Source organism: Gammaproteobacteria bacterium, from assembly GCA_027296625.1.
Classification (GTDB): domain Bacteria; phylum Pseudomonadota; class Gammaproteobacteria; order JAKEHO01; family JAKEHO01; genus JAKEHO01.
In genome coordinates this window covers 1-43155 of sequence record JAPUIX010000160.1, presented here as the reverse complement: position 1 = coordinate 43155, position 43155 = coordinate 1, and the positions used below count along the sequence as shown (strand labels likewise).

The window sequence follows — 43155 nt, the reverse complement described above, 5'->3', positions numbered from 1 at the left end:
TGGCGAGCGGAGTTTCGCCGCGTTGAAGAAGGCCTTTGGCGAGCGCTACCTCTACGCTGGACTGGGCACAACGTTCCTGCTGGGCAGAGATGTGCGAACCACGGCGCACGCAGCGCACAACGACACGGAAACACTCAGCAGTAACGACATGAAGACTTACCGGGTGCTGGCTCTCCTGGCTCAGCTCGCCGAAGATACCTGAATAATGGTAAGCGCCGCCTTGGCTGGGGGGAATTAATGGAAGACGCAATCATTCAAATCACCAAAGAGGTGATTACATTCGTCCCGAAGCTCGGGATCGCCATCGTTCTATTTATTCTATTCTGGATCCTCGGGCAGTTCGCACAAAAAACCTTTTTTCGATTCGGGACAACATTTGATGAAGGAAAGAACCGTGTCCTGCAACTAGCCGGCAGAATAAGCAAAATTGCCCTGATACTCCTTGGCGCAATTACAGCGCTTGGTACGATGGGTATTAACGTTACCGCGCTCGTTGCCGGACTCGGACTTATAGGGTTCGCACTGGGATTCGCGTTGAAAGACGCGGTGTCTAATCTTCTCTCCGGCGCCTTGATCCTTCTCTATCGGCCGTTTTACGTCGGCGATCATATTACTGTATCGGGCTGTGAGGGAGAGGTGGTTGACATTAATCTGCGCTATACGGTCCTTCAAGGAGAGGAGAAAAAATATCTCATCCCGAACGCCACCCTTTATACCAATCTAATTGCCGTCTCCAAAGAGAAATCATAAGGTTTAGAGACTCATATATGTGGCGAAGCGCGAACTTACGCTTATCTCGTGCAAGGGTTCATCAACCCGCCACAACCTGTTGACAGGCAAAGTCCGAGCGTTGCCTGAATTCTTGCGGAGGAAAGCGAGATAGGGCATCCTTCATTGACAATGAAGCCCATTTGGTTTAAAAAGCCCCGGGCACTTTGAGCCCCGCCATCTATATAAAGATAAAACGGGACTTTTCTTTCCGAGCAGTCAAATTCCGCCGCTCACTTGCGGTCCGCGGCAATTGCCGCCATTTTTTATTGCGGCGTCAGGAGAATAGTGCCCTAACTTCAACTTTATATTTAAACCTCAACACAACCCCATAATTCTAAAGGAGCCGACGATGAGCATAATTAACAAACCTGCAATGATTCTTTTCTGCATTTTTGGTGTGACACCAGGCATTGTGGTCGCCGCGCCAGTCGCGGAACCCACCCAAGACCAACAAATGGAAATGACCCGCGCGGACATAATAAATCAGCGCAAACAGATTGTTGCCGCAAACATGGAGATCACGGCCGATCAGGCGCAGGTATTCTGGCCCTTATACCAACAATACACATCCGCCATGCAAAAGGTGAATGACAGAGAGCTTGCATTGATCCAGGGCTATGCCAACGCATACAACGCCAATACCCTCACCAACGCCCAAGCCAAGTCCATGTTTGGCGAGTGGATGTCAATCGAGGAAGCAGGTTTACAGTTAAAGAAAAAGTTTGCGCCTAAATTTGAAGAGATACTACCGTCTAAAAAGGTGGTACGGTTTTTTCAGATCGACAATAAACTCGATGCCATGATTAACTTTGAACTAGCGCGCGTCATCCCGCTAGTGAGGTGACGGGCGAGTCGCAATGGCTGTTCCTCTCGTGGGAAACAGCATTGCGCAACACCGTGAAGTTAAAATCTGAATAAGGGGGAATATCACTCAGGAATCTGCTGTGCCGGTGGCACAAACCTGCGATGTTGACTGATTGTGTGGTCGCCACGCACACTGAGAGGGGTAATACATTTGCCGATACATGCAATGCGACCCCTAACAGCGTCACTGGCCCCATGACGGTCCAGCATTCGCGAATTGACCCCTTGCTTCGCGCTAGCGATGCCTGAGCCCATCGACCGCTATCACAACGTCGCCATCATGAGGATGAGCTCGCTCGGCAATGCGGTGCATGTGCTGCCGGTGGCCAACGCATTGAAGCGTGCTGCGCCTAATATTTCCCTCACCTGGGTGATCCAGGCGCCTGCTTACCAACTGGTTTATAACCATCCTGCCATCGACGAATTTATCCTGTTACGTCGAAGCCGCGGCGTGCTGCGCGTTCGCGATTTTGCGAGCTGCATCCTCGCGCTTCGCCGCCGACGTTTCGATCTGATCATCGCCCTCCAGGTCTCTATCAAGGCGGGGATCCTGACGGCGGCCGCACGTTCACCTGTGAAGCTCGGATTTGACCGGGCTCGCGCGCGGGAACTCAACTGGCTCACTACCACACACCGCATTCCACCTCACGCGATTCAGCACGTACAGGATCAGTATTTCGAGTTCCTTGCCTATCTTCATGTTGACCCGAATCCGCTGGAATGGGGCATCGTCATCACCGAGGAGGAGCGAGAAGCGCAACACCGGTTTTTTGAGCGTCTCGAGCGACCTGTCTGCGCCGTCGTGGTGGCGACCCGCCACCGGGAAAAGGATTGGCCAACGGCGCGCTATGCGCGTCTTCTTGAGATCATCGAGAGCGATTTCGGCTACCAACCCGTCTTGATTGGCGGGCCGTCATCGGTAGAAGCCGCAGCCGCGAACGCTATTATGCGTCTCACGCGGGCCAGGCCGCTGAATGAGTTAGGCGATGATCTGCGGCGAGTCGCTTATCTGATTGACGGCAGCGACGTCGTGGTAAGTCCCGACACCGGCCCGCTGCATATCGCGCGGGCGCTGGAGGTCCCTGTCATTGGCCTCTATGGCAACACCAACCCCAAGCGTACGGGGCCATATCGCAAGTACGGGGACCTCATCGTGGATGGCTATACCCAATACCCAGGCGAGGACTATCCCGTTTCAAGGAAGCGCCGGCCCGACGGTATGCACTGGATCACCGTTGAGGCCGTCGCAGAACGCTTTGAGCTCGCGATACAAAAATATGTAACGCCAAAGAAACCCTAAGACCAGAGCTAATAAAGACTGAGCACAGGTTATGCGCGCCTGCCTCGCCCCGCTTTTAATGCTTTTCCATACCCGTAATCTGTATTATAAATAACGGTCATAGAGAGCGTTTCAGGGGGGAGCGTGACACCTAAAATCCATCCTTACGGTGGGACCCCAATTCCATTCACGTACCCATACCCGTAACAGAGGGGTGTTTCAGACACACGCAGCGCTGCCAAAAGATGCTTCTGCAACTTCTCCCGGATTACACTGGGAGATGCAGGGGACAAGCGACGGAGGAGAAGATGATGAAAGCCTTAGATAATCTCGCGCCACATGCGCACTGGCTACTTCGCATCGCAGTTGCCAGTGTATTTCTCTACCACGGCCTTGGGAAATTCCCCAATGTATCGGGATTTGCCGAGATGGCTGGCCTCCCGGTGTTTGTCGCACTTCTGGTTGCACTGGCAGAGACAGTCGGTGGTGCGCTCATCCTGCTAGGCGGCGTCATGCAAGAGTGGATGACCCGGCTTGGGGCACTCATGATGCTGATCGTGATCATAGGCGCAACCGTCATGGTTCATTGGGGTCGCTGGAGTTTCGTGCCCTCAGAATCGCATCCGATGGGCGGAATGGAATTTCAGGTGACCCTGGCGCTGATACTTCTGTATTTCCTCATCAAAGGAAACAATGGGAAGACTGCATAGCGCCTGAGGCGGGCGCACACCCTCATCCACGAGAGCTTGCAGCGCGTACCCCCAGTCGAGAAACGTTTTCTTGGCTGGCCTTTTGAAAGATACGAAGGGTAGTCTGAAAAATACGCAAGGATGAGCTTTGAAGCGTCACTAAGAAATCCGGATTCCTACGCCTCGTTTATCAGAGACGCACACAGGTATCCTGATACCCCCTGACAGGCCCCAGCTACGCCACGCTGCCCGCTGCCGCTGCGGTGCGCGCCAAAGCCTGACACCCTCCCAGGCTCTCCGCCTCGTCTCAACCGTTCAATTCAAATCTGTAAGCGTTCTGTAAGCAATCTGTCACCCAGGGGAAAGCAGGATGATGTCAAACTAGGCTCCAGGTGGATCGAACGCAGGGTGCGCGAGGATAAACATCCTGAAAACTGGCTTTTAAACATGAACATAGGAAATTTTGCAGCGGAACAGCCGCTTAAAACGCGAGCAGATCGGGTACCTGGCACGTTTATAGTGTGCAACATACCCAAACCCGACGGGAGTGGTGGCTACCCTCGGCCAGGTGTAATCCATTCATCCCGTCTCCGGTCTTATTTCCCATGCAAGCCCCAGCCCTCATGCAATCGCCCATAAGCATCGCCGATTATCAGCGAGCCAACGCAGGCCCTCGTCCGCTGAAGTGGATGGAGGTTTGGGGTGGCAATGAACGCGGTGAGTGTGCGTTTTCGGTACCGGGAATCGATGCCTGGATCACATCGCTGCCCTTCGAGGAAAGCAACCGCGGGGGCGATTTGAACTACGTGTCTATCGCAGGCGCCGGCCAAATATCGCGCTTTGCCATAGTGGACATCTCCGGTCACGGGGCAAGCGTCGGCGAGTCGGCCACACGCTTGAGGCGCCTGATGCGCAAACACATCAACATGTCAGACCAGACGCGCTTTGCGCGAGCAATCAATCAGGAATTCTCGAGGCTCGACAGCGCCGGCTGCTTCGCGACCGCCCTGTTTGTGACTTATTTCACCGCCACGGATCACCTCATCATCTGCAATGCCGGCCATCCAAAACCGCTTTGGTATCACGCCCAAACTCGCACCTGGGAGCTCTTGGATCATGATATCCCGGTGCAGGCTGGAGGTCCCCTGAATCTGCCCCTTGGTGTGATTGAGCCGACAGACTACGTCGAGTTTGCCGTGGCGCTTGGCCGTGGCGATGTTATCTTAATGTACACCGACTCACTCATTGAAGCGACGAACACAAACAATGAGCCGCTCGGTGAAGACGGTTTACTTACCCTTGTTCGCGAGCTAGATAGAAGAGAGCCCGCCAGGCTCAATTGCTTGCTGCTCGATGCGGTGGCGAGGTTTCGAGGTGGGATACCGGCAAAAGACGATCAGACACTCATGGTGCTGCATCATACCGGCGCGCTGGCGTTTCAACAGCCCACGGTCAAATAGCATACACGGCCATTCGCTTGACCGGGGATAGCAAGAGGGCTACTTCCCGAAGATACCCTTCTTGATCCCCTCCAACATTCCACCGAGACCCTCTTCTTTGGTTTCCTTCTCCTTGGAGGCTGCCCCCGCCTTCGTCTCACTGCTACTTGCCGTTGGCTCCTTGGTTGACGCGCCGGGCTTTGCCCCTTCCGTACTTGCCGCCTTGGCCGGCGCCTTTGTGAGGGCGGTTGCACAAGGGTGTTCATCCTTGGTACCCGAGTCAAGCAGCGCCCCGCCGAGCAGCGCCAGACCCCCGGTCGCCACCGCCGCGCCGACCGCTGCACCTTTCTTAACGAGCTCCTCGGGGTCGGCTTCGGGTTTCGGATGGGCGAGCGTGCCCCCTATGACGACGACACTGGCAAGCGATCCCACACCGATGCCCTTGCGCGCCCTGGGTTGCACGCCGAGGTGCAGTTTTTCAGTCTTGAGATTGACCTCGCCGCCACCCGAAATAAGGAGCTTTTGGGTCTCGACGCCGATGCCCTTGTCGGATGTTGCGATGCCGTCCTTGATATCAAAGCGAACGACGCCGCATTCTAGATTGGTATAGGGATCCGTGGCGCTGAGGGGATTGATAAGGCCCCGGGTTGTCGTGACGATAGCCGATGTGGTCTTATTCATGGTGGCATTGTTGATGCGCGCTTTGCCTACCTCCACCAACAGGTTGCCATTGAGACCTGCCATAATGGCGCGCACCGAATCACCACTTCCTGCTACCTTTATCGTGACGTCCGTCTTGCCGCCTTCCATGAGATCAGCGCCCCTGGTCTCCTTGAGCAGGGCTCCCAAACCAAGCTGCTTGGCATCGACGTTTGCTGCTAACGCAGCGGCCTTACCCCTGGCATCCAGGCTCAGGTCGGCGGCCAAAGTCCCGCCCCCTACGGTTGCGGTGAGGGGTTTGACCTGCAACTGACCATCCGTGAGTTTCACCGCCACATTGACCTTATCGAGGACGAGGTTCGGCGTGCGAATGCGATCCGCCTGAAGGGTCACGTCCGCGTTCACCGCCCGAAGTCCATCCAGCGGAAGGGGCTCTGCTGAGAAGATCCGATCACTCTCCTTTGCGGCCTTCTTCGCCTTTTTGCCCTCTTCCTCGGCCATGAAGGGCGTGGCATCAATCAACGAAGCCCTAAGGCGTGCGGTGATGCTGGGACGCTTGCCGGCCACGGTAACGGAGACTTCACCGGCCAGATCTGTTTTGTCGAGCCTCAAATTGAGACCTTTGACGCTGTAGACACCACCCTTGGGATCGGAAAGCTTCGCTGTGACCTGTAGTGGACCAACATCCGGTAACTCGGTTCCAGCGAGCTTGGAGAGATCTTTGAGATTATCCGCTTTCACGGAGACGGCCAGGTTCAAACCCTTGGCGTCCATGGGTTTGTCGATAGAACCGTCCAGAGCGATCTTGGCATCCTCGACATCGACAGTGATGTCGATGGGGAACGACTCATTCTTCATGAGCGCACCGATTGGCCCCAGGGTTCCAGCCGCACTGATCGGGAGATCGTTATAGGTCGCTGCCAGTTGAAGTGCAATGGGACTACCCATACTGCTTGATTTCAGGCTCAAGCGCTGGATGCCTACCTGGGTTGTCTGTTTCGTCTTACCATCCCGGTAGGTCAGCCGCCCCTTCTCAATGCGGATCTCGCTGATGTCGAGCTCGGGCACTCCCGTTTTGCTCTCTTTCTCCGGTTTTTCTTCTTTCGCCTTAGGTTTACCAAACTCCCAATTGCCCTTCCCCTCAGCATTGGTCTCCAGCAGGATCTCCGGCTCGATCAGAACAAAACGCTTGATCTCAATCTTGCCAAAGATGAGCGGCAATAACGCCACCTTGGCCTCGGCGCGCTTCACCGTGACCATCTCGGGTTTTGAACCCCAAGATGCATTAGCAAAGGTTACCCCGTTTGCTACCACGGCGGGGGAGAGTGAGACGGCCAGTTCCAGATCGCCCGCTATCTTCATATCACGCCCGGTCGCCGCTGTGACTTTCTCGGCTATAAAACCTTTGTACTGGTTGACGTCAACGAAACTCGCGGCCACCAGGACAGCAATGATCAGTGCTGCGAAAAGGCCAAATCCAATGATCAAAATCTTGCGAATGCGCATTGTTTTTCTCCATATCGGTTGTTGACCACACGAGCAGTGCGATGGTCTCTCTGTAGCGCCGCTTCGGGGGCCCTTGGGCTACTGGCCGTGAACTTCACAGGAATTTCCCTGCGCACCAGCCGATGATAGCCGAGATAAAAATCATTGCCCAAAGATGTTTTCGTATCCCTTCTTGCAACCGCAGCATTTTCAATGCCTTGATGTCGCGGCTGATGACACGCCGTTCAGCTTCGGGGGTATTCCTTCCTTTGAATAGCCAGCGTGCGCTTGATTGGACAAGGCGATCAAACCCTGAATCATCCAGAATGTATGGTCCTTTGGACGTATAGGCATAGAGCGGGAATGGCGGATCCCCTTTAAAATAATTCGTCACGTCTTCTATAAGCCTGATCCCGGCCTGTGCATCCTTGTTGCCGGCCCCTAGATCTCCGGCAAGGGCCCGAAGTCTTGCTGCGGCATTTCCTATTTGCTCTTCAATCCTCTTGGCTTGCTCCTCACTTTCATAGAAATAGATATCACAGAGTAAGGCATCGGGCGGCCCCATTTGTTCCAGCTCATCCATTACTTCTGCGGGCTCCCGGAAGGTCGTCACGATAAACGCGTCTTGGTGGTTGTCCCGAAAGCGTTTGCGATTCGATGACAAATCATCGACAAACCATACAGCGGGCTTTCCCATCTGCGACCCCTCCTACGTCGGCCTAGGCATCAGTATACTGCCAGCGGTGCCTGCCTCGATGGGTTGATCGTGCCAGCGGGCAGGGCCGGGTGTGCCCATGCGGGCCATTTTGCCCCGGACACCATCCACTCCGCGGACCGCCCCACCACCGTGCCAGGGATACATAAAGTCATGTAGATACGAATACTTTTTATTCGTTTGTTTAGAAAAATCTTCTATGCTATTGTTTAAAATTGACTCCGCAGGCGTGTCAGGGAGGGGCGGATGTTAGGGGCACGTCTACGTTTTCTCTGATTGGGATTGGGGATGGTCAAACCAACACAAACGCTTGCGCTCACCATCTTGAGCTTGTCGCTCGCCGGTTGCGCGTTACCCGCCGCTGTCAAGCTGGGCCTGCTCGCTGGCGGGGCAGCCAGTTACCTCACCACGGGTAAGGGGCTCAGTGATCACGCCGTGTCCGCCGCGCTGGAAGAGGATTGCGCCTGGCATCGGATTGTGACCGAAGGTGCGCTATGCCGGGATGACGAGCACGCAGACTCAACGCTCACGAGCGTGGAGGAGCCCGGGCAGACGGCAGCGACGAAGATGGCTGCAAGCCCGACATCCGAGGATACCGTAGCGCCATCATCTGAGATTTCGGTGGCCGGGGCAGCGAGCCCACAGATCTACCTCGTCATCGGGAGCTTCAGAATAGTGGAGAATGCCGAGCGCTACCGGGTGCGTCATGAAGCCTTCAACTCCCACATCGTCACCACTGAGATTGGCGGCGAGCGCCGATACCGCGTTGTGGCGGGCCCCTTCAAAGACAAGAATGTGGAACTTGCCCGATCGCTCTTGGCTGCTGCGGGTGCGACCGACAGCTGGCCCTTATATGACGTCCCGGCGTTCTCCAGCGCCAATCGAAATTCCTAACCCTCTGCCGATCAAAGTGCCTCGTCAGTCATGATGAGGCCAGCGCTTTCCCTACCCTCCAGCTGAGGCGATTGCAGCGGCGCTGCCAGAGCCCAGCGCCGGTATAGTAGAATACAACCGCCTATGAGCCTACAACGTAACATCAGATGAATGCACTTCAAATCCAGGGACTTCGCAAGACCTACGCCAATGGCCTGGAGGCCTTAAAGGGCATTGATATTGTCGTCCGTGAGGGGGATTTTAGGGCACTCCTCGGACCGAATGGTGCTGGCAAGTCAACCACCATCGGGATCATCACCTCGCTCGTGACGAAGACAGCCGGCAAAGTCTTTGTCTTCGGCAAGGATATCGATAAAGAACTGGAAGCCGCCAAGTCGTATATCGGTCTCGTGCCACAGGAGATCAATTTCTCGCAATTTGAATCGGGCCTCCAAATCGTGGTGAACCAGGGCGGATTTTATGGGATTGAGAAGCGCCTCGCGTATGAGCGTGCAGAAAAATATCTTAAGAAACTGGGGTTGTGGGAGAAACGGCATGATCGCTCGCGGACGTTATCCGGTGGTTTAAAGCGTAGGTTAATGATCGCGCGAGCGCTCGTTCACGAACCCAAGCTTTTAATACTGGATGAGCCAACGGCCGGCGTAGACGTAGAGTTGAGACGATCCATGTGGGAGTTTCTAAAAGAAATCAACTCACGTGGCACAACCATTGTCCTAACAACGCACTATCTGGAAGAAGCGGAATCCCTGTGCAAGGACATCACCATTATCGACAAGGGCAAAATCATCGAGGACACATCTATGAAGCAGCTTCTAACGAAGCTCAATATCGAGACCTTTGTATTGGATTTGAAGAGGCGTCTCCCGAGCCCACCTACCATTGACGGATATCGAATTCAACTCATCGACGAATCTACCCTTGAAGTCGACGTCTCCAAAAACCAAAGCATCAACGAGTTATTCAGATTACTTTCGGAAAACGACATCGAAGTCCTGAGCATGCGAAATAAGGCAAACCGGCTGGAAGAGTTGTTCTTGCGACTAGTCGACAACAACGGCAGTGGAACCGAACCCATATCAAGGAGGCTTTAGGACGTCAATGAGTATTAAAAGGGATCTAATTGCATACCAAACCATCGTCAGAAAGGAAGTGACCCGTTTTACCCGAATCTGGATACAGACGATCTTGCCGCCTGCCATTAGCATGACCCTTTATTTCGTCATCTTCGGGCAGCTCATCGGCCCGCGAATCGGAAAGATGGGCGGCTTTAGCTATATGGAGTATATCGCGCCAGGCATCATCATGATGGCTGTAATCAACAGCTCCTACACGAATGTCGTCTCTTCGTTTTTTGGCGCCAAGTTCCAGAAGCATATCGAGGAAATGTTGATCGCGCCGATACCCAATTTCGTTATCCTGGCTGGCTACATCACCGGCGGTGTTGTACGTGGCCTGATGGTCGGAGTAGTCGTAACGGGCGTCGCGCTCTTTTTCACAGGCCTTCACATAAACAACTTTCTGGTGATGGCATCCGTGGTGCTCATGACCGCGATTCTATTTTCACTTGGCGGATTTCTAAACGGTGTGTTTGCAACAAAATTTGACGATATATCTATAATCCCCACTTTTGTCCTCACACCGCTGACCTACCTTGGCGGTGTGTTCTACTCCATTACGCTTTTGCCCGATTTCTGGCAGAGCGTCTCGCACGCGAACCCAGTTCTTTATATGGTGAACACCTTTCGGTATGGGATCCTGGGCGTATCAGATATCAACATCTTCACCGCGTTCGCGATCATCATTGTATTTATCACCGCGCTCATTGCGGCAAGCCTCTATGTCCTCAATCGAGGGATCGGTCTTAAAGCGTGACGCTGGCAGATGGCCCGCGACTGCGCCCTTATGCGGCGTGCGCAGGGAGATGGTCGGGCAGTCGCTCAATTACCCGCTGAACGAACTCCTTTGTGCCCAGCGTACCGCCGATATCCTGGGTGCGTTCCCCGTCACTGATTGCAGAAAGTATAGACAGGCGCAGCGCATGGCCGATGTCATAGCGGTCGATATGATCGAACAGCATGCCCAATGAAAGCAACATGGCAGTCGGATTCGCCTTATTCTGGCCAGCGATATCGGGCGCCGTCCCACCGGCCGGGTCAAACATAGCAATATTGACGTCGTCATTTTCATCGAAACTGAAATTGCCACTAGCCCCTGTCCCCAAGCTTCCGACCAAGCCGCTGGCCATATCTGAAAGAAAATCACCGTACTCATTCAAAACCAAGATCACCTGAAAGTCGTCCGGGTTCAGGATGATCTTGGCTAACAAAGCATCAAAGAGCTCCACATTGTGCGATACGTCCGGAAAGGCCTGATGCACCTCTTCGACTACAGACTGAAAGAGGCCGTCTGTGATGCGCTGTATGGTGTGCTTCGATGAGGACGTAACCTTGAGCCCTTTGGCCCGCGCCAATCGGAACGCAAACACCGCAGCTTGTCGGCACGGCTCACGTTCAACAATACGAATGGATATCGCAGCATCTTTGCCAATGGGACGGCCTGGATCATCGTAGGTACCGCCGGTGGCAATACGAACGATGTACAGGAACACATTTTCCTTGAAGTTTGACGAGATCCCCTTGATCGACATAACGGGACGCAAGATCACGCTAAAATTACATAGCTGGCGAATTACGGCATTGGGACTCTCGGTCTTCGTAATGGTTGGATACTTCAATGCCAGTTTGGTCCGACGCATCGAATGATCTGCGTCGTCATAGCAAGCCCGTGCGTTCCGCTCACGTGCCTCAAGGGAGAAGTCCACCGGGTGAAAACGAAACTTAACCGGCAAGGCATCTGCGACAGCATGTACCACCTCCCTGAGCTCAGGCCCTATTCCGTCACCCAATAATTCGGTGGTCTCAATGATGTCCATCAATTTGTGGCCTCAATTCAGGGACCTAGATCATCGATCAGCATGAAAGTTGCGTTATTTTACCACATGGCACCTCGGCCTGGCTGGCCAGCGCCGCGGGCTCGGGCTGGGCGCGATTAGCTCCTTAAAGCCGCCCCCTGGTATATAATTACTGCTTGTTGAGAATCAGTCGCCTCAGCGCATGCACGCTTGCCCTAAAATGAATCCAGCCAACGCCCGCCTCTTTTTGCTGATCTATGCGAGCCTCGCCCTCGCCGGCTGTGCTTCCATTCCATCCGAGCTTGAGCCTCTCCGCTTAACACTCAAGAACATTGAGTTACTGAATGCTACCTTTTTTGAACAGCAGTATCTGTTGACGCTACGTTTACAGAACCCAAACGATTTCGATCTTGACATCAAGGGAATGAGCTTTGACCTTGAGATCAACGATGAAGAATTTGCAAGTGGCGTCAGTAATGAGGCTTTTAATGTCCCGGGATACGGCGAGGCGATAACACGCGTTGCGGTCACCAGCACGCTGATCGGTATACTGCGTCAGTTTCAAGAACTCAGTCAGAGGGAGGCTTTAGCGTACCGCTTTAAAGGAAAGATCAAGATCGGGACGTTTGGTGCACCGGTGCCCTTTGACTACAAAGGGGAACTGACACTCACACCGGGCGATGATGCCACCGACAGGAGCCGCAGTATCTAGCCATCCCCGATCGCCTTACCCAAAGATCAAGCACTACGGCAGCATTTAGCTATCACTCCCTTCATAGATGCATCCAGCAGTACAAGTCTCCCGTACCACGATCCTTGAGACTTGGGGAAGGGAGGTTTTAAGGCGCTTCCAGATCCAGCGCGCAAGGTTTTCGCTGGTTGGATTTTCCAGTCCTTCAACATCGTTGAGATAGGTATGATCAAGCTGATCAAATAAAGGCTGAAACTTTTCGCCGATCTCGGCAAAATCGATAACCCAACCTAACTTAGCATCGACATCCCCAGCAATATGCACCGCAACATGAAAAGAGTGCCCGTGCAGCCTGCGGCATTTGTGCCCCTCCGGCAGATTGGGGAGACTGTGCGCCGCCTCGATAACAAATTCTTTAAAGATCTCCATGGTTCGAGACGTCGTTTCCGATGGCCCGTCTGATCCGGGCCCCTAATCCTCAAGTCCAGATTCGAGCTTCTGGAGGCGATCTTCCAAGGTGCGAAACTTGTCCCGCAACTCCTCAAGCTGCTTTTGCAGCGAACGCTCCGTCGGCTTTTCATCCACCCTCAATTTATCCAACAGGCGATCCAGCTTGACCTGTTCCTGCTGCGGCAATGCGCTACGATAGGCCTCCAGCGCCGGGATCGCCTCCGTAGCATGCACAGTCTTCAGACCTTCCGCCGCTGCACGTCGAACCTTTTCCACCGGATCGCGTAGCAAGTCAACCAACGCCTCCACAATCTGCTCCCGCCTCCCCGCCTCCTGCACGCTACCAAGCTCAGCAAGCGCGGCAACCGCCGCCGGGCGGCCTCTGTGCTGAGTCGCCCCATAGGGAACTCTTTCCAAGAGTATATCGACAGCCTCTGACTTGCGGGTGGCGGCCAACCCCCGAAACGCCCCACTCTGCATGAAGCCTGAAAAATCTTCCCTCGCTGCCGCCTCGAGGAGCAGTTCCCAGGGTGCATCGCCACGCTGAGCACCCAAGCCTTCATAGGCCGCCATCCTCGCGCGGTACGGCAGTTCGCCGTCTAGACGCTCCAGCACGGCGTCTTTAATACGCGGATCGCGGTAGCTTGCCGCTGCATGAAAGACGGCTTCGAGAACCCTCGGATCACCTTCCATTGGAATGATCTCCAAGATCCCTTGAAGCCCTGCCTCCACCCCAACCTTACCCAAGCTCTTTGCCATCTGCTCTCGCACACCCCAGAACCTTTCCGTGGCATATGCGTCAATGATCGCCCGAATATTGCCGTGTTTCCCCGTCTTCGCCAGCTCCCTGGCAGCCAGGATCCGCCCGATAACGTCCTTGGCGGCGTTAAGCTGGCAACGGAGCAAGGTGTCACCTGGATTAAAGTCAAGTTTTACGAGCACCTTGGTTTCGGGATCAAACCGGACCTGTTCCGGTGGCCGCGGGATATCGACAGTAAAGGTATGTTTTGCATATTCAAGTGTCACGGGCTGAGAGTGATCCTGACCATCCAGTGTCCAGCCGATCGCTGTCTCAAGCATAAAAGCCGGTATGCCTTTATCGCGGTCGACTTGTTTTTGTTCGATCTCGAAAGTACCCTGCGAACTGGACTCGTCATATTTGAATCGCACCTTCAGCGACGGATAGCCCGGCGTGAAAAACCATTGATCGAACCATTGCCCCAAGGAACGTCCAGAACCTTCCTCCAGGACACGCCGAAAGTCATCCGTCTCTACAACCTTACCGGCGTAACGCTTTAGATAATCCGATACGGCGTTCCAAAATACGTCATCCCCCAACACACGCCGGAGCATGTGCAGACGACAGGCGCCACCTGGATAAAGGTGCCTATCATACATATCACGGGATGATCTGAACTGCCGTGTCACGATAGGTCGCTGATAACGCTCACTGGCCTCAGTCAAGTAGGCCACGGCATTGCGGTAGAATTCATACTGTCCTTCATCCTCTCCAAGGCTGTCCTCGAACCAGCATTGTTCCATGTAGGTTGCCCACGATTCCTTGAGCCAAGCATGGGCAAAGTCGCGGCAGACAACAGCGTCACCAAAATAACTATGGGCCATTTCATGGACATTCACGGCATCGACAAACTGCTCCCACTCCTTTGCCAGGATCTCGTCCAGGATGAAGATATCGTTCCAACTGACCAGCGAAATATTTTCCATGGCACCATAAAAGCTCGGGAGGGCAAATTGGAAGTACTTCGGAAACGGATATGGCATACCGAGTTTTTCGATCATCCATACCAGCATATCGCGCGTGCGCCCAAAGGATCGGCGTAGGTCGGCTTCAGAGAAACGTGGCACAGCGAAATAGGCAATGGGGATATCACCAACGGCGTCGTCGTCGATGCGCATGAAGTCTCCAATGGCAAAGGACGCAAGGTAGCTTGGACAGCGATACTCAAGACGCCAATGGGCGGTCTTGGTCCCATCATCATGCTCGATCTCGTCAATCAGGCTGCCATTGGCGAGAATAGTAAAGCGTCCATCCGCACGCAGATGAAAATCAAGCCTCGTTCTGACGTTGGGCAGATCAATACAGGGTAACCAATATCTGGCCCGCTCGGTTTCATGGTCGGTCGCTGCGAACCATGGATCATCAGGATAGGCGTCCGTCGGCTTCGAGAAGAAAAGACCACTGACTGGCTGGGTCACACGGTAGCAGACGGCTATGCGGCGCTCCTCCGAATTGATAAAAGGTTCTTCCCAGGAAATCGTGATCGCATGACCGTCATACCGGTGGGTTAGAGGCTTATCATCTACGTCCCAGACTTCAAGATCTTCAAAGTCAAGTGCGTCCAGGCGCAGAATCCGAATCCCGTCACGTCGGGCCTGAACCGTGGTGATGACCGTACCATTTGTGGTTTCGTTCCCAAGATCGACGTGCAGATCAATATCGATGTGCAAGGGCTCAAGTCCAAGGTCAGGCGGATAGTGTTTTTCTGTGTCCGGTCCACTGAAAGCTTCATCAGCGGCCGCACAACTTAGATCGGACTCCGCATCAACGATGGGCATAATTCCTCCCATACAAACACGATTAGAACTTTTGATTGGATGTTACGGCAACGTTAAGAGGCTCTAGCCGTCGCTGCATTCTTTGGCGCGCGCTTATGCGCCTGGTACAGCGATATGACCTTTCCCCACATGTGCCCTGGCCGACCATCACCCACGGGCTGATCATCGAGCTTGATGACCGGCACGATTTCCCGGATCGAACTTGTGACCCAAATTTCCTCAGCACGACGGAGTTCCATTTTGTCAATTTCAATCTCCTGATGAGGGATACCAGCAGACGCCAGTAACTCCAAGACAAAGTCCCGAGTGATACCGGGCAGGAGGAGATGACTTTTGGGCGGCGTTTTGACCACGCCTTCCAAGACAATAAATACGTTACTTGCAGCACCCTCGGTGACGCGCCCTTCCCTCAGCAGTATTGCCTCTGTTGCCCCCCTGTCATCCGCTTCCTGACGCAGCAGGACATTGGGCAACAGTGTCGTAGCTTTGATGTCACAACGCTTCCAACGAAAGTCCGTTAGCGTAACGGCGGCAACACCGGTTTCCTTACGGCCCTGGTCCATGGACTGACACATGGCAAACACAGTGGGTGTAAGCTGCGGTGGAATGACGTGGTCGCGCTCTGCAACACCGCGTGTTACTTGAAGATAGACGGACTGATCCCCTGCACCATTTTTCTCCAGCAGTCGCTGCAACATTTGCTGCCACTCATGCGGCGTCAGCGGATTAACCAAACGTATCGATTTCAGACTTCTATCGAGGCGCTGGAGGTGTTGCTCCAGCCGGAAGAGTTGCCCTGAATAGGCAGGAATAATCTCATAGATGCTGTCACCGAACATAAATCCACGGTCGAGTACCGATATGTGGGCCTTATCAATCGGCAGATACTCTCCGTTCAGATAGACAATGGACATCGCCCGACCTAGTGGAACAGCAGTCTGACGGCATCTGCCATGCGATGGAACAGGTTGCCCTTGGGCACAGACTGTAGGGCGATCAGAGAGCGCTCCGCCAGATCATTCTCTGCCAGCGTTACTTTGACCATACCCAGTGGCTGTGCCATCTCTACCGGCGCAATGATCGGTGTATTCAGCTGCACCGTTGCATCAAGCCGCTCATACTGTCCCCGCGGTATAGTGACATAGAGCGCCTTATCCAGTCCCAGATCTAGCGTCTCCGACTTCCCTTTCCAGATTCGCTCACGGGTCAGCGGTTCGAATGCCTCATAAAGCATATGGGTCTCAAAAAAACGGAACCCGTAATTCAATAGTGCTTGACTGGCTTTGACTCTCGTATTCTCACTCGTGGAACCCATCACGACGGAAATGAGTCGCATATCACCACGCTGGGCGGATGCCACTAAACAATAGCCTGCCGAATCCGTGTAGCCGGTCTTGACCCCATCGACCGACTCATCCCGCCACAGCAGTTTGTTGCGATTGAACTGCCTGATCCCATTAAAGGTAAACTCGCGCATTGCATGCAGATCATAAATATAGGGAAAATCCCGTTTCAATGCCGCTGCAAGGATAGCCATATCACGTGTGGTCGTGTAGTGGTCTGGATCCGGGAGCCCCGTACTGTTCACAAAACTGCTTCCACTCATGCCCAGCTGTATTGCGTGTTGGTTCATGATCGCTGCAAAAGCCTCTTCAGTGCCCGAGACATGTTCCGCAAGTGCCACACTTGCATCATTGCCCGACTGCACGATCACACCTGTAAGGAGATCTTCGACAGCGACCTGAGTGTCTACCTCGATAAACATTCGGGAGCCTCCCATGCGCCAAGCCTTCTCACTCACAGTGACCCTGTCATCAAGGCTGACATGCGCAGAGGCCAATTCACTTGCTACCACATAGGCAGTCATCAATTTTGTAAGGCTTGCGGGTTCCACAGGGTCATCGATGCCCTTCTCCGCCAGTATTTCGCCACTGTGGTAATCCAATAGCAGGTAGGCCCTGGCGTCGAGCGTTGGCGGCGACGGTAGGATAGGCGCAGCCGCAAAGCTGCTGGCGCTCACAAACAGCATCAGCAGCGTAAGATACTGGCTAAAGCATTTCATTACCGAAAGTTCTTAACCGTTTCAAAAAGATCGGCTATTTTACGCAAAATTGCGAGCAAATATCGAATAAACTGCAATGGAATCAATCGAAAACGAAGTGGGGCTTATCAATGCCAAGTTCTGCTAGCGTATCCACCAGACTATCAGCGGCCTCGACGCTCATAATCGGACCTATCCGCACACGGTAGAAGGTCCGCCCCGAAACAACCGCCTGATTGATCCGCACGAGCGACTCTCCCATAGCCGCTAATTGCGATTTGAGCCGCTTGGCATTCATTAACTCCGCAAAAGCGCCAACCTGCAAGTAGAAGTTGCTTGAGTCACCGCTCCTAGATGCCGTCCTCAATTTCACCGGCTCCTCGTTCGGCGCTCTCGGATCAATTGCGCGCACCTCGACCAACCCCGTGCCTTTGGCCGCGATGCCAAGCTTCTTCGCCCCGGCGTAAGAAAGGTCAATAATGCGATTCTGGTGAAACGGACCCCGATCATTGACTCGAACGATGATCTTGCGGCCATTTCGCAGATTGGTCACTTGCACATATGTAGGTATCGGCAAAGTACGGTGAGCTGCTGTCATCGCATACATGTCATAAGGTTCACCGCTGGAGGTCCGTCTACCATGAAACTTTGTACCGTACCACGAGGCGATCCCCCGTTCGAAATAGCCGCCGCTACGGCTCATCACGTAATACTGCCTGCCATTCACTACGTACGATTTCGGATTGCCGTACCGACTGCGCGGTTCAACCTTAGGCACAGCGTCCGGGATGTAAGATACATCCACTGGTTCCTCGGGGGCACCGTCTCGTTCCTCACTGATACCGCAGGCAGTAAGAGATACGGCCAGCGCTAGATTTAACAGGGCCCCCCTCAGGTCAATCTGAGTAAATGCCTGTTGCGCCGCTCGCAGTGTTACCGACCTCTCGTTTAACCGGCCTTTAGTCCTTGAACTGCGCTTCATACTGTAATCGGATTTCCTCTGAAAGTTGATATATCGCCATCGCATAGAGCGCGCTGTGATTGTAACGCGTAATCACGTAAAAATTCGTCAGCCCTACCCAATACTCTTGTCCAGTTTCGGTCTCGAGGACCACTAACGATCCTAATGCGTCATCGGGTGCGTCGCCTTCAAGTTGGATACCATAGTCGTTTACCTGGGCAAGTTTAATCTGGGGCTTAAGCCCTAGTTCGATGAACTCCTGATGGCGTTCACCGATCACCGTAGCGGGGAGGGCAACTGCCTTGTCAGCCTGCCAACCATGCGCGCTCAGATAGTTGGCAACGCTTGCGATTGCATCCGTTGGATTGTTCCAGATATCACTGATCCCATCTCCATCGTAATCCACGGCATAGCGTCGGTAACTACTCGAGATGAACTGCGGCAGGCCCATCGCGCCGGCATAAGAACCTTTCAACGACAGCGGCTCGATACGCTGTTCGCGCACGAGCAACAGATAGTGTTCTAACTCACCACGAAAAAATGCACTGCGTTCCGGATAGTTGAACGCCAGCGTCGTCAGAGAATCCATGACCCGATACTTACCGTTATTGGCTCCATAGCGTGTTTCGACCCCAATAATGGCAACCACGATCTGGGGGGCAACACCATACGTTGCCTCTGTACTGCTTAATGTTTCGGCATTAGCGCTCCAGAATCCAACCCCGCCGGCAACGCGCTCTGTAGTCAAAAAAATAGGCCGATACCGGTACCACGGCCTACTTTCGGCGGGCCTTGAAATAGCCTGAAGGACCTCAGGAGATAGTCTGGCTTGCTGAAACAGAGAATGCAGCTCGCTGCCCTTAAACGCATGCTGCTGCACCATACTATCGATAAATCTATTTAGCTCTGCTTGATCGATGGATGTAGCGCCGGTGATGCCCATCCAAGAAACCACAAGTGCCAGAATAGAGCCGATACGTTTTAACATGCGTGCCAATTAACCTAATTAATTGGACAGCAGTCTCCGATGCGTATGAATAGCCATCAGGATACCGAAACCAGCCATGAGTGTCACTAAAGAGGTACCGCCAAAGCTTATCAACGGCAATGAAATTCCTACCACCGGTAGCTGCCCAGTAACCATGCCCATATTGACGAAGATGTAAACAAAAAACGTTAATGTCAACCCGCCCGCTAACAGACGACCAAAAGTATTCTGAGCATGCATGGCAATATAAACGGATCGCAAAATCACTAATCCATAAAGTGACAACAACAACAATACGCCCATGAAGCCAAACTCCTCGCAGTAGACGGCAAACACAAAATCAGTTGAGCGCTCGGGTAGAAACTCAAGATGGGACTGCGTCCCATTCAACCACCCCTTACCATATAGGCCACCAGAACCCACGGCGATGTTCGACTGTATGATGCTCCAACCAGCACCAAGCGGATCCTGCTGTGGATCAAGAAAGTTCAGAACTCGCAGGCGCTGATAATCGTGCATCAGATGCCACACCAATGGTATGCAGAATGCCGCAAGCAAACCAAAGGCAGCGATCATGCGCCACTGAATCCCGGCCAGAAACAGGACGGCAATGCCTGCAGCACCGACAAGCACGGCCGTGCCCAAATCAGGCTGACGCGCAATCATAATGACGGGAATAAAAATTAAAAGGCAGGCGACTATGACGCGAAGTAATCGAGGTGGAAGGGATTTATCTGCCAGGTGCCAGGCGACTGCCATCGGCACAGCGATCTTCATTATCTCAGATGGCTGAATCTGGAATAGCCCCAGGTCCAACCAGCGCTGCGCCCCTTTACCAATATCGCCAACGGCAAGAACCAATGCCAACAGAACGAGCCCGAGGAAATAGAACCAAGGGGCCCAGCGTGCGATCTGATACGGCGGGATCTGGGCCACGAGAAACATCAAACCAAAGGCCAAGCCAATGCGTATACCCTGTCGAACGATGACCTCCGTATCTTGATCCGCAGCGCTGTAGAGCACCACAAGACCGATCCCGCACAGCACAATTAATGAAAATAACAGGGGCACATCGATGTGCAGACGCTGAAGCAGATCTTGCTGCGTATTCACGCGTTGTTTCCCTTATATCCTCGACTTAGAAAGGTAATGATCAAATAACTTACGAGCAATCGGTGCAGCCACTTTACTCCCACTGCCGCCGTTCTCTACAACAACTGCCACAGCAATGCTTGGGACGTCGGCCGGAGCAAATCCAATAAATAGGGAATGATCACGCAGGTTCTCAGGCAAATCATCCCCATCATTCCTCTTATCATGATCTATTGTTACCAACTGTGAGGTACCAGTCTTTCCCGCATAACGGTAAGGGGCATTCCGTCCACTTGCACGAGCTGTACCTGTCGGACCATGTACTACGTCAACCATGGCAGAAATGATCTGATCCCAATATGCTTCCTCATTAACCACGATCCAAGACTCACTCTCGTTCGACAACACCGCTGAGCGATCGGCCATAGGGTCCTCTATGCGCACAACCAGCCGAGGATGCATCTGCCGACCGCGTGAGCTCAGCGCTGCCGTTGCAGACGCAAGTTGAATTGGCGTAACAAGCGTAAAACCCTGACCGATCCCGTTAATCAGAGTCTCACCCGGGTACCAGGGCAGATGCCAATTCTTTCGCTTCCATTCCGGCGAGGGTATGAGGCCGTCCCCTTCACCCGTGATATCAATGCCAGTCTTTCCACCCCAACCAAAGCGGGTCAAAAATAAATTGATACGGTCAATGCCCATATCATGGGCCAAACTGTAAAAATAGATATCGCAGGACTCTGTAATCGCGCGGGAGAGATCAGTATCGCCGTGCCCGCCTCGCTTCCAATCGCGGAATATGTGACGACTCCCCTTGAGCTTGAACCAGCCGGGGCACCACGTTCCCTGATCCGGAGTCCTTAATCCGTACTCAAGCGCAGCAAGCCCAAGAAACGGTTTGATCGTGGAGCCAGGCGGATAGTGCCCCTGCACTGCCCGGTTGAAGAGCGGCCCATCGGGCGAGCGGCGTAACTCATCAAATGATTCGGGCTCAATACCGTAAACAAATACATTCGGGTCATAACCTGGGGAACTTACCATCGCAAGTACCCCGCCGGTCTGAGGGTCGATCGCAACAATCGCTCCCCGCCAGCCTGTCAGTGCCTCGGTTGCTAGCTTCTGCAAAGAAACATCAAGGCTCAAGAAAAGATCTTGGCCCGGTAATGCCGGCGTTCGATCCAATACGCGTAATATGCGCCCGCGGACATTAACCTCGACTTGCTGGTAGCCTACACGTCCATGTAGCACGTCTTCATAGGCTCTCTCTATCCCGAGCTTCCCGATGTGCGTGCTGCCGCTGTAGTTGGATACGTCGACACGTTCAAGATCATTTTCATCGATACGCCCAACGTACCCCACGGCGTGGGCAGTTTGAGAACCAAGTGGATAATATCTCGTAAGGCGCGCCGCGATATCTACGCCGGGGAAACGATGGCGATTGACCGAAAAACGAGCTACCTCCTCGTCACTCAAACGAAAACGTAATGGCACCGCGTCGAAGCGACGTTGCTCGTTCAACAGCTTATAGAACCGCTGAATATCAACTGCGTTGATATCAATGATCCTAGCTAACTCGGCAATGGTAGCGTCTACGTCCTCTACTTGCTCTGGTACCATTTCCAAACTGAACGCCGGTTGGTTATCCGCGAGCAACACACCGTCACGACTATAGATTAAACCGCGGATCGGAGGGATGGGTAAAACTTTGACCCGGTTTTCATGAGACAAGGTAATAAAATGCGCATGTTTAATGAGTTGTAAGTCAACTAGACGTACAATAATCAATGAAACAGATATAACCATGATCACAACAGCCACGGTCATGCGGCTTTTGAAGATCCGGTTCTCGCGGCTCAGATCTTTAAAGACTAATTGACGCTGCATCGAACTTCGTAACTCATATCAGGAAACATTATATTTGCGCCGCAAGTCACGCAATATGATAAATACCCAGGGCCATAACACCATACTCGTCGCCGCCGGCAACCAGTAGGACCACTTTTCTGGAGGCAGCCCTACAATGCCACGCACCCACAGAGATAAGAGCAGATAAAAAAGCAACAAAAAACCAACTAGGACAGCTTGTTGCAAGAGAGGAAATACGCGCACACCACGATGGGTTTGCACCGTAACGTACGCGACCACGACCAGCCCTAGGGCATAATGACCGAGTAGCGTCCCCTGCATCACATCCAGTAGCAGTCCTAACACCCACGCGATTCCTATCCCGATACGCTCCGGCAAGGCCATGCACCAGTAGATAAGAACAAGCGCTACCCATAACGGGCGGGCGTCTACGGCCCAGTCGGGCAGCGGCATCGCATCCAGCAAGAAGGCGGCCACGAAGGTTAATACAATGACCCAACTACCATGGCGTTTGGCGAGGGTCACGACTTAGTAGCGCTGGCCGACGCTGGGTCAAGTTCGCCTGCTTGATCCGGCGGCCAGACTAGCAACACCTCGCGACTTCGGTCGAGTTTTGCACTCGGTATCACAGTCACTTTAGCAAATGGTTGGCCCGGATCTACGGAAACATTGGTGACCCGGCCAACGGGGTAACCAGGCGGGAACCGGCTACCGAGTCCCGAGGAAACTAGGAGATCATCTACCCTGATGTCTGCATTATTTGGAACATATTCCAATTCAAGGCTGTTAGTGGCGCCAGTGCCAATCGCTATTGCCCTGAGCCCATTTCGGTTAACTTGAACAGGTATGGCATGACTCGGATCTGTTATTAACATCACGGTACTGGAGAATGGGCCAACGTGCACAATCTGGCCCATGATACCTTCAGCATCGACAATGGGTTGTCCATTATATGCGCCCTCCTTAGCACCTTTATTGATCACAACCTGACGTTTGAAACGTTCAAGCGCCACCGCCAGAAGTTCAGCAACGAGAACCCGTTCGCCGACTTTGAAAGATGATTCTAGCAGTTCGTTTAGACGCTGGTTTTCCACCTCCAGCGCAGCAAACTTTTGGAGTTTCGAACTGAGTAATAAGTGTTCTTTCCGTAGCCGAGCATTTTCATTCAGCAGCGATTCACGTGTAACCAACGAGTTCATCATCCACTGTCCCATCTCTATGGGCAGGTTGACCAAATATTGGATTGGATACACGACAACAGAGAGTGTCGAGCGCACGGTCTCCAGATGACCGTGGCGGTGATCAACAGTCATTAAAATGACCGACGCGATGACGAATGCTGCTAGACGTACGATCTGCGCCGGACTTCTCAGGAACAGCGGTTTTATGATGCGCTCCTCAACTGAAATTGAGTGGCGTAGGCGGTGCTATTCCAGCGCTAGTACGTCGGGCCCGTACTCCTCTATCATCTCCAGCACCCGGCCGCCGCCACGAGCTACACAAGTCAGTGGATCCTCTGCGATGATGACCGGTAACCCAGTCTCCTGCATAAATAGCCGGTCGATGTCCCGCAAGAGCGCACCACCACCTGTCAGGATGAGTCCCCGCTCCGCAACATCTGAGGCGAGTTCCGGTGGGGTTTGCTCCAAAGCGCCCTTGACCGCCCCAACAATGCCTGCCAGTGGCTCCTGCACGGCTTCCAGAATCTCGTTGCTATTCAGCGTAAACCTGCGGGGGATCCCCTCAGCAAGGTTTCGGCCTCTTATCTCGATCTCACGCACCTCGTTCCCCGGGTAAGCGCAGCCGATCTCATGCTTGATTCTCTCCGCGGTGGCATCACCAATCAGGCTGCCATAGTTGCGGCGAACATAACTGATTATTGCTTCATCGAATCGGTCCCCGCCAATCCGCACAGAGGCAGAATAGACAATACCATTCAAGGAGATAACCGCGACCTCCGTAGTGCCGCCGCCGATATCTAAGACCATCGATCCGCGCGCTTCGCTGACAGGGATGCCGGCGCCGATTGCCGCAGCCATGGGTTCCGCGATGAGATGCACAGTCCGCGCCCCAGCGCCAGCGGCAGCTTCCCGAATCGCCCGCCGTTCCACCTGCGTTGATCCACAAGGCACTGCCACCAGGACACGTGGACTGGGTTTTAGAAACACAGACCCATGCGCTTGGTGTATGAAGTACTGCAGCATCTTCTCCGTAACAGTAAAATCGGCGATAACACCGTCTTTCAATGGGCGCACCGCGCGGATATGGGCGGGTGTGCGCCCCAGCATGCGTTTGGCCTCTACCCCGACAGCCGCAATAGACTTTAGATTGATGGCGTCCCGCCCCTGGCGGATGGCTACCACGGAAGGCTCGTTGAGCACGATCCCCTTGCCCCGCACATAAATCAGCGTGTTTGCCGTGCCCAGGTCTATGGACAGGTCGTTCGAAAAGAGACCGCGTAACCTATTGAACATGGGTCATATTTCCTGCAATCTCCAATTGATGATTGATGAGGATGCTGAATTTAACCGGATAGTTCAGCGATCCAAGCCTATTGCACAATGCCGCTTTCTCAATGAGCATAGCGTATAAAGATAGCCTGCGGCCACGCGAAATGCGCTTTTTCGCCTGACAATCTGTCAACAGGGTCCGCCGGATCCGTTTTCACCTATGCGGTGATTACTACTGTATTCTACTGTATCAATGGGACGGACTTTGGGCAAGCAATGGATTGTAATAAATTTATCATTTTCAAATAATAACAACGGAGTCTTTATGTCACTACAAAAGAAGGACGTGGAAAAGATCGCGTGGCTCGCGCGCCTTGCCTTGACTGCCGAGGAGGTCGCTGAGTACGCGCGGGATCTCTCCAATATTCTCCAACTTATCGAGCAGATGAACGCTGTCGACCCCAAAGGGGTCCTTCCTATGGCTCACCCGCTTGCGATTAACGCGCGGCTCCGCAGCGACGCGGTGGTTGAGGTCGATGAACGGGAGCGCTTCCAAAGTATTGCACCGCAGGTCAAGGAGGGACATTACCTGGTGCCTAAGGTCATCGAGTAGGAAATAGCGGTCTTTAGAGCGTCGACAGGCTTCATAGCATGCAACGCGACCACAAAGCTGCGGCGCGAATCGAATAGAGCCGTCTGTGGCAGTCTCAAATCCAGAAAATAGCCTGCACAAGAAGACGCTCGCCGAGCTGTCTGCCGCGCTGCGTGCGAGGGATATAAGCAGCGAAGAATTAACCCGTACGTATCTCGATCGAATTGAACGATTCAATCCAAAACTCAATTGTTTTATAACAATCACAAGCGATCAGGCGTTGGCTCAAGCAAAGGCTGCTGATGTATTGCTTCGATCCGGCACTTGTGGGCCATTAACCGGTGTGCCGATCGCTCATAAAGACATTTTTTGCACACTTGGTGTCAAAACAACCTGTGGATCACGCATGCTTGACTCCTTCATCGCTCCGTATGATGCCACCGTAATCAAACGTATCAATCAGGCGGGTATGGTAATGTTAGGCAAGACGAACATGGATGAATTCGCCATGGGGTCGTCGAATGAGACCAGTTACTACGGAGCGGTTAAAAACCCGTGGGATCCAGAGCGAGTCCCTGGCGGCTCATCAGGCGGGGCTGCATGCGCTCTCGCCTCACGAATTGCTCCGGCAGCTACCGGGACCGATACTGGCGGTTCCATTCGTCAACCCGCTTCGTTATGCGGCATCACAGGCCTTAAGCCGACTTATGGCCGGGTTTCCCGCTACGGCATGATCGCCTTCGCCTCCAGTCTTGACCAAGGTGGCCCAATGGCGCGATCCGCCGAAGATGTTGCCATGCTGCTCAACGTCATGGCAGGTTTCGATGAGCGCGATTCAACCTCTGTGGATCGCCCCGTTCCAAATTTTACGGCGTCCCTGAATGATGACATTCGAGGCCTTAGGATCGGGCTACCAAAAGAATACTTCGGCGAGGGCTTGGATACTGAAATACAGGCGCTTATTGACGCCGCAATCAAAGTCTTTGAAACACTTGGTGCCAAAATCCGCACGATCAGTCTCCCCAATACGCATCTTTCGATACCGGCTTATTACGTGGTGGCACCAGCGGAGTGTTCTTCCAACTTGGCACGATACGACGGTGTGCGCTACGGCTTTCGCTGCAAAGATCCTAAAGACCTATCGGATCTGTACTGCCGTTCCCGCGGCGAAGGTTTCGGCGCCGAGGTTAAACGCAGGATCATGATCGGTACCTATGCACTGTCAGCTGGTTACTATGATGCCTATTATCTTAAGGCGCAACAGATACGCCGATTGATCAGTGACGACTTCAAGACGGCCTTCGAGGACGTTGATGTGATTGTTGGTCCGACGTCCCCAACGGCAGCATTTGAGCTCGGCGAGAGGACCGATGATCCCGTAACGATGTATCTTTCTGATATTTACACGGTCTCGGTGAACCTTGCCGGATTGCCTGGTATGTCGATTCCCGCCGGTTTCGTCGGCACATTACCTGCTGGCCTACAAATTATCGGAAATTATTTTTCGGAGGAACGTCTCTGCAATGTCGCTCACCGCTATCAGCAGGAGACCGATTGGCATCTCATGCTACCCGAGGGATTCGATTAAAAGTGTAATCCGACGATCCGTCCCCCGCTCGGCAGCTCTCCTGGACATGCATTTCATGCCGAGAGGTGGCATCCTTGATAGACGTGGAGCCTCCCATTAAGGAGTATGTATTATGGGCTGGGAGCCGGTAATCGGGCTGGAGATACACGTCCAGCTCACGACACACAGCAAGATTTTTTCCGGCGCTTCAACTGTTTACGGAGCTGAGGCCAACACGCAGGCCTGCGCCGTGGATCTAGGCCTCCCCGGTGTTTTGCCCGTTTTGAATGGAGAAGCCGTACACATGGCGGTCAAATTTGGGCTGGCTATTGACGCCTCCATCGCTCGGCGTTCTATATTTGCCCGCAAAAATTATTTCTACCCCGACCTCCCCAAGGGGTACCAAATCAGTCAGTATGAGCTCCCAATCGTATTTAATGGCCACGTTGAGATCCAAGTGGAAGGCGAAGAACCAAAAACCATTAGCGTAACACGGGCCCATCTTGAGGAGGACGCCGGTAAATCACTGCATGAAGCGTTTAACTCGATGTCGGGGATCGATCTCAATCGTGCGGGAACACCGCTCCTTGAGATCGTCTCCGAACCTGACATGCGCTCGGCAAAGGAAGCTATTGCCTACATGAAAACTATCCACACACTTGTGCGCTATCTCGAGATTTCCGATGCCAACATGCAGGAAGGGTCATTCCGATGCGATGCCAACGTGTCTTTGCGCCGGAAGGGGGAGTCAACATTGGGGACGCGGACCGAATTGAAAAACCTAAACTCTTTCCGGTTTGTCGAGCGTGCGATCAACTACGAGTTACAGCGTCAAACCGATGTCCTTGACGCGGGAGAGGATGTCACCCAAGAAACCCGCCTTTACGATGCAAACAAGAACGAGACCCGTCCAATGCGAAGCAAGGAGGAGGCGAACGATTACCGTTATTTCCCAGATCCGGATCTTCTCCCACTTGAGCTAGAGGAGGGCTATATCGAAAGCGTCCGCGCGGAACTGCCTGAATTACCCCAACAGAAGAAACAGCGGTTTATGGCCGAATATGACCTATCACCATACGATGCCAGCGTGTTGACTTCCAGTCGTGAACTAGCGGATTTTTTTGAAGCAACGGTAAGAACATCTGAAGCAGGTCCAAAACTATGTGCAAATTGGGTCATGGGTGACCTGTTAGGCGCGCTGAATAAGGCGGGTAAGCCGATCACCAAAAGCCTTGTGTCAGCATCGATGCTTGGCAGACTTACGACACGAATTGTAGACAATACTATTTCCGGAAAAATTGCAAAGGAAGTCTTCGAAGCGATGTGGAACGGAGAAGGCGACGCGGACGCGATTATTGAAGCAAAGGGGCTCAAGCAGGTTACCGATGCTGGTGCCATCGAAAAACTAATCGACGAGGTCCTCGCCGAAAATCCAGACCAGCTAGCGAAGTACAGAAGCGGCAAGGAAAAACTATTCGGCTATTTCATCGGACAGATAATGAAAAAATCCAGCGGTAAGGCAAACCCCCAGCAGGTTAACGCCTTATTGCGGGAGAAACTCAAGGGTTCGTCTGACTAAGGAGCCCTACGGTAGGGCTCACTCGAGTTGCGTGGGCAAATTTTCGTGGGATAAATGCCCTCCTCTTCACGCGAGGGCGATCTCATCGCCTATCTTTAATCTAAGCGTTTCATCCGCCCGTCCCTGATTCACTGCGATCTCAACCAGACCATTCGCATTCTCATACCAGAAGCTGGCGCCTTCGGGCACATCGGAAAAGGTCTCCGCACGCGTCAATGCCCGTTCCCCGACTGAGATGGTCACGTCATCTGCAAGGGTGGAGGCACGTAGACCCGTTAACACATTCCCGAAGTGATCAATGTAGATGATTTCAGGCAGATCATCTGGCCAATCGTCCCGCTGCTCACAGGATAGCCGTTTACCAGGCGGTGGCTCGCCCGTTGCAATGCACGCAGCTACCGGCGCATAAAGGTCACGACCATGGAAGCTTGACGACAGGTGTTTGGGGCGCCAATCAATCCCCCAACACTGGGGATCCCTCCCTCGCCTTACCACTATGGCAAATAAGCCGTTCTCAGGGCCCACGAACCAGCGGTTGTCGACCCTAATGACGATGGGTCTCTGCCCCACACTGCCTACGTTTGGGTCAACCACACAGAGGAATATCGTGTCCTCCGGGAAATCATGCACGTAGGCCGCTAACAGGTAAGCGGCTGCCCGGGGATTATGCTTGGGCGCATTTGCAAACAGACTCACGATCGGCACGCGAGGCGCCTGTTGCAACAACACAGACTGCATCTGGCCAATATAGGGTCCTGCTAGGCCAAAATCCGTCATCAAGACGATCATATTTATCTCAAGTGCAGGCATCTCGATAGGTTATAATAAAAAACCGGGCAAGCCCGGCTTTTTTTAAGTGCCCGTCGCTGCAACCTACGCGTCAACCTGCTTAGCATCGTCGTCTGTTCCTGGGCTTGGTCTGTCAACCATTTCCACGATGGCCATTGGGGCCTTATCTCCTGCTCTAAACCCGCATTTCAATATCCGCAGATAACCACCCGGGCGCTTTTGATAGCGCGGCCCAAGTTCATTGAACAACTTAGATACGATCTCGCGATCTCGCAGCCGGGAAAATGCTAAACGTCTTTTCGCAACGCTGTCATCCTTCGCCAGTGTAATCAGAGGTTCGGCCACGCGACGGAGTTCCTTCGCCTTTGCCAAAGTCGTTCTGATCATCTCGTACCGCATCAAAGACACCGTCATATTTCGAAACATTGCTTGGCGATGGCTACTAGTGCGGTTGAGTTTCCGTCCACTAAACGAATGGCGCATAATCCCTCCCGTCTAACGACTCCCCAACACCCCGGGCGAGGTCTTCGAGTGGTCGTCATCGTTGAGACCCGCAGGAGGCCATTTCTCCAAGCGCATGCCGAGAGACAGGCCGCGTGATGCCAGGACATCTTTAATCTCGGTGAGCGACTTTTTACCAAGATTAGGCGTCTTCAACAACTCAACCTCCGTGCACTGTATGAGATCGCCGATGTAATAAATACTCTCGGCCTTCAAACAATTCGCGGATCGAACCGTTAACTCGAGATCGTCCACCGGACGCAGCAGGATTGGATCGATCTCCGGCTCTTGTGCAGCGTCCTGGATCCCCTGCTCCTGAGCTTCCAGAGCGACAAAAACCGATAACTGGTTCTGCAAAACGGCGGCCGCCTGGCGTACGGCATCCTCGGGATCTATTACGCCGTTAGTCTCAATTTCAATTATCAACTTATCGAGATCAGTGCGCTGCTCCACACGGGCGCTTTGCACTTCATACGACACCCGGCGAACGGGACTAAATGATGCGTCGAGTTTCAGCGTACCAATAACTCGATCTTCATCGCCCGTAGCCCTTACAGTGGCGGGTTGATAACCCCGCCCCCGCACGACCTTTATGCTCATGTTTAGCTCACCCGCCTTTGTTAGATTAGCAATCACGTGGTCCGGGTTAGCGATCTCAACGTCATGATCCAGCGTAATATCACTGGCACGCACCTGCCCAGGACCCCGCTTGCTTAGCGTCAGCGTCGCTTCGTCCTTCGCGTGCATGCGTATCGCCAAACCCTTAAGATTCAGAAGAATGTCGGTCACGTCTTCCTGCACACCCTCTATGGTGGTGTATTCGTGCAGCACACCCTTAATTTCTACCTCAACGACTGCACAACCTGACATCGAAGACAGAAGAACTCGGCGCAGCGCGTTACCGAGTGTATATCCAAATCCTCTATCAAGGGGTTCGATCGTAATCTTTGCGCAGCGGTCATTGGTCGGCTCAACGTCGACCCGACGTGGCTTGAGTAATTCACTAACACTTGCCTGCATGTAACTTAACCCTCCGGTAAGCTCACTTGGAATAGAGCTCTACAACAAGTTGCTCATTGATGTCCGGCGGTAGATCGGTCCGCTCGGGTATAGTCTTGATAACGCCTTCCATCTTACTGGCAGTGACTTCAATCCATTCTGGAAAACCGTATTGTTCCGCTACCGCCAATGAATCCTGGATACGCGACTGCTTTTTGCACTTATCACGTACCGCGATGACGTCTGTAGGCTTAATTTGATACGAGGGAATGTTGACGCATCGGCCATTGACCTGAATGGACTTATGGCTGACGAGCTGCCGCGCCTCATTGCGGGTACTGCCCAAACCTATCCTATACACAACGTTGTCCAAGCGGCATTCCAAAAGTCTCAGAAGATTCTCGCCAGTTGAGCCTTTGCGTCTCGCTGCTTCCTTATAATATTTTCGGAATTGGCGCTCCAATATCCCGTACATTCGACGCAATTTCTGCTTTTCCCGTAGTTGGAGCGCGTAGTCAGACAAGCGACGCTGGCGCACGCCTTGTTGTCCCGGCATCTTGTCAATCTTGCATTTTGATTCCAGCGGGCGCGCCCGGCTCTTAAGTAGCAGGTCTACCCCTTCCCGGCGGCTGAGTTTACATTTTGGCCCAAGATATCTTGCCATAGTGGTTACCGTTTTTTAAACTCGACGCCGCTTCGGTGGGCGGCAACCGTTGTGAGGAATTGGTGTGACATCAGTTATATTCGTGATCTTAAATCCATGGGCGTTGAGGGCCCGGACTGCGGATTCCCGCCCCGGGCCAGGGCCTTTGATAAATACTTCTAGATTTTTCATGCCGAATCCTGCTGCGATGGTTCCGACTTTTTCTGCAGCAACCTGAGCAGCAAACGGCGTGCTCTTCCGTGAACCGCGGAACCCACTGCCACCGGCAGTAGCCCACGCCAAGGTGTTGCCCTGCCGGTCCGTTATCGTAATCATGGTATTGTTAAAAGACGCGTGAATGTGAGCGACCCCATCTACAACGGTCTTCTTGACCCGCTTTCGACCCCGAGTTGACGTTTTTGCCATAATGACGACCTAACTTTTCCCTTATTTGCGGATGATCCGACGTGGGCCCTTACGCGTACGGGCATTGGTCTGCGTACGCTGTCCCCGTACCGGCAGACCACGACGGTGGCGCAGACCCCTATAGCAACCGAGATCCATCAGGCGTTTGATACTCATAGAAATCTCGCGGCGTACATCACCTTCGACGGTAAACTTGCTAATTTCATTTCGAAGCAGATCCAGCTCGCCTTCTGTCAGATCCCTAACTTTCACTTCCGGTTTGATTCCCACAGCATTACAGATGGTGCACGCACGAGAACGCCCAATCCCGTAAATATAAGTGAGCGCTATCTCAGTATGTTTATTGACTGGGATATTGACACCGGCGATTCGAGCCATGAACTCTATTCTCCAATCCCATCCAGAGATGGGGTATTAGAACATTTCTCCACTAACATTCAATAAGTTAGCCCTGGCGCTGCTTATGGCGGGCGTCCTTGCAAATCACCCGTACCACGCCCTTGCGCCGGACGATCTTGCAATTACGGCACATTTTTTTGACAGATGCTCTTACCTTCACTGAATCTCCCTCACACTATGCCGGCCGCCGTCCGTGCCCCTTGAGATTCGCTTTCTTCAACAATCCCTCGTACTGATGCGACATCAAATGTGCCTGTACCTGCGCCATAAAATCCATCACCACGACTACAATAATCAAAAGCGACGTCCCTCCGAAATAAAATGGTACGCTATATTTTAAGATCAAAAACTCCGGTAACAGACAGACAGACGTGATGTATATGGCTCCCGCTAAGGTCAGACGGGTCATTACGCCGTCTATGTAACGGGCCGTTTGCTCACCGGGGCGCATGCCGGGAATGAATGCACCAGACTTCTTTAGATTATCTGCAGTTTCCCTCGGGTTGAAAACGATCCCCGTATAAAAGAAACAAAAGAAAACGATCGCAGCAGCATAACCGATAACGTACAGTGGCTGCCCAGGGGAGAGAGTATTGGAAAGATTGCTTAACCATCCCAGGCCCGTGGATGACCCGAACCAGCCGCCAAGGGTTGCAGGAAACAGGATAATGCTCGAGGCAAAGATCGGGGGAATAACGCCCGCCATATTCAGTTTGAGCGGAATATAACTGGATTGGCCAGCATAGAGTTTCCGCCCCACCTGGCGTTTGGCATAGTTTACCGTGATCCGTCGCTGTCCACGTTCAACAAATACAACAAAGCCAGTCACGACAACAGCAAGCATAAACAGCGCCAGCACCATGAGTATATGCATCTCACCCGTTCGAGATAATTCCAGCGTCCCGCCTACCGCGGATGGTAGCCCCGCCACAATGCCAGCGAAGATGATCATGGAGATACCGTTTCCGACGCCGCGTTCTGTGATCTGTTCACCGAGCCACATGAGGAACAAGGTCCCTGTCACGAGCGTGGTGACGGTCGTAATGCGAAATCCAATCCCCGGATCGATCACAATCGGTTGTCCCGCAGCCTGCTGGCCTTCCAGCGCCATCGAAACCCCAAATGCCTGGAATGCTGCCAAAAAAACCGTTCCATAGCGCGTGTATTGGGTAATCTTTCGCCTTCCTGCCTCGCCTTCTTTTCTGAGCTGTTCAAGGGTTGGGTGTACATGAGTTAACAGTGTCATAATAATCGACGCCGAAATATAGGGCATGATCCCGAGAGCTACCACCGAAAAGCGTTGCAGTGCGCCACCGGAAAACATGTTAAACATATCCAGAATCGTTCCGCGTTGTTGATTAAACAGCTCGCTCAAGGCGATAGGATTGATCCCTGGCACTGGAATATGGGTGCAGATGCGAAACACGATCAGCGCGATGATCACGAACACCAAGCGCTGCCGCAGCTCGGTCAGTTTACCGAGGCCAGCCAATCCGCCCGGTAGACTTGAAATGGCACCACTATTCGCCATTCGAACCCTCTATCTTCCCACCTGATGCTTCTATCGCCGCCCGTGCACCCTTCGTTACACCGATACCACGGAGTACCACCGGCTTATCCAGTGTACCCCGGGCAATGACCTTAACGCGCTTAATGTTGTGAGATACCAGCCCGGCTTGTCTGAGTGCCTCAATGTTAATTATTTCAGACTCTACCTTGGCGAGCTCGTGGAGGCGCACCTCGTCCGTGGTACGCGCGATTCGGGACCTGAAGCCAAACTTGGGTAGACGCCTTTGCAGAGGCATCTGACCACCTTCAAACCCAACCTTGTGGTAGCCCCCTGAACGCGATTTTTGCCCCTTATCGCCGCGTCCACCGGTTCTGCCAAGCCCTGAGCCTATGCCGCGCCCCACTCGCTTGCCCGCCTTTCGCGCGCCTGGACCCGGTTTGATAGTATTCAACCGCATCTCAATGTTCCTCGACTTTGAGGAGATACTCGACCTTATTGATCATCCCACGGTTCTCAGGGGTATCCTGACGCAGGACCGTATGCCCAATTCGTCGAAGCCCAAGACCCATGATACAAGCCTTGTGCGAGGCCAGGCGCCCGACAGTACTTTTGACGAGCGTCACCTTAATTTGCTTCTTTTTGGCCATCACCTAACCCAGTATTTCGTCCAGGGTCTTCCCACGCTTTGTCGCAAATTCATCGGGCGTTACCATAGTGCGAAGCCCATTCATTGTGGCGTGGATGACATTATTCGCGTTCGGAGACCCCAAGGACTTCGCCAAGACATCGTGCACACCCAGAACTTCAAAGACGGCTCGCATGGCTCCACCAGCAATGATGCCTGTGCCTTCAGAAGCCGGTTTCATAAATACTTTAGCCGCACCATGGGTTGCGGTAACGGCATACGGTAGCGTCCTGCCGTCCAATGGCACTGCAATCATGTTACGGCGCGCGTTCTCCATCGCCTTTTGAATCGCGAGCGGCACTTCCCGAGCCTTTCCCCGACCGAAACCAACTCTGCCCTTGCCATCCCCGACCATCGCGAGCGCAGCAAAGCCAAATTGGCGCCCCCCCTTGACCACTTTGGCAACACGCTTGATGGCGACAAGTTTTTCTAGAAGCTCGTCAGTCTCACGAATGGGTTTTACAACTGCCATGCAAAGCCCTCAGAACTGGAGACCATGTTCACGGGCAGCATCTGCCAGTGCTTTTACCCGGCCATGATATTTGAAGCCGGAACGGTCGAAAGCAACCTTGGTGATCCCAGCTTTTGTAGCGCGTTTCGCAATCACCTCACCCACCAGTACTGCAGCAGCGACATTGCCGCCATTTTTAACTTTACCCTTAACTTCTTTGTCCAAGGTGGACGCACTGGCGAGTACGCTTGCGTCACTGGGCGTTATGATCTGCGCGTACAGATGCCGCGGTGTCCTGTGCACACACAACCTCGTCATTGCAAGTTCTCTAATCTTTGCCCGCCCGCGGCGGGCACGGCGTAGACGCGACTCTTTCCTGCTAAAAGCCATGGATCTTAAGCCTTCTTGGCTTCCTTGCGGATAACCATTTCATCCACATAACGGACGCCTTTGCCTTTATAGGGTTCTGGTGGCCGATAAGCACGGATCTGGGCAGCAGCCTGCCCCACCTTCTGTTTATCAAATCCACGAACGACTATTTCCGTCGGACTCGGCGTCTCGACAGTGATCCCGTCCGGGATTTGGAACTTGATCGCATGTGAAGTACCGACCACTAGATCCAGGACCTTGCCCTGCGTTTGTGCGCGGTACCCGACACCAATGATCTGCAACCTGCGTGAGAAACCTTCGGAGACCCCGGTCACCATATTACTCAGGTTCGCACGTGTCGTACCCGACAATTCTTTTGCAGGCTTGGATTCATCCCGCGCCGAAATTTTGAGCACATTATCCTCCCGGTCGACCTGCACCAAAGGATGCACTTGTTGCTCAAGCGTACCCTTTGGGCCCTTGACGGTTACCTTTCGTCCATCAAGGGTCACCTCAACGTTAGGCGGTATCTCAACAGGAATATTCGCTATTCGTGACATCGTGATCTAGATCATGTTACGAAACAAAGGACTTCGCCCCCAAAACCTTGGGCGCGGGCAGCCCGATCCGTCATCACACCGTGAGATGTGGAAATAATAGCAACTCCCAAACCGCCCACCACTGCAGGAAGATCGCCCTTTGACCTGTACATGCGCAGGCCGGGACGGCTGACTCGCTGCAGCGACTCAATAACGGGTTTCCCCGCAAAATATTTCAGAACAATCGTCAACGCTAGCTTGCCATCGACGGTCTCAGTTACATAGTCAGTAACATAACCTTCGTCCTTCAATATCTTGGCGATAGCAACTTTCACCTTGGAAGTCGGCATCGTTACCTGCTTCTTCTCTACCATCTGACCATTTCGTATGCGGGTTAACATATCCGCTATCGGATCTTGCATGCTCATATGACTATTACCCTACACCTCAAATGCCATAACGCCCGCAAATTTCTTACCAACTCGCCTTAACAAGCCCCGGGACATCGCCCCGCATCGCGGCCTCGCGCAATTTATTACGCCCAAGACCAAATTTCCGATAGAAGCCGTGAGGCCGTCCCGTAATACTGCACCGATTCCGTAAACGCACACGACTTGAGTCCCGTGGCAAACTGTTGAGCTTCCGGCGAGCATCCTGTCGCGCTTCCTCGCTGAGGTTCATATTTTTGGCTGCTGCCTTCAGCTCAGCACGTTTCGATGCATATCTTTTCACCATGCGAAGCCGCTTTGTCTCACGATTTATCATTGAACACTTCGCCATAATAACCTCTTATCAATCAACTGCGGAAAGGGAAATTAAATGCCGCTAGCAGCGCACGACCTTCTTCATCAGACCGTGCAGTCGTCGTTATCGTAATGTCAAGACCACGGATGGCATCAATCTTGTCATAATCGATCTCTGGAAAGATGATTTGTTCCTTTACGCCTAAGCTGTAATTCCCACGACCATCAAATGAACTCGGGCTAAACCCACGGAAGTCCCTTATACGCGGAATCGCTATGCTGATCAGACGATCAAAAAATTCGTACAGGCGCTCCTTGCGCAAAGTGACCTTGCACCCGACAGGAAAGCCAGCCCGTATCTTAAACGCAGCAATAGACGTACGTGCCAAGTTAACTATTGCCTTTTGACCTGATATACGCTTTAGGTCGCTTAGTGCGTTCTCTACCACCTTCTTGTCGGCAACTGCCTCACCAATACCCATGTTCAGAGTGATCTTTGACAGCCGTGGAACCTCGCTAATTCCTTTGTGACCAAACTGGTCCTGTAACTGTTTGACCACAACTTCTTGGTAATAGTTATGCAGCCTAGCCATACTTTTACCCAAAATCACGCATCTAGCACTTCGTTATTGGACTTGAAATAGCGCACCTTGCGTCTGTCTTCAAGCACCTTGAACCCAACCCTGTCTGGTTTTTTTGTAACAGAGTTATACAAGGCCACATTCGAAACATGAATCGGCATTTCCTTTTCGATAATTCCACCGGCTGTTCCTCGCATTGGGTTTGGCTTCGTGTGCCTTTTGACCATATTGACGTTCTCTATACTTACCCGGTGATCGGGATACACGCGCAGCACTACACCTCGCTTACCTTTATCCTTGCCAGTTAGCACGACGATCTCATCACCCTTGCGTATTTTCTGCATGACGGCTACCCGGTCTACAGGACCTCAGGAGCAAGCGAAATGATCTTCATGAAGCGTTCACTTCTCAATTCCCGCGTTACCGGTCCGAAAATGCGGGTACCTATCGGCTGTAGCTGATTATTAAGCAAGACAGCGGCATTGCTGTCAAAGCGAATCAAGGAACCATCCGGTCTCCGCACGCCTTTCTTCGTGCGAACCACGACGGCATTATAGATCTCTCCTTTCTTTACTTTTCCCCGCGGTATCGCTTCCTTAACGCTCACCTTAACAATGTCACCGATGCCGGCGTAGCGCCTGCGAGACCCGCCGAGGACTTTAATGCACATAAGGCGGCGAGCACCGCTATTATCGGCGGAATCGAGCACTGTCTGCATCTGTATCATGGCTTATCTCAGCTAACTCGCAGTCTCTTTCACTTATTTCTGATGTTGCGCATTCCAACATCTAATGCATTCTATTAAAGCTCTGGTCCACGATTCACGATTTTCTGTAAGCGCCATGCTTTCCGTTTGGAGATGGGCCGGCATTCCTCAATTGTTACCACATCACCCTCCTTACATTCGTTATTTTCATCGTGTGCCAGAAATTTCGTCGTACGGCGAATATATTTTTTATAGAGGGGGTGTTTAACTGTGCGTTGTACCAGAACTGCAATGGTCTTCTCCATCCTATTGCTTACAACCCGACCAGTAAGACTCCTAGGTCCCTGCGATACATCAGTCATTTTGCGTCAACCACCGTATGCTCTTTCAGCACTGTCTTTATTCTGGCAATATCGCGTCGAACTGCCCTTAATTGAGTATGTTTGCTAAGCTGCCCTGCACCATTCTGCATACGCAGGTTAAATTTCTCCCGATGCAGATCACGAAGGAGTGACTGCAGCTCCTCTGGCTTTTTCTCTCGTAAACTGCCTGGTTTCATCAAAGTATGGTCCGGGATACAAAACTCGTTTGAACCGGGAGCTTTGCCGCCGCTAGCCGAAACGCCTCACGCGCAATCTGCTCAGGAACACCTTCGATCTCATACAGCATACGGCCAGGCTGAATCTGTGCGACCCAATATTCCACGTTACCTTTGCCGCCGCCCATGCGCACTTCCACGGGCTTCTTGGAAATCGGCTTATCGGGAAAGATCCGAATCCATACCTTTGCACCACGCTTAACATACCGGGTAACGGCCCGACGCGCGGCCTCGATCTGGCGGGCTGTGATGCGCCCCCGGGTCACTGCTTTAAGACCGTATTCGCCAAAACTCACCTTATTACCAGACGTCGCCAATCCACGATTCCGCCCTTTGCTCTGTTTCCTAAACTTGGTCTTTTTCGGCTGTAACATGTCCCAAATCCACTATTTTGCCGCAGTGGTGTCTGGTGCAACTTCTTCGTCCACGTCACCAGAGCCAAGAACCTCGCCTTTGAAGATCCAGACTTTGATACCGATAACCCCGTAAGTTGTGTATGCCTCAGCGAAGCCGTAATCAATATCTGCACGCAGCGTATGCAATGGCACACGACCTTCCCGATACCACTCTGAACGCGCGATTTCAGCACCATTTAACCGGCCACTCACGTTGATCTTCATTCCTAGAGCCCCAAGCCGCATCGTGTTCGTTACAGCGCGCTTCATGGCGCGGCGGAACATGATACGTCGCGCAATCTGTTGCGCTACACTCTCGGCCACGAGCTGGGCATCAAGTTCCGGTTTGCGAATCTCTTCAACGCTAATGTGTGCCGGGATCCCCATCATGTCTGACACCTCCTTGCGCAAGCGATCAATGTCCCCGCCCTTTTTCCCAATCACAATCCCAGGCCGAGCGGTGTGTATGATGATCCGGGCATTATGTGCCGGCCGTTCAATTTGGATACGGCTCACAGATGCGTGCGCTAGCTTCTTTCTCAAAAAGGCACGTACTTTGAGATCGACATTGAGATAGTCTGAATAATTCTTGGAATCCGCGTACCAAGTCGACGACCAATCCTTGATGATGCCTAATCGAAAACCAACCGGGTGTACCTTTTGCCCCATAACAACCTCGCTAAGCTTTGTCCGACACGGTCACCATAATGTGACTCGTCCGTTTCAAGATCTGACTTGCCCTGCCTTTCGCACGAGGACGAAATCGCTTCATCGTCGGTCCTCCATCAACAGATATGGCTGTCACCTTCAACTCATCGATATCCGCCCCATCATTGTGTTCGGCATTGGCGATTGCCGATTCCAGAACCTTTTTGACCACACTGGCAGCTTTCTTCTTGCTGAAGGTCAGGATATTCAGTGCATGCTCTACTGGCAGACCACGGATTTGATTTGCCACTAGACGTGCCTTTTGTGGAGAAAGGCGCGAATACTTCAATGTTGCAGTGGTCGCCATTTCAAGCCCTGCCATCATTTGCTGATCTTCTTGTCCCCAACATGGCCTCGAAAGGTGCGTGTCGCGGCGAATTCCCCAAGTTTATGACCGACCATGTCCTCCGTGAGGTAAATTGGGATATGCTTGCGACCGTTATGCACTGCGATCGTTAGGCCGACCATCTCAGGAACGATCATCGACCGCCTAGACCAGGTTTTGATCGGCCGTTTGTCGTTACTTGCCTTCGCCTCCTCCACCTTTTTTGCCAAATGATAGTCAACGAATGGGCCCTTTTTTATTGCACGTGGCATCCTGATTCCTCGCTAGCTCTTCCGCCGAGGGCGTACGATCAAGTGATCCGTTCGTTTTGTCTTCCGCGTCTTGTGGCCCTTGGTAGGCTGACCCCAAGGGGTAACGGGGTGGCGACCGCCCGCAGTACGCCCTTCGCCACCACCATGGGGATGATCAACCGGGTTCATCGCAACGCCGCGGACTGTCGGACGAATACCTCGCCAACGTTTCGCCCCCGCCTTACCAAGGGCACGCAGTGAATGCTCAGTATTCCCAATTTCACCAATGGTGGCACGACACTCCGTCGAGACTTTCCGTATTTCTCCCGAGCGTAATCTGAGTGTCGTGTAACCACCTTCCCGAGCCAAAAGCTGGACCGCGGCACCAGCACTGCGCGCGAGTTGCGCCCCTTTACCGGGTTTAAGTTCGACGCAATGGACTGTCGTACCCATAGGGATGCTGCGAAGCTGCAAGCAATTTCCGGGCTTAATCGGTGCCTCCGTGCCAGAAACAACGACGTCGCCAACAGCGATATCCTTCGGCGCAATGATGTAGCGCCGTTCGCCATCGGCATAGAGAATCAGGGCAATGTGCGCAGATCGATTCGGGTCATATTCGATGCGCTCCACTCGGGCCGGTACACCATCTTTATCTCGCTTGAAATCCACGATTCGGTAGCGTTGCTTATGTCCACCCCCACGGTGACGAACGGTTATACGGCCCCGATTATTCCGTGCAGACGTCCTGGTCTGCTTCTCCAGTAACGGTCCGTATGGCTCACCTTTATAAAGTTCCGGCGTCACGATCCGGATAACCCCTCGGCGACCAGGTGATGTTGGTTTAGGCTTAATGACTGGCATGTCTAACCCTTAAACAACTATTGGGCCCCCATAAACTCGATATCGAAACCAGGTTTCAGACATACGTAGGCCTTCTTCCAGCTGGCTCTTCGCCCTGGAATACGCTGCGTCAACTTACTCTTACCCTTTACGTTACATACCTGAACTGATTCGACCTGCACATTAAACATTAACTCCACGGCTTCTTTAATTTCAGGTTTGGTTGCATCCTTGACCACCTTAAACACAAATTGTCGATTGGCCTCCGCAAGCCGGGTGCTTTTCTCTGTGACACGTGGCCCAAGCAGCACCTTCATCAGTCGTTCCCGCGTCATGTCAGCCACTCGTCGATTTTCTTCAAGGCGGCCTTCGTGACCACAACCTTTTCAAAGCTGATAAGGCTTACTGGATCAATCGCCGACGCATCCCGAACATCAACTCGGGAAAGATTCCGTGCCGCAAGATAGAGATTCTCATCCACATCTTCAGCCACAATCAGCACATCGGCTAAGCCGAGCGATTTTAGCTTCTGCGCTAATTCTTGCGTCTTTGGCGCGTCAATGGAGAAATCTTCCATCACGAGCAGTCGCTCCTGTCGAACAAGTTCCGACATAATCGAGCGGATTGCGCACCGGTACATCTTCTTGTTGACTTTCTGGGCATAATTTTTCGGCTTCGCGGCAAAGGTGGGAGCACCACCGCGCCATAGAGGGCTTCGAGTGGAGCCTGCGCGCGCACGACCCATGCCTTTCTGACGCCACGGTTTTGCACCACCTCCTCTCTTCTCAGCGCGCGTTTTCTGCGCGCGCGTACCGGCACGCCCACCGGCGAGATAGGCTGTGACAACCTGATGCACCAGGGCTTCATTAAATTCCGTTCCAAACACGGAATCGGAGACTTCGACCCCTGTGCGAGCCCCACCTTTCTTAGCTCGATGTACACTCAACTGCATCATCTGATCCTCAGCCAGCTTCCTTGCACGCGGGCCGCACGAGAACAACGCCGCCCTTAGCTCCTGGCACCGCGCCCTTGATCAGGAGCAGGTTGCGATCCGTATCGACACGCACGACTTCTAAATTTTGGGTGGTGCGACGCACATTTCCCATGTGTCCAGCCATCTTCTTCCCTTTCAGCACACGGCCAGGCGTCTGACATTGCCCTATAGAGCCCGGTGCGCGATGCGCCTTGGAAGTTCCGTGACTCGCATCACCTGAACGGAAGTTGTGCCGTTTGATCGTCCCGGCGAAACCTTTCCCGATTGTGGTGCCGCTGACATCCACCTTCTGCCCAACTTCAAACACGTCAACCTTGACCTCACCGCCCGGGGCAAGCTCCTCTCCCTCACCGGCCTTGAGAGTAAATTCAACCAGACCGCGACCTGCCTCGACTTCGGCCTTGGCGAAGACGCCAGCAAGGGGCTTACTAAGGCGGTTAGGACGCCGAGAACCCCAGCTTACCTGCACGCTACGGTAACCATCCCGATCAGGCGACTTGATCTGCGTTACACGATTCGGTGCGACTTCAATGACAGTAACGGGCACCGATACCCCCTCATCAGTAAAGATGCGCGTCATACCGGCCTTTCGTCCAACTACTCCAATCATTACCTATCTCAGCTTTCTTTGCCCAATGCTTAGTTATAATTAAGGTGTCCTTCGGTACGTCCTGCGCTCTTGGTGCTAATTCAGTTTAATCTGGACCTCAACTCCGGCCGCAAGATCAAGCTTCATCAGCGCATCGACCGTCTTTTCGGTCGGATTGACAATATCCAGCAATCGCTTATGCGTACGGATCTCATACTGGTCCCGGGCATCCTTATTTACATGTGGTGATATAAGAACAGTAAAACGCTCCTTCTTCGTTGGCAAAGGGATGGGTCCCTTTACTTGTGCGCCCGTGCGTCTCGCGGTTTCTACAATCTCGCGCGTTGACTGATCAATCAATCGGTGATCGAATGCCTTTAAACGTATTCGGATGATTTGCTCCGCCATCTCGCTTACTCGATTATTTTGGAGACGACGCCGGCACCAACGGTACGGCCGCCTTCACGAATGGCAAATCGCAATCCCTCTTCCATCGCAATCGGCGCAATCAACTTCCCCGTCATCTTCACGTTGTCACCCGGCATCACCATCT

General features: G+C 53.1%; 57 protein-coding genes. 13 read left to right on the top strand and 44 right to left on the bottom strand.

What is annotated here, in order from left to right:
- The 6 genes from O6944_09950 to O6944_09925 all read left to right on the top strand — a co-directional run.
- On the top strand, positions 1-202 hold a 202-nt coding region (locus O6944_09950), incomplete at its 5' end, for a hypothetical protein (GenBank protein ID MCZ6719458.1).
- Positions 203-237: 35 nt separating this feature from the next.
- Positions 238-750: a mechanosensitive ion channel gene (locus tag O6944_09945; protein ID MCZ6719457.1), complete on the top strand. Its 513-nt coding sequence runs from the start codon at positions 238-240 to the stop codon at positions 748-750.
- A 370-nt stretch (positions 751-1120) separates the two neighbouring features.
- Positions 1121-1615, top strand: a complete 495-nt coding sequence (locus tag O6944_09940) for a hypothetical protein (GenBank protein MCZ6719456.1) — start codon at positions 1121-1123, stop codon at positions 1613-1615.
- A 261-nt stretch (positions 1616-1876) separates the two neighbouring features.
- Entirely contained in the window at positions 1877-2935 is a 1059-nt protein-coding gene (locus O6944_09935) for a glycosyltransferase family 9 protein (GenBank protein ID MCZ6719455.1), read from the top strand.
- 287 nt (positions 2936-3222) lie between these two features.
- Positions 3223-3624 carry a DoxX family protein gene (locus tag O6944_09930; protein ID MCZ6719454.1) on the top strand — a complete coding sequence of 134 codons (402 nt, stop codon included), beginning with the start codon at positions 3223-3225 and terminating at the stop codon, positions 3622-3624.
- A 584-nt stretch (positions 3625-4208) separates the two neighbouring features.
- Positions 4209-5063: a PP2C family protein-serine/threonine phosphatase gene (locus tag O6944_09925; GenBank protein ID MCZ6719453.1), complete on the top strand. Its 855-nt coding sequence runs from the start codon at positions 4209-4211 to the stop codon at positions 5061-5063.
- A gap of 39 nt (positions 5064-5102) precedes the next feature.
- Here the strand turns inward: O6944_09925 and O6944_09920 are convergent, their stop codons facing one another.
- Positions 5103-7208, bottom strand: a complete 2106-nt coding sequence (locus O6944_09920; protein MCZ6719452.1) for an AsmA family protein — start codon at positions 7206-7208, stop codon at positions 5103-5105.
- A 94-nt stretch (positions 7209-7302) separates the two neighbouring features.
- The gene (locus tag O6944_09915; protein MCZ6719451.1) at positions 7303-7884 is read right to left on the bottom strand and encodes a hypothetical protein; all 582 of its coding nucleotides are present in this window, start codon (positions 7882-7884) and stop codon (positions 7303-7305) included.
- A 306-nt stretch (positions 7885-8190) separates the two neighbouring features.
- Between O6944_09915 and O6944_09910 the strand changes: the two genes are divergently transcribed.
- From O6944_09910 to O6944_09900, 3 genes are all read left to right on the top strand, one after another.
- Positions 8191-8796 (top strand): SPOR domain-containing protein, encoded by a 606-nt coding sequence (locus O6944_09910; GenBank protein ID MCZ6719450.1) that lies wholly within the window; start codon positions 8191-8193, stop codon positions 8794-8796.
- Between the two features lie 146 nt (positions 8797-8942).
- The gene (locus O6944_09905) at positions 8943-9887 is read left to right on the top strand and encodes an ABC transporter ATP-binding protein (protein MCZ6719449.1); all 945 of its coding nucleotides are present in this window, start codon (positions 8943-8945) and stop codon (positions 9885-9887) included.
- Between the two features lie 7 nt (positions 9888-9894).
- Positions 9895-10668, top strand: a complete 774-nt coding sequence (locus O6944_09900; protein MCZ6719448.1) for an ABC transporter permease — start codon at positions 9895-9897, stop codon at positions 10666-10668.
- 28 nt (positions 10669-10696) lie between these two features.
- Here the strand turns inward: O6944_09900 and O6944_09895 are convergent, their stop codons facing one another.
- On the bottom strand, positions 10697-11728 hold the full coding sequence (locus O6944_09895; protein ID MCZ6719447.1) for an isocitrate/isopropylmalate family dehydrogenase: 1032 nt from the start codon (positions 11726-11728) through the stop codon (positions 10697-10699).
- A gap of 199 nt (positions 11729-11927) precedes the next feature.
- Here O6944_09895 and O6944_09890 point away from each other — a divergent pair, with 199 nt between their 5' ends.
- Complete coding sequence (locus O6944_09890; GenBank protein MCZ6719446.1) at positions 11928-12419, top strand: LEA type 2 family protein; 492 nt, start codon at positions 11928-11930, stop codon at positions 12417-12419.
- Positions 12420-12464: 45 nt separating this feature from the next.
- Here O6944_09890 and queD read toward each other — a convergent pair whose 3' ends face one another.
- The 11 genes from queD to O6944_09835 form a co-directional block, all read right to left on the bottom strand.
- Entirely contained in the window at positions 12465-12827 is a 363-nt protein-coding gene (queD, locus tag O6944_09885) for a 6-carboxytetrahydropterin synthase QueD (protein ID MCZ6719445.1), read from the bottom strand.
- A gap of 42 nt (positions 12828-12869) precedes the next feature.
- Positions 12870-15425: a M1 family aminopeptidase gene (locus O6944_09880; GenBank protein ID MCZ6719444.1), complete on the bottom strand. Its 2556-nt coding sequence runs from the start codon at positions 15423-15425 to the stop codon at positions 12870-12872.
- 53 nt (positions 15426-15478) lie between these two features.
- Positions 15479-16339: a D-amino acid aminotransferase gene (locus tag O6944_09875; protein ID MCZ6719443.1), complete on the bottom strand. Its 861-nt coding sequence runs from the start codon at positions 16337-16339 to the stop codon at positions 15479-15481.
- An 8-nt stretch (positions 16340-16347) separates the two neighbouring features.
- Positions 16348-17487 (bottom strand): D-alanyl-D-alanine carboxypeptidase, encoded by a 1140-nt coding sequence (locus O6944_09870; protein MCZ6719442.1) that lies wholly within the window; start codon positions 17485-17487, stop codon positions 16348-16350.
- Positions 17488-17569: 82 nt separating this feature from the next.
- The gene (locus tag O6944_09865; GenBank protein MCZ6719441.1) at positions 17570-18448 is read right to left on the bottom strand and encodes a septal ring lytic transglycosylase RlpA family protein; all 879 of its coding nucleotides are present in this window, start codon (positions 18446-18448) and stop codon (positions 17570-17572) included.
- Positions 18426-19415: a lytic murein transglycosylase B gene (gene mltB, locus O6944_09860; protein MCZ6719440.1), complete on the bottom strand. Its 990-nt coding sequence runs from the start codon at positions 19413-19415 to the stop codon at positions 18426-18428. Before mltB ends, O6944_09865 begins: the two co-directional genes overlap by 23 nt.
- Positions 19416-19433: 18 nt before the next feature.
- Entirely contained in the window at positions 19434-20528 is a 1095-nt protein-coding gene (gene rodA / locus O6944_09855; protein MCZ6719439.1) for a rod shape-determining protein RodA, read from the bottom strand.
- Between the two features lie 12 nt (positions 20529-20540).
- Positions 20541-22391: a penicillin-binding protein 2 gene (mrdA, locus tag O6944_09850; GenBank protein MCZ6719438.1), complete on the bottom strand. Its 1851-nt coding sequence runs from the start codon at positions 22389-22391 to the stop codon at positions 20541-20543.
- Between the two features lie 18 nt (positions 22392-22409).
- The gene (gene mreD, locus O6944_09845; GenBank protein MCZ6719437.1) at positions 22410-22898 is read right to left on the bottom strand and encodes a rod shape-determining protein MreD; all 489 of its coding nucleotides are present in this window, start codon (positions 22896-22898) and stop codon (positions 22410-22412) included.
- Positions 22895-23746 carry a rod shape-determining protein MreC gene (gene mreC / locus O6944_09840; protein ID MCZ6719436.1) on the bottom strand — a complete coding sequence of 284 codons (852 nt, stop codon included), beginning with the start codon at positions 23744-23746 and terminating at the stop codon, positions 22895-22897. The genes mreD and mreC overlap by 4 nt, the downstream gene beginning before the upstream one ends.
- A 54-nt stretch (positions 23747-23800) precedes the next feature.
- Positions 23801-24847 (bottom strand): rod shape-determining protein, encoded by a 1047-nt coding sequence (locus O6944_09835; GenBank protein ID MCZ6719435.1) that lies wholly within the window; start codon positions 24845-24847, stop codon positions 23801-23803.
- Between the two features lie 301 nt (positions 24848-25148).
- Here O6944_09835 and gatC point away from each other — a divergent pair, with 301 nt between their 5' ends.
- The 3 genes from gatC to gatB all read left to right on the top strand — a co-directional run bounded on the left by gatC (position 25149) and on the right by gatB (position 28561).
- The gene (gene gatC / locus O6944_09830; protein MCZ6719434.1) at positions 25149-25436 is read left to right on the top strand and encodes an Asp-tRNA(Asn)/Glu-tRNA(Gln) amidotransferase subunit GatC; all 288 of its coding nucleotides are present in this window, start codon (positions 25149-25151) and stop codon (positions 25434-25436) included.
- Positions 25437-25548: 112 nt separating this feature from the next.
- Complete coding sequence (gatA, locus tag O6944_09825) at positions 25549-27003, top strand: Asp-tRNA(Asn)/Glu-tRNA(Gln) amidotransferase subunit GatA (GenBank protein ID MCZ6719433.1); 1455 nt, start codon at positions 25549-25551, stop codon at positions 27001-27003.
- Positions 27004-27115: 112 nt separating this feature from the next.
- Complete coding sequence (gatB, locus tag O6944_09820; protein ID MCZ6719432.1) at positions 27116-28561, top strand: Asp-tRNA(Asn)/Glu-tRNA(Gln) amidotransferase subunit GatB; 1446 nt, start codon at positions 27116-27118, stop codon at positions 28559-28561.
- 66 nt (positions 28562-28627) lie between these two features.
- On the opposite strand, the gene O6944_09815 is transcribed toward gatB, so the two are convergent.
- From O6944_09815 to tuf, 30 genes are all read right to left on the bottom strand, one after another.
- Positions 28628-29350, bottom strand: coding sequence for an SAM-dependent chlorinase/fluorinase (locus O6944_09815; GenBank protein ID MCZ6719431.1), 723 nt, complete (start codon positions 29348-29350; stop codon positions 28628-28630).
- 84 nt (positions 29351-29434) lie between these two features.
- The gene (gene rplQ, locus O6944_09810; protein ID MCZ6719430.1) at positions 29435-29833 is read right to left on the bottom strand and encodes a 50S ribosomal protein L17; all 399 of its coding nucleotides are present in this window, start codon (positions 29831-29833) and stop codon (positions 29435-29437) included.
- A gap of 12 nt (positions 29834-29845) precedes the next feature.
- The gene (gene rpoA / locus O6944_09805) at positions 29846-30871 is read right to left on the bottom strand and encodes a DNA-directed RNA polymerase subunit alpha (protein MCZ6719429.1); all 1026 of its coding nucleotides are present in this window, start codon (positions 30869-30871) and stop codon (positions 29846-29848) included.
- Between the two features lie 22 nt (positions 30872-30893).
- On the bottom strand, positions 30894-31514 hold the full coding sequence (gene rpsD / locus O6944_09800; GenBank protein MCZ6719428.1) for a 30S ribosomal protein S4: 621 nt from the start codon (positions 31512-31514) through the stop codon (positions 30894-30896).
- A 15-nt stretch (positions 31515-31529) separates the two neighbouring features.
- Positions 31530-31919: a 30S ribosomal protein S11 gene (gene rpsK / locus O6944_09795; protein ID MCZ6719427.1), complete on the bottom strand. Its 390-nt coding sequence runs from the start codon at positions 31917-31919 to the stop codon at positions 31530-31532.
- 21 nt (positions 31920-31940) lie between these two features.
- Positions 31941-32297: a 30S ribosomal protein S13 gene (rpsM, locus tag O6944_09790; protein ID MCZ6719426.1), complete on the bottom strand. Its 357-nt coding sequence runs from the start codon at positions 32295-32297 to the stop codon at positions 31941-31943.
- 67 nt (positions 32298-32364) lie between these two features.
- Positions 32365-32478, bottom strand: a complete 114-nt coding sequence (gene rpmJ, locus O6944_09785) for a 50S ribosomal protein L36 (GenBank protein MCZ6719425.1) — start codon at positions 32476-32478, stop codon at positions 32365-32367.
- Positions 32479-32493: 15 nt separating this feature from the next.
- Positions 32494-33849 (bottom strand): preprotein translocase subunit SecY, encoded by a 1356-nt coding sequence (gene secY, locus O6944_09780; GenBank protein ID MCZ6719424.1) that lies wholly within the window; start codon positions 33847-33849, stop codon positions 32494-32496.
- Positions 33839-34285 (bottom strand): 50S ribosomal protein L15, encoded by a 447-nt coding sequence (gene rplO / locus O6944_09775; protein MCZ6719423.1) that lies wholly within the window; start codon positions 34283-34285, stop codon positions 33839-33841. Before rplO ends, secY begins: the two co-directional genes overlap by 11 nt.
- A 1-nt stretch (position 34286) precedes the next feature.
- Positions 34287-34475 carry a 50S ribosomal protein L30 gene (rpmD, locus tag O6944_09770; GenBank protein MCZ6719422.1) on the bottom strand — a complete coding sequence of 63 codons (189 nt, stop codon included), beginning with the start codon at positions 34473-34475 and terminating at the stop codon, positions 34287-34289.
- Between the two features lie 3 nt (positions 34476-34478).
- Positions 34479-34985: a 30S ribosomal protein S5 gene (rpsE, locus tag O6944_09765; protein ID MCZ6719421.1), complete on the bottom strand. Its 507-nt coding sequence runs from the start codon at positions 34983-34985 to the stop codon at positions 34479-34481.
- Positions 34986-34994: 9 nt separating this feature from the next.
- Positions 34995-35354 carry a 50S ribosomal protein L18 gene (rplR, locus tag O6944_09760; GenBank protein MCZ6719420.1) on the bottom strand — a complete coding sequence of 120 codons (360 nt, stop codon included), beginning with the start codon at positions 35352-35354 and terminating at the stop codon, positions 34995-34997.
- A gap of 5 nt (positions 35355-35359) precedes the next feature.
- Positions 35360-35893, bottom strand: coding sequence for a 50S ribosomal protein L6 (gene rplF, locus O6944_09755; protein ID MCZ6719419.1), 534 nt, complete (start codon positions 35891-35893; stop codon positions 35360-35362).
- An 11-nt stretch (positions 35894-35904) separates the two neighbouring features.
- Positions 35905-36300 carry a 30S ribosomal protein S8 gene (rpsH, locus tag O6944_09750; protein ID MCZ6719418.1) on the bottom strand — a complete coding sequence of 132 codons (396 nt, stop codon included), beginning with the start codon at positions 36298-36300 and terminating at the stop codon, positions 35905-35907.
- 46 nt (positions 36301-36346) lie between these two features.
- Positions 36347-36652, bottom strand: a complete 306-nt coding sequence (gene rpsN, locus O6944_09745; protein MCZ6719417.1) for a 30S ribosomal protein S14 — start codon at positions 36650-36652, stop codon at positions 36347-36349.
- A gap of 16 nt (positions 36653-36668) precedes the next feature.
- Positions 36669-37208, bottom strand: a complete 540-nt coding sequence (gene rplE, locus O6944_09740) for a 50S ribosomal protein L5 (protein ID MCZ6719416.1) — start codon at positions 37206-37208, stop codon at positions 36669-36671.
- Between the two features lie 14 nt (positions 37209-37222).
- On the bottom strand, positions 37223-37540 hold the full coding sequence (gene rplX / locus O6944_09735) for a 50S ribosomal protein L24 (GenBank protein MCZ6719415.1): 318 nt from the start codon (positions 37538-37540) through the stop codon (positions 37223-37225).
- A gap of 14 nt (positions 37541-37554) precedes the next feature.
- On the bottom strand, positions 37555-37923 hold the full coding sequence (gene rplN / locus O6944_09730; protein MCZ6719414.1) for a 50S ribosomal protein L14: 369 nt from the start codon (positions 37921-37923) through the stop codon (positions 37555-37557).
- A gap of 74 nt (positions 37924-37997) precedes the next feature.
- Entirely contained in the window at positions 37998-38264 is a 267-nt protein-coding gene (gene rpsQ / locus O6944_09725; protein ID MCZ6719413.1) for a 30S ribosomal protein S17, read from the bottom strand.
- On the bottom strand, positions 38261-38461 hold the full coding sequence (gene rpmC, locus O6944_09720) for a 50S ribosomal protein L29 (protein MCZ6719412.1): 201 nt from the start codon (positions 38459-38461) through the stop codon (positions 38261-38263). Before rpmC ends, rpsQ begins: the two co-directional genes overlap by 4 nt.
- Positions 38461-38874: a 50S ribosomal protein L16 gene (gene rplP / locus O6944_09715; GenBank protein MCZ6719411.1), complete on the bottom strand. Its 414-nt coding sequence runs from the start codon at positions 38872-38874 to the stop codon at positions 38461-38463. Before rplP ends, rpmC begins: the two co-directional genes overlap by 1 nt.
- Before the next feature lie 12 nt (positions 38875-38886).
- Positions 38887-39564, bottom strand: coding sequence for a 30S ribosomal protein S3 (gene rpsC / locus O6944_09710; GenBank protein MCZ6719410.1), 678 nt, complete (start codon positions 39562-39564; stop codon positions 38887-38889).
- A 10-nt stretch (positions 39565-39574) separates the two neighbouring features.
- Positions 39575-39910, bottom strand: coding sequence for a 50S ribosomal protein L22 (gene rplV / locus O6944_09705; protein ID MCZ6719409.1), 336 nt, complete (start codon positions 39908-39910; stop codon positions 39575-39577).
- 14 nt (positions 39911-39924) lie between these two features.
- The gene (gene rpsS / locus O6944_09700; GenBank protein ID MCZ6719408.1) at positions 39925-40200 is read right to left on the bottom strand and encodes a 30S ribosomal protein S19; all 276 of its coding nucleotides are present in this window, start codon (positions 40198-40200) and stop codon (positions 39925-39927) included.
- A gap of 12 nt (positions 40201-40212) precedes the next feature.
- Positions 40213-41040 (bottom strand): 50S ribosomal protein L2, encoded by an 828-nt coding sequence (rplB, locus tag O6944_09695; GenBank protein MCZ6719407.1) that lies wholly within the window; start codon positions 41038-41040, stop codon positions 40213-40215.
- Positions 41041-41057: 17 nt separating this feature from the next.
- Positions 41058-41354 carry a 50S ribosomal protein L23 gene (rplW, locus tag O6944_09690; GenBank protein MCZ6719406.1) on the bottom strand — a complete coding sequence of 99 codons (297 nt, stop codon included), beginning with the start codon at positions 41352-41354 and terminating at the stop codon, positions 41058-41060.
- On the bottom strand, positions 41351-41971 hold the full coding sequence (gene rplD / locus O6944_09685) for a 50S ribosomal protein L4 (GenBank protein MCZ6719405.1): 621 nt from the start codon (positions 41969-41971) through the stop codon (positions 41351-41353). The genes rplW and rplD overlap by 4 nt, the downstream gene beginning before the upstream one ends.
- A gap of 10 nt (positions 41972-41981) precedes the next feature.
- Complete coding sequence (rplC, locus tag O6944_09680; protein MCZ6719404.1) at positions 41982-42623, bottom strand: 50S ribosomal protein L3; 642 nt, start codon at positions 42621-42623, stop codon at positions 41982-41984.
- A 75-nt stretch (positions 42624-42698) separates the two neighbouring features.
- On the bottom strand, positions 42699-43010 hold the full coding sequence (gene rpsJ / locus O6944_09675; protein ID MCZ6719403.1) for a 30S ribosomal protein S10: 312 nt from the start codon (positions 43008-43010) through the stop codon (positions 42699-42701).
- A 5-nt stretch (positions 43011-43015) separates the two neighbouring features.
- Positions 43016-43155 (bottom strand): elongation factor Tu (tuf, locus tag O6944_09670; protein MCZ6719402.1); only part of this gene is annotated, 140 nt, incomplete at its 5' end.

Excerpts from the sequence above, each read along its gene's own strand:
- O6944_09945 (MCZ6719457.1), top strand. The coding sequence starts at position 238 with ATGGAAGACGCAATCATTCAAATCACCAAAGAGGTGATTACATTCGTC.
- O6944_09940 (MCZ6719456.1), top strand. The coding sequence starts at position 1,121 with ATGAGCATAATTAACAAACCTGCAATGATTCTTTTCTGCATTTTTGGT.
- O6944_09935 (MCZ6719455.1), top strand. The coding sequence starts at position 1,877 with ATGCCTGAGCCCATCGACCGCTATCACAACGTCGCCATCATGAGGATG.
- O6944_09930 (MCZ6719454.1), top strand. The coding sequence starts at position 3,223 with ATGATGAAAGCCTTAGATAATCTCGCGCCACATGCGCACTGGCTACTT.
- O6944_09925 (MCZ6719453.1), top strand. The coding sequence starts at position 4,209 with ATGCAAGCCCCAGCCCTCATGCAATCGCCCATAAGCATCGCCGATTAT.
- O6944_09920 (MCZ6719452.1), bottom strand. The coding sequence starts at position 7,208 with ATGCGCATTCGCAAGATTTTGATCATTGGATTTGGCCTTTTCGCAGCA.
- O6944_09915 (MCZ6719451.1), bottom strand. The coding sequence starts at position 7,884 with ATGGGAAAGCCCGCTGTATGGTTTGTCGATGATTTGTCATCGAATCGC.
- O6944_09910 (MCZ6719450.1), top strand. The coding sequence starts at position 8,191 with ATGGTCAAACCAACACAAACGCTTGCGCTCACCATCTTGAGCTTGTCG.
- O6944_09905 (MCZ6719449.1), top strand. The coding sequence starts at position 8,943 with ATGAATGCACTTCAAATCCAGGGACTTCGCAAGACCTACGCCAATGGC.
- O6944_09900 (MCZ6719448.1), top strand. The coding sequence starts at position 9,895 with ATGAGTATTAAAAGGGATCTAATTGCATACCAAACCATCGTCAGAAAG.
- O6944_09895 (MCZ6719447.1), bottom strand. The coding sequence starts at position 11,728 with ATGGACATCATTGAGACCACCGAATTATTGGGTGACGGAATAGGGCCT.
- O6944_09890 (MCZ6719446.1), top strand. The coding sequence starts at position 11,928 with ATGAATCCAGCCAACGCCCGCCTCTTTTTGCTGATCTATGCGAGCCTC.
- queD (MCZ6719445.1), bottom strand. The coding sequence starts at position 12,827 with ATGGAGATCTTTAAAGAATTTGTTATCGAGGCGGCGCACAGTCTCCCC.
- O6944_09880 (MCZ6719444.1), bottom strand. The coding sequence starts at position 15,425 with ATGCCCATCGTTGATGCGGAGTCCGATCTAAGTTGTGCGGCCGCTGAT.
- O6944_09875 (MCZ6719443.1), bottom strand. The coding sequence starts at position 16,339 with ATGTCCATTGTCTATCTGAACGGAGAGTATCTGCCGATTGATAAGGCC.
- O6944_09870 (MCZ6719442.1), bottom strand. The coding sequence starts at position 17,487 with ATGAAATGCTTTAGCCAGTATCTTACGCTGCTGATGCTGTTTGTGAGC.
- O6944_09865 (MCZ6719441.1), bottom strand. The coding sequence starts at position 18,448 with ATGAAGCGCAGTTCAAGGACTAAAGGCCGGTTAAACGAGAGGTCGGTA.
- mltB (MCZ6719440.1), bottom strand. The coding sequence starts at position 19,415 with ATGTTAAAACGTATCGGCTCTATTCTGGCACTTGTGGTTTCTTGGATG.
- mrdA (MCZ6719438.1), bottom strand. The coding sequence starts at position 22,391 with ATGCAGCGTCAATTAGTCTTTAAAGATCTGAGCCGCGAGAACCGGATC.
- O6944_09835 (MCZ6719435.1), bottom strand. The coding sequence starts at position 24,847 with ATGTTCAATAGGTTACGCGGTCTCTTTTCGAACGACCTGTCCATAGAC.
- gatC (MCZ6719434.1), top strand. The coding sequence starts at position 25,149 with ATGTCACTACAAAAGAAGGACGTGGAAAAGATCGCGTGGCTCGCGCGC.
- gatB (MCZ6719432.1), top strand. The coding sequence starts at position 27,116 with ATGGGCTGGGAGCCGGTAATCGGGCTGGAGATACACGTCCAGCTCACG.
- O6944_09815 (MCZ6719431.1), bottom strand. The coding sequence starts at position 29,350 with ATGATCGTCTTGATGACGGATTTTGGCCTAGCAGGACCCTATATTGGC.
- rplQ (MCZ6719430.1), bottom strand. The coding sequence starts at position 29,833 with ATGCGCCATTCGTTTAGTGGACGGAAACTCAACCGCACTAGTAGCCAT.
- rpoA (MCZ6719429.1), bottom strand. The coding sequence starts at position 30,871 with ATGCAGGCAAGTGTTAGTGAATTACTCAAGCCACGTCGGGTCGACGTT.
- rpsD (MCZ6719428.1), bottom strand. The coding sequence starts at position 31,514 with ATGGCAAGATATCTTGGGCCAAAATGTAAACTCAGCCGCCGGGAAGGG.
- rpsK (MCZ6719427.1), bottom strand. The coding sequence starts at position 31,919 with ATGGCAAAAACGTCAACTCGGGGTCGAAAGCGGGTCAAGAAGACCGTT.
- rpsM (MCZ6719426.1), bottom strand. The coding sequence starts at position 32,297 with ATGGCTCGAATCGCCGGTGTCAATATCCCAGTCAATAAACATACTGAG.
- secY (MCZ6719424.1), bottom strand. The coding sequence starts at position 33,849 with ATGGCGAATAGTGGTGCCATTTCAAGTCTACCGGGCGGATTGGCTGGC.
- rplO (MCZ6719423.1), bottom strand. The coding sequence starts at position 34,285 with ATGCGGTTGAATACTATCAAACCGGGTCCAGGCGCGCGAAAGGCGGGC.
- rpmD (MCZ6719422.1), bottom strand. The coding sequence starts at position 34,475 with ATGGCCAAAAAGAAGCAAATTAAGGTGACGCTCGTCAAAAGTACTGTC.
- rpsE (MCZ6719421.1), bottom strand. The coding sequence starts at position 34,985 with ATGGCAGTTGTAAAACCCATTCGTGAGACTGACGAGCTTCTAGAAAAA.
- rplR (MCZ6719420.1), bottom strand. The coding sequence starts at position 35,354 with ATGGCTTTTAGCAGGAAAGAGTCGCGTCTACGCCGTGCCCGCCGCGGG.
- rplF (MCZ6719419.1), bottom strand. The coding sequence starts at position 35,893 with ATGTCACGAATAGCGAATATTCCTGTTGAGATACCGCCTAACGTTGAG.
- rpsH (MCZ6719418.1), bottom strand. The coding sequence starts at position 36,300 with ATGAGCATGCAAGATCCGATAGCGGATATGTTAACCCGCATACGAAAT.
- rpsN (MCZ6719417.1), bottom strand. The coding sequence starts at position 36,652 with ATGGCGAAGTGTTCAATGATAAATCGTGAGACAAAGCGGCTTCGCATG.
- rplE (MCZ6719416.1), bottom strand. The coding sequence starts at position 37,208 with ATGGCTAGGCTGCATAACTATTACCAAGAAGTTGTGGTCAAACAGTTA.
- rplX (MCZ6719415.1), bottom strand. The coding sequence starts at position 37,540 with ATGCAGAAAATACGCAAGGGTGATGAGATCGTCGTGCTAACTGGCAAG.
- rplN (MCZ6719414.1), bottom strand. The coding sequence starts at position 37,923 with ATGATACAGATGCAGACAGTGCTCGATTCCGCCGATAATAGCGGTGCT.
- rpsQ (MCZ6719413.1), bottom strand. The coding sequence starts at position 38,264 with ATGACTGATGTATCGCAGGGACCTAGGAGTCTTACTGGTCGGGTTGTA.
- rpmC (MCZ6719412.1), bottom strand. The coding sequence starts at position 38,461 with ATGAAACCAGGCAGTTTACGAGAGAAAAAGCCAGAGGAGCTGCAGTCA.
- rplP (MCZ6719411.1), bottom strand. The coding sequence starts at position 38,874 with ATGTTACAGCCGAAAAAGACCAAGTTTAGGAAACAGAGCAAAGGGCGG.
- rpsC (MCZ6719410.1), bottom strand. The coding sequence starts at position 39,564 with ATGGGGCAAAAGGTACACCCGGTTGGTTTTCGATTAGGCATCATCAAG.
- rplV (MCZ6719409.1), bottom strand. The coding sequence starts at position 39,910 with ATGGCGACCACTGCAACATTGAAGTATTCGCGCCTTTCTCCACAAAAG.
- rpsS (MCZ6719408.1), bottom strand. The coding sequence starts at position 40,200 with ATGCCACGTGCAATAAAAAAGGGCCCATTCGTTGACTATCATTTGGCA.
- rplB (MCZ6719407.1), bottom strand. The coding sequence starts at position 41,040 with ATGCCAGTCATTAAGCCTAAACCAACATCACCTGGTCGCCGAGGGGTT.
- rplW (MCZ6719406.1), bottom strand. The coding sequence starts at position 41,354 with ATGACGCGGGAACGACTGATGAAGGTGCTGCTTGGGCCACGTGTCACA.
- rplD (MCZ6719405.1), bottom strand. The coding sequence starts at position 41,971 with ATGCAGTTGAGTGTACATCGAGCTAAGAAAGGTGGGGCTCGCACAGGG.
- rplC (MCZ6719404.1), bottom strand. The coding sequence starts at position 42,623 with ATGATTGGAGTAGTTGGACGAAAGGCCGGTATGACGCGCATCTTTACT.
- rpsJ (MCZ6719403.1), bottom strand. The coding sequence starts at position 43,010 with ATGGCGGAGCAAATCATCCGAATACGTTTAAAGGCATTCGATCACCGA.